General features: G+C 71.8%; 47 protein-coding genes (1 of these 47 cut by a window edge). 20 read left to right on the top strand and 27 right to left on the bottom strand.

Annotation, left to right across the window (positions count from 1 at the left end; translation table 11 throughout):
• Positions 1–128 precede the first annotated feature (128 nt).
• The 3 genes from ACGFI7_RS11595 to ACGFI7_RS11585 are packed head-to-tail and all read left to right on the top strand — an operon-like array spanning position 129 to position 3,664.
• Positions 129–797, top strand: coding sequence for an amino acid ABC transporter permease (locus ACGFI7_RS11595; RefSeq protein ID WP_393402396.1), 669 nt, complete (start codon positions 129–131; stop codon positions 795–797).
• Complete coding sequence (locus ACGFI7_RS11590; RefSeq protein WP_393402393.1) at positions 794–1,687, top strand: amino acid ABC transporter permease; 894 nt, start codon at positions 794–796, stop codon at positions 1,685–1,687. Before ACGFI7_RS11595 ends, ACGFI7_RS11590 begins: the two co-directional genes overlap by 4 nt.
• 36 nt (positions 1,688–1,723) lie before the next feature.
• Complete coding sequence (locus tag ACGFI7_RS11585) at positions 1,724–3,664, top strand: prolyl oligopeptidase family serine peptidase (protein ID WP_393402391.1); 1,941 nt, start codon at positions 1,724–1,726, stop codon at positions 3,662–3,664.
• A gap of 3 nt (positions 3,665–3,667) precedes the next feature.
• On the opposite strand, the gene rny is transcribed toward ACGFI7_RS11585, so the two are convergent.
• The 4 genes from rny to recA form a co-directional block, all read right to left on the bottom strand.
• Positions 3,668–5,284: a ribonuclease Y gene (gene rny, locus ACGFI7_RS11580; RefSeq protein ID WP_393402389.1), complete on the bottom strand. Its 1,617-nt coding sequence runs from the start codon at positions 5,282–5,284 to the stop codon at positions 3,668–3,670.
• Positions 5,285–5,589: 305 nt separating this feature from the next.
• Positions 5,590–5,868 (bottom strand): hypothetical protein, encoded by a 279-nt coding sequence (locus ACGFI7_RS11575; protein ID WP_393402387.1) that lies wholly within the window; start codon positions 5,866–5,868, stop codon positions 5,590–5,592.
• A 115-nt stretch (positions 5,869–5,983) separates the two neighbouring features.
• Positions 5,984–6,781, bottom strand: coding sequence for a recombination regulator RecX (gene recX / locus ACGFI7_RS11570; RefSeq protein WP_393403900.1), 798 nt, complete (start codon positions 6,779–6,781; stop codon positions 5,984–5,986).
• A 2,207-nt stretch (positions 6,782–8,988) separates the two neighbouring features.
• On the bottom strand, positions 8,989–10,092 hold the full coding sequence (gene recA, locus ACGFI7_RS11565; protein ID WP_393402385.1) for a recombinase RecA: 1,104 nt from the start codon (positions 10,090–10,092) through the stop codon (positions 8,989–8,991).
• A gap of 333 nt (positions 10,093–10,425) precedes the next feature.
• Between recA and ACGFI7_RS11560 the strand changes: the two genes are divergently transcribed.
• Positions 10,426–10,692 carry a hypothetical protein gene (locus ACGFI7_RS11560; RefSeq protein WP_393402382.1) on the top strand — a complete coding sequence of 89 codons (267 nt, stop codon included), beginning with the start codon at positions 10,426–10,428 and terminating at the stop codon, positions 10,690–10,692.
• On the opposite strand, the gene ACGFI7_RS11555 is transcribed toward ACGFI7_RS11560, so the two are convergent.
• Both ACGFI7_RS11555 and ACGFI7_RS11550 read right to left on the bottom strand, forming a co-directional pair.
• Positions 10,684–10,878 (bottom strand): DUF3046 domain-containing protein, encoded by a 195-nt coding sequence (locus ACGFI7_RS11555; protein ID WP_393402379.1) that lies wholly within the window; start codon positions 10,876–10,878, stop codon positions 10,684–10,686. The genes ACGFI7_RS11560 and ACGFI7_RS11555 overlap by 9 nt on opposite strands.
• A gap of 333 nt (positions 10,879–11,211) precedes the next feature.
• Positions 11,212–11,700 carry a VOC family protein gene (locus ACGFI7_RS11550; protein WP_393402377.1) on the bottom strand — a complete coding sequence of 163 codons (489 nt, stop codon included), beginning with the start codon at positions 11,698–11,700 and terminating at the stop codon, positions 11,212–11,214.
• A gap of 89 nt (positions 11,701–11,789) precedes the next feature.
• Here ACGFI7_RS11550 and ACGFI7_RS11545 point away from each other — a divergent pair, with 89 nt between their 5' ends.
• The 3 genes from ACGFI7_RS11545 to ACGFI7_RS11535 are packed head-to-tail and all read left to right on the top strand — an operon-like array spanning position 11,790 to position 18,788.
• The gene (locus ACGFI7_RS11545; protein ID WP_393402375.1) at positions 11,790–16,274 is read left to right on the top strand and encodes an ATP-dependent helicase; all 4,485 of its coding nucleotides are present in this window, start codon (positions 11,790–11,792) and stop codon (positions 16,272–16,274) included.
• Entirely contained in the window at positions 16,267–17,052 is a 786-nt protein-coding gene (locus ACGFI7_RS11540; RefSeq protein WP_393402373.1) for an ABC transporter ATP-binding protein, read from the top strand. Before ACGFI7_RS11545 ends, ACGFI7_RS11540 begins: the two co-directional genes overlap by 8 nt.
• Entirely contained in the window at positions 17,043–18,788 is a 1,746-nt protein-coding gene (locus ACGFI7_RS11535; protein WP_393402370.1) for a hypothetical protein, read from the top strand. Before ACGFI7_RS11540 ends, ACGFI7_RS11535 begins: the two co-directional genes overlap by 10 nt.
• 2 nt (positions 18,789–18,790) lie before the next feature.
• Here the strand turns inward: ACGFI7_RS11535 and ACGFI7_RS11530 are convergent, their stop codons facing one another.
• The 3 genes from ACGFI7_RS11530 to ACGFI7_RS11520 all read right to left on the bottom strand — a co-directional run bounded on the left by ACGFI7_RS11530 (position 18,791) and on the right by ACGFI7_RS11520 (position 21,770).
• The gene (locus ACGFI7_RS11530; RefSeq protein ID WP_393402368.1) at positions 18,791–19,876 is read right to left on the bottom strand and encodes a glutamate--cysteine ligase; all 1,086 of its coding nucleotides are present in this window, start codon (positions 19,874–19,876) and stop codon (positions 18,791–18,793) included.
• Positions 19,877–19,944: 68 nt separating this feature from the next.
• Positions 19,945–20,601: a M15 family metallopeptidase gene (locus ACGFI7_RS11525; RefSeq protein ID WP_393402366.1), complete on the bottom strand. Its 657-nt coding sequence runs from the start codon at positions 20,599–20,601 to the stop codon at positions 19,945–19,947.
• Between the two features lie 23 nt (positions 20,602–20,624).
• Positions 20,625–21,770 carry an ROK family protein gene (locus tag ACGFI7_RS11520; RefSeq protein ID WP_393403897.1) on the bottom strand — a complete coding sequence of 382 codons (1,146 nt, stop codon included), beginning with the start codon at positions 21,768–21,770 and terminating at the stop codon, positions 20,625–20,627.
• A 138-nt stretch (positions 21,771–21,908) separates the two neighbouring features.
• Between ACGFI7_RS11520 and ACGFI7_RS11515 the strand changes: the two genes are divergently transcribed.
• From ACGFI7_RS11515 to ACGFI7_RS11500, 4 genes are all read left to right on the top strand, one after another.
• Positions 21,909–23,234 (top strand): extracellular solute-binding protein, encoded by a 1,326-nt coding sequence (locus tag ACGFI7_RS11515; protein ID WP_393402364.1) that lies wholly within the window; start codon positions 21,909–21,911, stop codon positions 23,232–23,234.
• 6 nt (positions 23,235–23,240) lie between these two features.
• Positions 23,241–24,245: a carbohydrate ABC transporter permease gene (locus ACGFI7_RS11510; protein ID WP_393402361.1), complete on the top strand. Its 1,005-nt coding sequence runs from the start codon at positions 23,241–23,243 to the stop codon at positions 24,243–24,245.
• Positions 24,245–25,096, top strand: coding sequence for a carbohydrate ABC transporter permease (locus tag ACGFI7_RS11505; protein ID WP_393402359.1), 852 nt, complete (start codon positions 24,245–24,247; stop codon positions 25,094–25,096). Before ACGFI7_RS11510 ends, ACGFI7_RS11505 begins: the two co-directional genes overlap by 1 nt.
• Positions 25,097–25,159: 63 nt before the next feature.
• Complete coding sequence (locus ACGFI7_RS11500) at positions 25,160–26,605, top strand: glycoside hydrolase family 3 protein (protein ID WP_393402356.1); 1,446 nt, start codon at positions 25,160–25,162, stop codon at positions 26,603–26,605.
• A 4-nt stretch (positions 26,606–26,609) separates the two neighbouring features.
• Here the strand turns inward: ACGFI7_RS11500 and ACGFI7_RS11495 are convergent, their stop codons facing one another.
• The gene (locus ACGFI7_RS11495) at positions 26,610–27,791 is read right to left on the bottom strand and encodes an ROK family protein (RefSeq protein ID WP_393402353.1); all 1,182 of its coding nucleotides are present in this window, start codon (positions 27,789–27,791) and stop codon (positions 26,610–26,612) included.
• A 90-nt stretch (positions 27,792–27,881) separates the two neighbouring features.
• Here ACGFI7_RS11495 and ACGFI7_RS11490 point away from each other — a divergent pair, with 90 nt between their 5' ends.
• On the top strand, positions 27,882–29,759 hold the full coding sequence (locus ACGFI7_RS11490; protein ID WP_393402351.1) for an endonuclease/exonuclease/phosphatase family protein: 1,878 nt from the start codon (positions 27,882–27,884) through the stop codon (positions 29,757–29,759).
• Positions 29,760–29,767: 8 nt separating this feature from the next.
• Entirely contained in the window at positions 29,768–30,217 is a 450-nt protein-coding gene (locus tag ACGFI7_RS11485; protein ID WP_393402349.1) for an RrF2 family transcriptional regulator, read from the top strand.
• Positions 30,218–30,238: 21 nt separating this feature from the next.
• Here ACGFI7_RS11485 and ACGFI7_RS11480 read toward each other — a convergent pair whose 3' ends face one another.
• Entirely contained in the window at positions 30,239–30,970 is a 732-nt protein-coding gene (locus ACGFI7_RS11480; protein WP_393402347.1) for a class I SAM-dependent DNA methyltransferase, read from the bottom strand.
• Between the two features lie 58 nt (positions 30,971–31,028).
• On the opposite strand from ACGFI7_RS11480, the gene ACGFI7_RS11475 reads away from it, so the two are divergent.
• A complete protein-coding gene (locus tag ACGFI7_RS11475) occupies positions 31,029–31,808 on the top strand; it encodes a DNA-formamidopyrimidine glycosylase family protein (protein WP_393402345.1) in 780 nt (259 codons plus the stop codon).
• Here the strand turns inward: ACGFI7_RS11475 and ACGFI7_RS11470 are convergent.
• From ACGFI7_RS11470 to ACGFI7_RS11435, 8 genes are all read right to left on the bottom strand, one after another.
• Positions 31,805–32,161, bottom strand: a complete 357-nt coding sequence (locus ACGFI7_RS11470; RefSeq protein ID WP_148034847.1) for a helix-turn-helix domain-containing protein — start codon at positions 32,159–32,161, stop codon at positions 31,805–31,807. The genes ACGFI7_RS11475 and ACGFI7_RS11470 overlap by 4 nt on opposite strands.
• 286 nt (positions 32,162–32,447) lie before the next feature.
• Complete coding sequence (locus ACGFI7_RS11465; RefSeq protein ID WP_393402343.1) at positions 32,448–33,107, bottom strand: CinA family protein; 660 nt, start codon at positions 33,105–33,107, stop codon at positions 32,448–32,450.
• 5 nt (positions 33,108–33,112) lie between these two features.
• On the bottom strand, positions 33,113–33,685 hold the full coding sequence (gene pgsA / locus ACGFI7_RS11460; protein WP_393402341.1) for a CDP-diacylglycerol--glycerol-3-phosphate 3-phosphatidyltransferase: 573 nt from the start codon (positions 33,683–33,685) through the stop codon (positions 33,113–33,115).
• Entirely contained in the window at positions 33,682–35,094 is a 1,413-nt protein-coding gene (gene rimO / locus ACGFI7_RS11455) for a 30S ribosomal protein S12 methylthiotransferase RimO (RefSeq protein WP_393402339.1), read from the bottom strand. The genes pgsA and rimO overlap by 4 nt, the downstream gene beginning before the upstream one ends.
• Before the next feature lie 45 nt (positions 35,095–35,139).
• Positions 35,140–35,868 (bottom strand): helix-turn-helix domain-containing protein, encoded by a 729-nt coding sequence (locus tag ACGFI7_RS11450; RefSeq protein WP_393402337.1) that lies wholly within the window; start codon positions 35,866–35,868, stop codon positions 35,140–35,142.
• A gap of 99 nt (positions 35,869–35,967) precedes the next feature.
• Positions 35,968–38,481: a DNA translocase FtsK gene (locus ACGFI7_RS11445; protein ID WP_393402335.1), complete on the bottom strand. Its 2,514-nt coding sequence runs from the start codon at positions 38,479–38,481 to the stop codon at positions 35,968–35,970.
• A gap of 51 nt (positions 38,482–38,532) precedes the next feature.
• Complete coding sequence (locus ACGFI7_RS11440; RefSeq protein ID WP_393402332.1) at positions 38,533–39,144, bottom strand: two-component system response regulator; 612 nt, start codon at positions 39,142–39,144, stop codon at positions 38,533–38,535.
• Positions 39,141–40,892 carry an ATP-binding protein gene (locus tag ACGFI7_RS11435; RefSeq protein WP_393402331.1) on the bottom strand — a complete coding sequence of 584 codons (1,752 nt, stop codon included), beginning with the start codon at positions 40,890–40,892 and terminating at the stop codon, positions 39,141–39,143. Before ACGFI7_RS11435 ends, ACGFI7_RS11440 begins: the two co-directional genes overlap by 4 nt.
• 97 nt (positions 40,893–40,989) lie before the next feature.
• Here ACGFI7_RS11435 and ACGFI7_RS11430 point away from each other — a divergent pair, with 97 nt between their 5' ends.
• Entirely contained in the window at positions 40,990–43,416 is a 2,427-nt protein-coding gene (locus tag ACGFI7_RS11430) for a SpoIIE family protein phosphatase (RefSeq protein WP_393402329.1), read from the top strand.
• Here the strand turns inward: ACGFI7_RS11430 and ACGFI7_RS11425 are convergent, their stop codons facing one another.
• Together ACGFI7_RS11425 and ACGFI7_RS11420 are read right to left on the bottom strand one after the other, a co-directional pair.
• The gene (locus ACGFI7_RS11425) at positions 43,417–44,358 is read right to left on the bottom strand and encodes an aldose epimerase family protein (protein WP_393402327.1); all 942 of its coding nucleotides are present in this window, start codon (positions 44,356–44,358) and stop codon (positions 43,417–43,419) included.
• A complete protein-coding gene (locus ACGFI7_RS11420) occupies positions 44,355–45,326 on the bottom strand; it encodes a LacI family DNA-binding transcriptional regulator (protein ID WP_393402324.1) in 972 nt (323 codons plus the stop codon). The genes ACGFI7_RS11425 and ACGFI7_RS11420 overlap by 4 nt, the downstream gene beginning before the upstream one ends.
• 222 nt (positions 45,327–45,548) lie before the next feature.
• Between ACGFI7_RS11420 and ACGFI7_RS11415 the strand changes: the two genes are divergently transcribed.
• The 4 genes from ACGFI7_RS11415 to ACGFI7_RS11400 are packed head-to-tail and all read left to right on the top strand — an operon-like array spanning position 45,549 to position 50,242.
• Positions 45,549–46,433 (top strand): NAD-dependent epimerase/dehydratase family protein, encoded by an 885-nt coding sequence (locus ACGFI7_RS11415; RefSeq protein WP_393402322.1) that lies wholly within the window; start codon positions 45,549–45,551, stop codon positions 46,431–46,433.
• A complete protein-coding gene (locus ACGFI7_RS11410; RefSeq protein ID WP_393402319.1) occupies positions 46,433–47,311 on the top strand; it encodes a 5-dehydro-4-deoxyglucarate dehydratase in 879 nt (292 codons plus the stop codon). Before ACGFI7_RS11415 ends, ACGFI7_RS11410 begins: the two co-directional genes overlap by 1 nt.
• On the top strand, positions 47,308–48,357 hold the full coding sequence (locus tag ACGFI7_RS11405) for a mandelate racemase/muconate lactonizing enzyme family protein (protein ID WP_393402317.1): 1,050 nt from the start codon (positions 47,308–47,310) through the stop codon (positions 48,355–48,357). The genes ACGFI7_RS11410 and ACGFI7_RS11405 overlap by 4 nt, the downstream gene beginning before the upstream one ends.
• Position 48,358: 1 nt before the next feature.
• Entirely contained in the window at positions 48,359–50,242 is a 1,884-nt protein-coding gene (locus tag ACGFI7_RS11400; RefSeq protein ID WP_393402315.1) for a DUF6807 family protein, read from the top strand.
• Between the two features lie 41 nt (positions 50,243–50,283).
• Here the strand turns inward: ACGFI7_RS11400 and ACGFI7_RS11395 are convergent, their stop codons facing one another.
• From ACGFI7_RS11395 to ACGFI7_RS11370, 6 genes are all read right to left on the bottom strand, one after another.
• Positions 50,284–51,375: a hypothetical protein gene (locus ACGFI7_RS11395; RefSeq protein ID WP_393402313.1), complete on the bottom strand. Its 1,092-nt coding sequence runs from the start codon at positions 51,373–51,375 to the stop codon at positions 50,284–50,286.
• Entirely contained in the window at positions 51,372–52,676 is a 1,305-nt protein-coding gene (locus tag ACGFI7_RS11390; protein ID WP_393402310.1) for a Gfo/Idh/MocA family protein, read from the bottom strand. The genes ACGFI7_RS11395 and ACGFI7_RS11390 overlap by 4 nt, the downstream gene beginning before the upstream one ends.
• A gap of 66 nt (positions 52,677–52,742) precedes the next feature.
• Positions 52,743–54,029, bottom strand: coding sequence for an ABC transporter substrate-binding protein (locus tag ACGFI7_RS11385; protein ID WP_393402307.1), 1,287 nt, complete (start codon positions 54,027–54,029; stop codon positions 52,743–52,745).
• Positions 54,030–54,070: 41 nt separating this feature from the next.
• Positions 54,071–54,940 (bottom strand): carbohydrate ABC transporter permease, encoded by an 870-nt coding sequence (locus ACGFI7_RS11380; protein WP_393402304.1) that lies wholly within the window; start codon positions 54,938–54,940, stop codon positions 54,071–54,073.
• Entirely contained in the window at positions 54,924–55,913 is a 990-nt protein-coding gene (locus tag ACGFI7_RS11375; RefSeq protein ID WP_393402301.1) for a carbohydrate ABC transporter permease, read from the bottom strand. Before ACGFI7_RS11375 ends, ACGFI7_RS11380 begins: the two co-directional genes overlap by 17 nt.
• Before the next feature lie 286 nt (positions 55,914–56,199).
• Positions 56,200–56,994, bottom strand: a complete 795-nt coding sequence (locus ACGFI7_RS11370) for an NAD-dependent epimerase/dehydratase family protein (RefSeq protein ID WP_393402298.1) — start codon at positions 56,992–56,994, stop codon at positions 56,200–56,202.
• 133 nt (positions 56,995–57,127) lie between these two features.
• On the opposite strand from ACGFI7_RS11370, the gene ACGFI7_RS11365 reads away from it, so the two are divergent.
• Positions 57,128–57,150, top strand: partial view of an extracellular solute-binding protein gene (locus ACGFI7_RS11365; RefSeq protein ID WP_393402296.1) — the start only. 1,291 nt of this gene lie beyond the right edge of the window; only the first 23 of its 1,314 coding nucleotides appear in the window; its start codon is at positions 57,128–57,130; its stop codon lies off the right edge, out of view.

Raw genomic sequence — 57,150 nt, 5'->3', positions numbered from 1 at the left:
ATTGTGGTGCGGCGGAATCTTTGTCCCCCCCCACACGCCCGCGGCGCCGCCGGCGGGGGTTGGCGCCTGATCACGCCTGCGGGGGCGGCCGGGACCCCGGCCGCCGCCCTTCTCTGTGGTGGAGCACGATGGACGAACTGATTAAGTACGCGCCCGACCTCGCGGAAGGCTTCCTGGAGAACGTCAAGCTCTCCCTCGTGGCCGCGGTCGCCTCGCTCATCCTGGGCGTGGTCCTGGTGGCGATGCGGGTCTCGCCGACGCCGGTGCTGCGCGCGGCCGCCACCGTCTACGTCAACGTGGTGCGCAACACGCCGCTGACCCTGGTGCTGGCGTTCTCCGCGCTGGGCCTGAGCGACCAGCTCGGCCTGGTGTTCTCCCAGGAGCCGAGCATCAACTCGTTCTGGATCGTCGCGATGGGCCTGTCCCTCTACACCGCGTCGTTCGTGTGCGAGGCGCTGCGGGCCGGCATCAACACGGTGCCGCTCGGCCAGGCTGAAGCGGCCCGGGCGATCGGGCTGACGTTCTTCCAGTCCCTGCGGCTGATCATCCTGCCCCAGGCGTTCCGCGCCGTCATCGCCCCGCTGGGCAGCGTGATGATCGCCATGATCAAGAACACCACGGTCGCGACGGCCGGCGGCTACCTCGCCGACGCCGCCGCCGTCATGAAGATCACCTTTGACACCACGGGCGCCTCGATCCCGATCTTCATCGGCCTCATCGTCGCGTTCATGGTCCTCACCATGCCCATCGGTTACTTCACCGGCTGGCTGTCCCGGCGTCTGGCGGTGGCGCGATGAGCACGACGGTCCTGTTCGACACTCCCGGCCCGCGCGGGCGGGTGCGCAACCACCTGCTCACCGCGGTCAGCGTGCTGGTCGTGGGCGGCATCGCCTACTGGGTCTACCTGGGATTCGACGCCAAGGGGCAGTTCGAGGGCAAGATCTGGGAGCCGTTCCTCGACCCGTACACCTGGGAGACCTGGATCATCCCCGGTCTCATCGGCACGCTCCGGGCCGCCGGTCTGGCCGCGGTGCTGGCGCTGGCGTTCGGCGCGATCTTCGGCCTGGCCCGGCTCTCCGACCACGCCTGGATCCGGGTCCCGGCCGGGCTCGTGGTCGAGGTCTTCCGTGCCATCCCGCTGCTGCTGCTGATCTTCTTCATCTTCTACCTGGCGCCCGCCATGATGGGCGGCGGCGACTACGCCTTCATGGCGGTCGTGCTCGGCCTGACCCTCTACAACGGGTCGGTGCTGGCCGAGGTGGTCAGGGCCGGCGTGCAGGCCGTGCCCAAGGGGCAGTCGGAGGCAGCGTACGCGGTCGGCATGCGCAAGAACCAGGTGATGCGGCTGGTGCTGCTGCCGCAGGGCGTCACGGCCATGATGCCGGCGATCGTCAGCCAGCTCGTGGTGCTGCTCAAGGACACCGCGCTCGGCTACATCATCGCCTACGTCGACCTGCTCAACACCGGCTTCAAGATCCTGCCCGCGGTGTTCTTCGGCTCGCTGATCCCGGCGGCCATCGTCATCGGCGTGATCTACGTCGGGCTCAACATGGCGCTCAGCTATCTGGCCCACTGGTTCGAACGGCGCAGCAGGCGCAGCCGCAAGACCGCGGCGGCGCCGGTCGCGCCACCCGGCGCGGAGGCGATCGGCCTGCGCTCCGGTGGCGGGCTCGACAGCACTGACTGACCCACGAGCGGCGGGGATTTCCGGCAGGATGCGGGTATGCCCGCCGCTCTGTGGCCCTCACCCGTCTCCACCTCCGACGTCGCCCGCGCGGCGGTGCGTCCGGCCTGGCCTGTCGCGTCCGGCGGCGCCGTCTGGTGGACGGAGGACCGCCCCGAGGAGGGCGGCCGCACCACGATCCTCCGGCTCGCCCCCGACGGCTCCCGCGCCGAGCTGCTGCCGCCGCCGTGGAACGCCCGCACCCGCGTGCACGAGTACGGCGGCCGCCCCTACGCCGTCGCCCCCGGCGGCGCCGTCGTTTTCACCGAACTGACCGATCAGCGCCTCTACCTGCGCGAGCCCTCCGGCGAGATCAGGGCGCTCACCCCCGAAGGCGACCGCTACGCCGACCTGACCGTGCGCGACGGCCAGGTGTGGTGCGTGCGCGAACGCCACCTCGACGGCGGCAAGGTCTCACGCTCCGTCGTGACCGTCCCGCTCGCCGGCGGCGAGGCCGCCGAACACGTCACGGGCCACGACTTCTACGCCTGTCCCACCCTCTCCCCCGACGGCCTGCTGCTCGCGTACGTGTGCTGGAACCACCCCCGGATGCCCTGGCACGGCACCGAACTACGCGTCACCCGGCTCGACGGCGGCGAGACGTGGACCGTGGCGGGCGGCCTCGCGGAGTCCGTGCTGGCCCCGCTGTGGCGGGACGACGGCCACCTCTACCTGATCTCCGACCGCTCCGGCTGGTGGAACCTCTACGCGGCCGCCGTCGACGGCGGCGAGCTGGAGCCGCTCTGCCCCCGGGAGGAGGAGTTCACCTGGCCGCTGCTGACCCTGGGCGGCCTCCCGTACGCGCTCCTCGCCGACGGCCGGCTCGCCGTCCTGCACGGCCACGCCGACCTGCGGCTCGCCGTACTCGACCCGCGCACGGGCCTCCTCACCGACCTGGACACCCCGTACCGGGGCTGGGAGTCCACCCTGTCCACCGACGGCACGTCCGTACTCGGCATCGCCTACAGCCCCACCACCCCGCCCTCCATAACCCGCATCAACCCGCCCGGCCACTCGAACGCGGCCGTGACCCCCGACACAGGCCGAACCCCCGCCCTGGGTGGAGCAGGTCAAGGCGGCGAGGCCGGAGAAGAGGCGCTGGGCGGAGCAGGTCGGGGCGGCGAGGTGCTGGCCGGCGGCTCCGGCAGGTTGCCCGATCCGGCCTATCTGCCGACGCCGCGACCGGTGACGCTGCCCGGCGAGGACGGCCGGGAGGTGCACGCCTTCCTGTACCCGCCCGCGCACCCGGACCACGCCGTGACCGAGCCTCGCCCGTACGTGATCTTCGTGCACGGCGGCCCGACCGCGCACGCCGTCACCGCCCTCGACCTGGGCAAGGCGTTCCTGACCTCACGCGGCATCGGCGTGCTCGACGTCAACTACGGCGGCTCGACCGGCTACGGCCGCGCCTACCGCGAGCTGCTGAAAGGGCGGTGGGGGCTCACCGACGTGGCCGACACCGTCGCCGCCGCCCGCTGGCTGGCCGCCGAGGGGCACGCCGACCCCGACCGGATCGCCATCCGCGGCGGCAGCGCGGGCGGCTGGACGGTGATGGCGGCCTGCTGCCGGTCTGAGGTGTTCGCCGGCGGCGTCTCCTACTACGGCGTGAGCGCCCTGGCCCCGCTCAACGCGCACACCCACGACTTCGAGTCCCGCTACGTGGAGTGGCTCGTCGGCCCCGAGGACCTCCGTCTCTACGCCGAACGTGAGCCGCTCGCGCTGTCCGGCGGCGTCTCCTGCCCGATGCTGCTGCTCCAGGGGCTCGACGACCCGGTGGTGCCGCCGGAGCAGTCGGCCGCCTTCGCCGAAGCGCTGGCGGAACGCGGCGTCCCCTGCACCTACCTGACCTTCGACGGCGAGGCCCACGGGTTCCGCCGCGCCGAGACCCGCTCGGCCGCGCTCGCCGCCGAACTCGCCTTCTACCAGCAGGTCTTCCTGTGAGGGTCAGCGCGCGAACTCGGTCGCCCGCGACTCCCGCACCACCGTGATCCGGATCTGCCCGGGGTAGGTGAGCTCCTCCTCCACCTGCTTGGCCACGTCGCGGGCGATCACCTGCGCCTGGATGTCGTCGATCGCGTCCGGCTTGACCATGACCCGGATCTCCCGCCCGGCCTGCATGGCGAAGACCTTCTCCACGCCGTCGTAGGACTGCGCGATCTCCTCCAGCCGCTCCAGCCGCTTGACGTACGCCTCCAGCGACTCCCGGCGGGCGCCGGGACGGCTGCCGCTGATCGCGTCGGCCGCCTGGGTGAGCACCGCCTCGACCGTGCGCACCTCCACCTCGTTGTGGTGCGCCTCGATCGCGTGCACCACGTCCTCCTGCTCGCCGTACCGGCGCGCGATCTCCGCGCCGATCAGCGCGTGGCTGCCCTCCACCTCGTGGGTGAGCGCCTTGCCGATGTCGTGCAGCAGCGCGCAGCGCTTCAGCAGGGTCCGGTCGAGCTTGAGCTCGGCGGCCATGATGCCGGCGATGTGGGCCGACTCGATCAGGTGCTTGAGCACGTTCTGCCCGTACGAGGTGCGGTAGCGGAGCTGGCCGAGCAGCAGCACCAGCTCCGGGTGCATGTCGGTGAGACCCAGCTCGACCAGCGCGTCCTCGCCCGCGCGGGCGCACAGGTCCTGCACCTCGGCGCGGCTGCGGTCGTGCGCCTCCTCGATCCGCTGCGGGTGGATCCGCCCGTCGAGCACGAGCTTCTCCAGCGTGAGCCGCGCGGTCTCTCTCCGAACCGGGTCGAAACAGGACAACAGCACCGCTTCAGGAGTGTCGTCGATGATGAGATTGACGCCGGTGGTCGACTCGAACGCCCGGATGTTGCGGCCCTCACGGCCGATGATCCGGCCCTTCATCTCGTCGCCGGGCAGGTGCAGCACGCTGACGACGGACTCGGCCGTCTGCTCGGTCGCCATCCGCTGCACCGCCAGCGTGACGATCTTCGTGGCGCGCTTCTCGCCCTCGCGGCGCGCCTCGCTCTCGATCTCCCGTACGATCAGCGCGGCCTCACGCTTGGCCTGGTGTTCGATCTCGCGGACCAGATCGGCCCTGGCCTGCTCGCCGGTCATCCCGGCCACCCGCTCCAGCATGGCCCGCCGCTCGTCCTCCGCGCGCAACAGCTCGGCCCGCCTGTCGGCCAGCTCTATCTCCGTCTCGGCGAGCTTGCGGTCACGCTCGGCCTGCCGCCTGGCCTCCTCGTCGAGCCGCTGCTCCCGCTCGGCCAGCCGCTGCTCCCTGCGTTCCAGGTCGGTGCGGAGCTCCTTGAGCTCCGATTTCAGCAGGCGGCTCTCCTCCTCGACCTCCCGCCGCATCTGCACCGCGCTCTCAGCAGCGGCCTCCGACCTGCGCAGGATCTCCTCGGCGTCGGTCTCCGCCTTGTCGCGGATCCGGCCCGCCTCCGCACGCGCCTGCTCCAGCTCGACGTGCACGGCTTCCAGCTGCTCGGGAGAGGGTTCGGCGGATTTCGACACGCCGCCGGACGTCCGCCTGACGACAATGAACAGGGCAGCCATCATTCCGCAGGTCAGTACGAGCACCGCCACCGACAGCACCACGACAAGCGGCCCCATGTACGCCCCGCCCTCCTCGCGTCGTCAACACCCACTAACGCGGCCCTCGCAACGGGAGGGTCACGGGCGCGGCACGGAAAGCCCCGGGACAGATATCAAGCACACGCTGACCGCGCGCCGACTGCAGCAGCCGGCGCCTCGCCTGCTTCGATCAACCAAGCCCACTAGTCCGTCGTTATACCGGTATGGCAATCCGCACTGCGCGGAGTAACTCCTCACTGCCGTCGAGGTTATGCGTCGAACAGGTCACGAGCAAGCAAACGACTTATCAAGCGTGTCTCCACCGCCAGCATCGTCTTGCCTCGTCATCCGATCCGACCCAGGTCGACAATCCCGTACGCACCAGACACGCATTCCGCCGACGACGACCGGCTTGCACGGCAGCCCCTCCCACCGTCGGAACCCGCCATCGGACGGCTCCACATACGGCCCATCAGGTACAGCCTGGTGAGCGCCTCCTGCATCAGGCCGGCGGCTCGCGCGGGTTCCTTCATGCACTGGTAGCGCAGCAGCGCATCGCCGATGGCCGAGCCGGTGGCGGCGACCAGCAGCCCGCTCGACCCGAACTCCATGAACCACGACACGCTACCCATCCCCCAGAAGCCATATCGAGAACCCGTTTCACGACAAGTGCGAGGTTGGCGCAGGAGATGGGCGCGGCCGAACCCGAGCTCACGAGGCCCGCTCCCTCACCCAGGGCTACGGATACTCGTCCTCGACCTCGACGCCCTCCTGCTCCAATGCCTCCCGGATCACCCGGAACGACAGCCCCGGCGGGTAACCCTTCCTGGCGAGCATGCCGGCCAGGCGGCGGGTGCGGACCTTGGGATCGAGGGAGCGCGTGCTGGGCAGCTTCCGCTCCACCAGCCGCCTGGCCGTCTCCAACTCCTGATCCGGATCGAGCCGCTCGACGGCCTCCTGCACCGTCTCCCGGTCGACCCCGCGATGCCGCAACTCGTTGGCCAGGGCACGCTTGGCCAGGCCACGCCCATGGTGCCGGGAGTCGACCCACGCCTCGGCGAACGCCTCGTCATTGATGAACCCCAGCTCGGTGAACCGGTCGAGCACCGACTCCGCCACCTCGTCGGGCACCTCCCGCTTCCGCATGGCCTCCGCCAGCTGAGCCCGCGTCTTGGGCGCCATGGCGAGCAGCCTCAGACAGATGGCCCGCGCCACCGCCTCAGGATCGGCAGGCGGCGTTGCGGCAGCTCCGGAACCGGCATCCGGCCCATCGGCCAGCCACCCCCGCCCGGCCTTCTTCCCTGACCGTCTCCCCTTGCGCCCCTTCTTCGCCTTCTCTTCCGGCACAGGGTCAACCCCCGGCGTCGCCCAGAACTCCGTTTCCCCAGCCGACCGCCCTCGTGACTTCCCAGCCCGCGAGCCCGAGGCTCCCCTACCGAGCTCTCGATCCGCCGCGCCCTCGAACAACCCACCATCCGCCGTACCAGCGGACCCGCCGTCATACACCGGACCAAGGGACCCGCCGCTGTCCGGCATCTCATCGGATCCGCCATGGAACGCCACGCCAGACCCGTCGCCGTACGCAGTGCCACCGGATGCGTCGCCGTACGCAGTGCCACCGGATGCGCCGCTATCCGCAGTCTCGGAAGCTCTGGCGCCATCCGCCGTACCACTGGACGTGCCGCTATCCGCAGTCACGCTGGCTTCGCCGTCGAACGCCGTCGCGCCGGACGCGCCGCTATCCGCCGTATCGCCGGGGGCGCCGTCAAAGACCCCAACGTCCGGCACATGCTCATCAGAAACCGCGTCACTGCTGCGGGGGTCTGACCCGGGGTGGGAATCCGAGGACGTCCCGTCTTCTCGAGCGCGTTCTGCTGGAGCCCGTCCCTCAGCAGAGGTCTGTTCTGCGAGCGCCTCTGACCGGGAGCCCTTCGCCACACCCCCTGCCCGTGCGCGCCCACCGGCTGTCGTAGCCGCCCCAGACACGGCCACGTCAGGGAGGACCACAACATCAGGCAGGGCCGCACCAGGCAGGGCCGCGCCAGGCAGGGCCGCGCCAGGCAGGGCCGCGCCAGGCAGGGCCGCGTCAGGCGCAGCCGAACCTGTTGTAGCCGAACCCGGCGCAGCCGAGTCGGAAGGTTCGGAGGGAGGAAGCGTGCCCTCGGGCTGGTCAGCTGCTTCCCGTTGACGTCGACGCTGCTCGCGCCATTCTTCAGGCGACGGCCAGCCACCGCTGGTCGTCGCACCAGCGCCCCGAGCTTGCCGCCTGGATACCCCGCCGCCTCCCCAGCCGGTGGGCCTGGCCCATTCGCCAGTGGAGGGCACGTCGACCTGATGCCCGGTGGCAAGCTCGTCGGCTTGATGCCCAGTGGCGATCACGTCTGCCCGATGCCCGATGGCAGGCACGTCCACCTGATGCCCGATGGCAGGCACGTCTGCCTGATGCCCGATGGCAGGCACGTCTACCTGATCAGTGGTGGCAGGTGCATCTGCCTGATCCAGAGCAGCCAGCGTGTCTGCCTGATCCACGGTGGCAAGCGCGTCTGCTACTGCGGTGGTGGGCGCATATGTCCGCCCCTCAGGGATGGATTCGTCGACCTGTCCCTCGGCAGGAGAAGCCTCGACAGGAGAACCCTCGGCCGGGACGCCGAGAGAACCGCCCCCGGCCTGCCCTGCGATCGAGGCGCCACCGCTCTCCTCCGTAGGAGAAGGATCGCCGGCCGACTCTCCAGAAGAAGGGTCACCAGCCAGCTCTTCAGGAGAAGGCTTGCCACCCATCTCCTCACCGGAGGGATCACCATCGGACATCGCCGCGGAAAAATCATCGCCGGCCCCCGGACCACCGTCCGCGGCCGGATCCTCCCAGCGCATCTCCGAGGAGGTCGGGGCGTTGTCCCCCGTCGGCGCACCCCACCGCGTCCCCAGGGAGAGCGAGTCGTCGGCCCCCTCCTGCGCACCGGACCCGCTGTCAGCCCGGTCGGCCGTCACCGGATCCTCCGTACCGGATCGTTCCCGTACGGACAGGTCACCTGCGGAAGCGCGTGTCCCACCGCGCCCGGGCTCGTCCGAGGGCAACTCCGCACGAGCCTCCTGGAGCCGGGAGGAGCCCTCAGAAGACCCCGCCGTCACCCCATCGGCCTGCCCCGGTGTCGAGGGACCGACCTCAGACTCACCCCAGACCCCGGGACGATGTGCCGAACCGCGCGTTCCCTCCCCCGACGACAATCCCGTAGGGGGCTCCTGGGGTGCCGAGGAACCCTCAGGAAGCCCCGCTGCCACCTGACCGGTCTGCTCCGCCGCCGAGGAGCCTTCAGAAAACACCGCTGCCACATGGCCGGCCTGCCCCGGCACTGAGGAATCGGCCTCAGGCTCACTCCAGGGTCCGGGACGGTGTGCCGGAGCATGCGTTCCCTCGCCTGAGGACGTAGGGGACTCCTCGGGCGCCGAGGGGCCTTCGGAAGAGCCCGTCGCCGCCCGGTCGGCCTGTCTCGGCGTTGGGGAATCGGCCTCCGGTTCGCCCCAGAAGGGGTGGCGTTGGTCGGGTTGGGTGGGAGGGCTTGACCACCAGGTGTTGGCCGAGGGGGGCTGGTCGCCTGGGGTTTGGTCGCCGAAGAAAGGGTGGCGTCCGGTGGGCGAGGGCGCGGGAGCGCCCGCCGCGCGGGAACGGCGTGGCTTGCGGCGGGATGAGGCCGGGGCGCCCCGCTCAGGGGGCGCCGGATCCGTGTCACTCATGCGCCGACCGATCAGACGTCACCAGGCTTCGGCGTGGACTTGGAGCCGCGACCGGACGTGGCCGGGGCCTTGGCGGGCGCGGCGGCCACGGGCGCGGGGGGCTCGGCGGGGTCGTCGAGGCGCGGGCCCACGCCCAGCTTGTCCTTGATCTTCTTCTCGATCTCGTTGGCCATGTCAGGGTGGTTGCGCAGGAAGTTGCGCGCGTTCTCCTTGCCCTGGCCGAGCTGGTCGCCCTCGTAGGTGTACCAGGCGCCGGACTTGCGGACGAAGCCGTGCTCGACGCCCATGTCGATGAGACCGCCCTCGCGGGAGATGCCCACCCCGTAGAGGATGTCGAAGTCGGCCACCCGGAAGGGCGGGGCCATCTTGTTCTTGACCACCTTGACGCGGGTGCGGTTGCCGACCGCTTCGGTGCCGTCCTTGAGGGTCTCGATGCGGCGGATGTCCAAGCGGACGGAGGCGTAGAACTTCAGCGCCTTGCCACCGGTCGTGGTCTCGGGCGAGCCGAACATGACGCCGATCTTCTCGCGGAGCTGGTTGATGAAGATGGCGGTGGTGCCGGTGCTGCTGAGCGCGCCCGCGACCTTGCGCAGGGCCTGGGACATCAGGCGGGCCTGGAGGCCGACGTGGCTGTCGCCCATCTCGCCCTCGATCTCGGCCTTGGGCACCAGGGCGGCGACCGAGTCGATGACGATGATGTCGACCGCGCCGGACCTGATCAGCATGTCGGCGATCTCCAGCGCCTGCTCACCGGTGTCAGGCTGGGAGACCAGCAGGGCGTCGGTGTCGACGCCGAGCTTCTTGGCGTACTCGGGGTCGAGGGCGTGCTCGGCGTCGATGAACGCCGCGATGCCGCCCGCCCGCTGCGCGTTGGCCACCGCGTGCAGCGCGATGGTGGTCTTGCCGGAGGACTCGGGACCGTAGATCTCGACGATCCTGCCGCGCGGCAGGCCGCCGATGCCGAGCGCGATGTCCAGGGAGATCGACCCGGTGGGGATCACCTCGATGGGGGCTCGGGCGTCATCGCCAAGGCGCATGACGGAACCCTTGCCGAACTGCCGCTCGATCTGAGCGAGGGCAGTCTCAAGGGCCTTCTCGCGGTCGTTGATAGCCATGGGAACTCCCCCTGGAGGGTCGTGGTCCGAATCAGTCGAGTGAAAGCTACGGTCTGCCACCGACATTTTCCCGGAGGCGGTCGTGGCGACGTGGCCCGGCGCGACTATCGTAGCCGAACGACTGTTCGATCACACGCACCCCGTGAGAAGGCCTGCGGGAAAGTCGCGCCACTCGGCGGGGAAGGTCTCAGCGCCGTCGTCCCAGCCCCGTGTCCAGGGAGATCGCCCGACGGGGCAGGGCGCCGGGCCGCCCGGTCCATGACGGCACGCCTGGGTATGTTCTCATATGCCTGAGCTGGGGAGACTCCTGGAAAGAGGGCAGGAGGCGGCCACGTGGCGAGCTCGTACACCGGTGAACGGCGCATCCTTTTGCATGACCTCGCCGAGGCGCTGCCCCGCCATGGGCTGGTGAGCCGAATGGTGGGCGGGGAAGAGCCGCTGCTGTGGGTGTGGCATCCGGAGACGAGCAGGCAGACGCTGGTGTTCGCCACGCCGTCGCGCGAGGGGTGGCTCTTCCTGTGGGCGCCGGGCGGCAGGGCCGAAGCGAACGATCTGGAGCGCGCGGCACGCAGGCTCGAGGAGACGCTCGGGTCAGCGTAGCCGGGAGGAGACGTCTTCGACCTGGCAGACCGCCCGCCAGACCGACTTGGCGCTCTCGCCGTCGGCCAGCGCCTGCACCACGGTGCGGCCGCCGAGCGGCGCGATGACGTAGTCGCGCGCCCACGACTCGGCGTAGGCGTCACCGAAGTGCTCGCGCATCCGTCTCCAGAACTCGGTCAGGCGCATCACTCAAGTATGGAGCGGCCCCGGGTGTGGGTAAGACATGCGCATGGCAAAGACCCCGAAATCCTCACCCCCCAAGTCAGCCAAGGCCAAGGCCAACAGGGCGAAGCGCCGTCACCTGCTGTCATTACAGCGCTCGGCCGTACGGAAGGAGAAGACAGAGAGGGCGGAGCGGCACGCCGGGATCAGGCAGGAACCACGAGCGGGCAGCCCGCGCACCCGCCGCGCCTCACGCCGCTGAGGCGGCAAAGGCGCTGAAGCCACAGGTCGCTGCACGCGTCGCGGCGCTGAGGTCACGCGTCACAGCACAATCGTCGCGACGCAGAGGTCCACGCGTCACAGCACGCGTGCGCCGTACATCTCGCCGAGGTGGTCGGCGAGCAGCTCCAGCCGGGCGCCGTCGGGGTCCTTGAAGTAGATGGAGGCGCCGCTCTCGATCTGGTGCGGCACGCCGGCCATCTCCAGTTTGCCGCGCAGCCGCTCCCAGGTGGCGGGGTCGACGGAGATCGCGATGTGGTGCAGGCCGCCGAGCACCTCCTGGTAGGGGCCGAGGTCGAGGCCCGGGAGGTCGAAGAACGCGAGCAGGTTGCCGTTGCCGATGTCGAAGAAGAAGTGGCTGGAGCCCTTGTAGTCGCGGTTCTCGAAGATCTCCGTCAGCGGGAACTCCAGCAGCTCCTGGTAGAACATGATGGTGCGTTCCACGTCCGACGACAGCAGGGCGATGTGGTGCAGGCCGCGCGCGCTGGACGAAGGCCGGTGCGCTAAGAGATAGCGCCGCCGGATCTCCTCGCGGCGAGCCTCGATGGCCGCGTGGTCGATGGTCACGGTCGGTGTATGTCCGCCGACGCGCTCGCTCAATCGCGCGGCGCGGGAGCAATGCGTTTTCTGTCGGTGCCGCGAGGCAGTATGTGCTGGTGAGCTCGCTCGACCGCTTCAGCCAGGTGACCAGGAGCTGGTTCTCCGGGGCCTTCGCGGCGCCCACCGCCGCCCAGGAGGGTGCGTGGGCGTCGATCGCCCGCGGTGACAACACGCTGGTGGTCGCGCCGACCGGTTCGGGCAAGACGCTGGCGGCCTTCCTGTGGTCGCTCGACCGGCTGGCGGCCGAGCCGCCGGTGAAGGGCACGCGGGTGGTGTACGTGTCGCCGCTGAAGGCGCTCGCCGTCGACGTGGAGCGCAACCTGCGCGCCCCGCTGGCGGGCATGAAGCAGACGGCGCGCCGTCTGGGCCTGCCGGTGCCGGAGATCTCGGTGGCGATCCGGTCGGGCGACACCCCGGCGGAGGATCGCCGGCGGTTCGCCGCCAAGCCGTCAGACGTGCTCATCACCACGCCGGAGTCGCTGTTCCTGCTGCTCACCAGCCAGGCCCGGGAGGCGTTGCGCGAGGTCGAGACGGTGATCGTCGACGAGGTGCACGCCGTGGCGGCGACCAAGCGGGGCGCCCATCTGGCGTTGACGCTGGAGCGGCTCGACGCGCTGCTGGAGCGGCCCGCGCAGCGGATCGGCCTGTCGGCGACGGTGCGGCCGGTGAGCGAGGTGGCGGCGTTCCTCGGCGGGCCGCGCCCGGCGGCGGTGGTGCAGCCGCCGGCCGACAAGCGCATCGAGGTCGAGGTGGTCGTCCCGGTCGAAGACATGACCGAGGTCGAGTCGGGGCCGCGGCCGGCCGACGCGGAGGAGTTCGCGCCCGACCCGGCCAACCGGTCGATCTGGCCGCATGTCGAGGAGCGGCTGTTCGACCTGATCGCGGCTCATGACTCGACGATCGTGTTCGCCAACTCGCGGCGGCTGGCCGAGCGGCTCTGCACCCGGCTCAACGAGCTGGCCCAGGCCCGGAGCGGCGGCGACGTCGACCTGTCGGTGTGGGACCGCCCGCCTGCCGAGGTGATGGCGCAGGCCGGGTCGAGCAAGGGCGTGGGGGCGGAGGTCGTGCGGGCCCACCACGGGTCGGTGTCCAAGCAGGAGCGGGCCCAGATCGAGGAGGCGCTCAAGTCGGGGCGGCTGCCCGCCGTGGTGGCCACGTCCAGCCTGGAGCTGGGCATCGACATGGGCGCGGTCGATCTGGTGGCGTGCGTGGAGGCGCCGCCGAGCGTGGCGAGCGGGCTGCAGCGCATCGGCCGGGCCGGTCACCAGGTGGGCGCGGTGTCTAAGGGCGTGATCTTCCCGAAGTACCGCGGTGACCTGGTGCAGACGGCCGTGGTGGCCGAGCGCATGAAGAGCGGCCTGATCGAGGAGCTGCGCTATCCGCGTAACCCGCTCGACGTGCTGGCCCAGCAGATCGTGGCGATGACGGCGCTCGACGAGTGGACCGTCGAGGAGCTGGAGACCGTGGTCCGGCGTGCGGCCCCGTACGCGACCCTGCCGAGGAGCGCGCTGGAGGCGACGCTCGACATGCTCGCCGGCCGCTACCCGAGCGAGGAGTTCGCCGAGCTGCGCCCGCGGGTCGTGTGGGACCGGGTGACGGGCACGCTGCGGGGCCGGCCCGGCGCGCAGCGGCTGGCGGTGACCAACGGCGGCACGATCCCCGACCGTGGCCTGTTCGGCGTGTTCCTCGTCGGTGAGCGGGCCTCGCGGGTGGGCGAGCTCGACGAGGAGATGGTCTACGAGTCGCGGGTCGGCGACGTGTTCGTGCTGGGCGCGTCGTCGTGGCGGATCGAGGACATCACCGCCGACCGGGTGCTGGTCTCGCCGGCTCCCGGCCAGCCGGGCAAGCTGCCGTTCTGGCACGGCGACACCCCCGGCCGCCCGGCCGAGCTGGGCCGGGCCATCGGCGCGTTCCTGCGCGAGCAGGCGGCGGGCGACTCCGCCGATCGGCTGCTCGAGGCCGGGCTCGACGCGTACGCCGCCGGCAACCTGCGGTCCTACCTGCGCGAGCAGCGGGAGACGACGGGTTACGTGCCCGACGACAAGACGCTGGTGGTGGAGCGGTTCCACGACGAGCTGGGCGATTGGCGGGTGGTCATCCACTCCCCTTACGGCGCGCGGGTGCACGCCCCGTGGGCGCTGGCGATCAACCGGCGGCTGCGCGAGCGCTACGGCGTCGACGTGCAGGCGGTCCACTCCGACGACGGCATCGTGCTGCGCATCCCCGACACGCTGGCCGAGCCGCCGTCCGACGTGGCGGCGTTCGACGCCGAGGAGATCGAGCAGATCGTGACGGAGGAGCTGGGCGGTTCGGCGCTGTTCGCGTCCCGGTTCCGCGAGTGCGCGGGGCGGGCGCTGCTGCTGCCGCGCCGCGTGCCCGGCCGGCGCAGCCCGCTGTGGCAGCAGCGTCAGCGGGCCGCCCACCTGCTCGGGGTGGCCTCGCGTTACGCGTCGTTCCCGATCGTGCTGGAGACGATGCGCGAGTGCCTGCAGGACGTCTTCGACGTCCCGGGGCTGGTCGCGCTGATGCGCGACATCGCCGCCCGGCGGGTGCGGGTGGTGGAGGTGGAGACGGGGCAGGCGTCGCCGTTCGCGGCGTCGCTGCTGTTCCACTACGTGGGCGCCTTCATGTACGAGGGAGACGCGCCGCTGGCCGAGCGGCGGGCGCAGGCGCTGGCGCTGGACACGTCGCTGCTGGCGGAGTTGCTGGGCCAGGCCGACCTGCGCGAGCTGCTCGACCCTGACGTGATCGCCGACACCGAGCGCGAGCTGGCCAGGCTGGATCGCTCGCTGCGTGACGTGGAGGATCTGGCCGACCTGCTGCGCTCGCACGGGCCGCTGACCGACGCCGACGTGAGCGTGCGCGGCGGCGATCCGGCCTGGCTGGAGGAGCTGGAGCGGGCGCGGCGGGCGATCAGGGTGCGCGTCGCCGGTGAGGAGCGGTGGGCGGCGATCGAGGACGCCGCGAGGATGCGCGACGCGCTGGGCGTGCCGCTGCCGGTGGGGGTGCCGCACGCGTTCCTGGAGCCGGTGGCCGATCCGCTGGCCGACCTGCTGGCCCGGCACGCCCGCACCCGCGGCCCGTTCCACGCCGCCACGGCGGCCGAGCGGTTCGGGCTGGGCGTGGCCGTGGTGACCGACGCGCTGCGCAGGCTGGCGGTGCCCGGGCGGGTGGTCAACGGCGAGTTCCGGCCCGGCGGGCGGGGCGAGGAGTGGTGCGACGCGGGTGTGCTGCGGATGCTGCGCCGCAGGTCGCTGGCCCGGTTGCGCAAGGAGGTCGAGCCGGTCCCGCCGGAGACGCTCGCGGTCTTCACCCCGGCCTGGCACGGCATCACCGCCGGCACGCGCGGGGCGGCGGGCGGGGGCGCGCGGGCGATGGACGCGCTCGTCCGCGCGATCGAGCTGCTGCAGGGCGCGGCGGTGCCGGCCTCGGCGCTGGAGACGCTGGTGCTGCCGTCGCGCGTGCCGGGCTACCAGCCGGCGCTGCTCGACGAGCTGACCGCGGCCGGCGAGGTGATGTGGGCCGGTCAGGGGTCGTTGCCGGGCGGCGACGGCTGGGTGTCCGTCTACTTCGCCGACACCGCGCCGTTGCTGCTCCCCGAGGCGGGCGACATCACGATGACGCCGGCCCACGAACGCATCCTGGAGGAGCTCGGCGGCGGTGGCGCGCTGTTCTTCCGCCAGCTCGCCGATCGGCTGGGCCTGCTCGACGACCAGGCGGCGGCGACCGCGCTGTGGGATCTGGTGTGGGCGGGGCGGGTGTCGGGCGACACGCTGGCTCCGCTGCGGGCCACGCTCGGATCGGGGCGGCCCGCCCACCGGCCGGCGACCCGCAAGCGGCGGGCGGTGCTGCCGAGCCGGAGCGGCCCGCCGACGGTGGCCGGGCGCTGGTGGCTGCTGCCAGAGGCGGCGCCCGACGCGACCCTGCGCGCGCAGGCGCAGGCGGAGGTGCTGCTGGAGCGGCACGGCGTGGTGACGCGCGGCGCGGTCACCGCCGAGCGGCTGCCCGGCGGGTTCTCCCCGATCTACCAGGTGCTGCGCGCTTACGAGGAAAGCGGGCGGTGCCGGCGGGGCTACTTCGTGGAAGGGCTCGGCGGGGCGCAGTTCGCGCTGCCGGGTGCGGTCGACCGGATGCGCGCGATGAGCCCGTCCGCGTCGGGCGAGCCGCGTCAGGAGCAGCGGGCCGTGGTGCTGGCCGCGGCCGACCCGGCCAACCCCTACGGCGCTGCGCTGCCCTGGCCCGCGCATCCCGGGGAGGTGGCCCACAAGCCGGGCCGGAAGGCGGGGGCGCTGGTGGTGCTGGTCGACGGGCTGCTGGTCCTCTATGTCGAGCGGGGCGGCAAGACGCTGCTGTCGTTCGCCGACGACGACCGGCTGCCGCCCGCCGTCGACGCGCTGGCGCTGGCCGTACGCGACGGCGCGCTGGGCAAGCTGACCGTGGAGCGGGCCGACGGCGAGCCGATCGTGGACTCGCCGCTGGGAGACGCTCTGGAAAAAGCCGGTTTCCATCCCACACCGCGAGGTCTTAGGCTCCGTGCGTAGATCATCCACATTTGACCAGGGAGCAGTCATCACCGCCGCATTACAGATCGACGGTCTGTCGAAGACCTTCGGTGACAAGGTCGCCGTCGACCAGGTGTCGTTGACCGTGCCGCAAGGCTCGTTCTACGGCCTGGTCGGGCAGAACGGCGCAGGAAAGACGACCACACTCTCGATGGCGGTGGGGCTGCTGCGGCCCGACAGCGGGTCGGCGCGGATCTTCGGCGTGGACGTGTGGGCCGACCCGTCGCGGGCCAAGCAGCTCGTCGGGGTGCTGCCCGACGCGATGGCCATGCCGGAGCGGCTGACCGGCCGGGAGGTGCTGACCTATCTCGGCCTGCTGCGCGGGCTGAGCCCTGAGGTGGTGGCCGAGCGGGCCGCCGACCTGCTGGCGGTGCTGGAGCTCGACTCGGCGGAGAAGACGCTGGTCATCGAGTACTCGACCGGCATGCGCAAGAAGATCGGCCTGGCCACGGCGCTGCTGCACGCGCCCAGGCTGCTGGTGCTCGACGAGCCGTTCGAGGCGGTCGACCCGGTGTCGGCCGCGACGATCAAGAAGATCCTGCGCGACTTCGTGGCCGGCGGAGGGTCGATCGTGCTGTCCAGCCATGTGATGGCGCTGGTGGAGCAGTTGTGCGACCACGTCGGCGTGATCGACCGAGGGCGGGTGGCGGCTGCCGGGCCGCTGGCCGACGTGCGCGGCGGCGTGACGCTCGAAGACCGGTTCGTGGAGCTGGTCGGGTCCGGTTCTGACGCGGCCAAGGGGCTGTCGTGGCTGTAGCGGTGACGATGGCGCGGATGAAGGTGGCGGTCCTTCGGCACGCGCTCACCGGCCGGCAGGGCGCCATGGTCGTGTCCGCCGGCTCGCTGGGGGCGCTGCTCGCCGCCGGCACCGTCCTGCTCGCGTTCCTCGACGGTGACTGGCTGACGGCCGCGTACGCGGTGTGGCTGCTGGGCTGGGTCATCGGGCCGGTGTTCTCCGGCGGCGGCGACGAGACGCTGCGGCCCGAGTTCTTCTCGATGCTGGGGCTGCCTCCTTACCGGCTGGCGACGGGGCTGCTGGTGTCGGCGTTCGTCGGGGTGGCGCCCGCGGTCAGCCTGCTCGCCCTGTCAGGGCTGGTGGTGGCGGGGGCGCGGCAGTCCGGCGTGGTGGGCGCGCTGGTGGCGGTGCCCGCGATGGTGCTGCAACTGGCCGTGTTCGTGCTGCTGTCACGGGTGGCGGTGGCGCTGCTCGCGGTCGCGCTGCGGTCGCGGGTGGGGGCGCTGGGCGCGGGCCTGGTCAACGGGGCGATCCTGGCGTTCCTGGGGCAGGGCTGGGTGTTCGCCGTCGCGCTCGGCCAGGGCTCCGGGATCCCGGAGTTCGTGCGCTATCTGCCGTCCGGCTGGGGCGTGCTGGCGGTCGGGGGCGACTTCCTGGCGCTGGCGGCGCTGGTGGTGCTGGTCGCGCTGCTGCTGGGCGTCTGGGCGGCGCTGCTCTCCAGGCGGACGGGGGCGACCAGGCCGTCGACGCGCGGGCGCCGCCCGATGCGGGCGCGCTCGCCCCGGGAGGCGGTGGTGGCCAAGGAGCTGCGCACCTGGACGCGTGACCTGGTCCGCACCCACCAGGTGACGTTCGCGCTGGCCTACGGGCTGTTCTTCGCGGCCGCGCCGCTCGTGCTGGGCTGGGCCGGGCTGCTGCCCTGGGCGGGGCCGATCTTCATCGTGATGGCCGCGGCCATGACGTCCAACCTGTACGGGAGCGACGGCACCGCGCTCTGGCTGACGATCATGACGCCCGGCGCGTCCGACGTGCGCGGCAGGCAGCTCGCCTGGCTGGCCGCGGTCGCGCCGCCGGCGCTGGTGGTGACCGTCCCGCTGACGGTGGTCGGCGACGGCTCGTGGCCGATGGTCAGCGCGGTCACCCTCGCGCTGCTGGGCGGCGGGGCCGGGCTGGTGCCGCTGGTGTCGGTGTACGGTCTGGTGCCGGGCATCGACCCGCAGCGGCGCGGCGGCAACCCGCTGCGCACCAGCGAGGACGACGGCTCGCTGACCGGGCTGGCCTACCTCATGCTGCTGCTGGTGGCGGCCACGGCGGCGCCCGCCGCGGTGGTCGCGGCGATGTACGGCTGGGCGGGCGTGGCGGCGGGGGCGGCGACCGGCGCGCTGTGCTACTGGGGGTTCGGCAGGCTGGCCGAGCGGCGGCTGGAGGCGCAGGGCCCGGAGCTGCTCCACATGATGCGCACCGGGCGGCGCCCGGAGACGAAGAGCTCCTTCAAGATGCCCGAGATGCCGAAGACGGCCCAGGCCGTCACCTACACGTGCTGGGGCCTGGCCATGATCCCGCTGTTCCCGCAGGGCATCGTGGCGACCGTCTTCCTGGCCAACGGCATGTACAGGCACAGCTGGTTCCTGGCGACCTACATGTCGCCGGGGCTGCGCTGGCCGACGGCCATCGGGATGATCGCGATCGGGCTGACGCTGCTGGGCACCGGCTGGTTCCTGATGAGCAAGTACCGAAAGAAGGCGGCCGAGGCCTGACGTCAGGCGACGGTGGCCTCGATGAGGTCGTCGACGACCTCGGTGAGGTCCTGCTCGCGGGCGTGCACGCGGCGCTGGCGTTCGGCGCCCGAGCCCTTGGCGAGCAGGCGTTCCAGCCCTTCCTCGACGTACGACAGGTCGCCGGCCTCCGCCAGGGCGTCGCTGACGTGGGTCAGGAGCCGGCGGGCCATCAGCGGCGCCGGCACGAGCGTGCCGTGGCGGACGTCGAGGCTGTCGCCGGTCAGGCCGTCGCGGGCGGCCCGCCAGTAGGCGGCGCGCACCACCTCCGACGGGATCGGCAGGCCGCGGTCGCCGCGCGCCACGTCGGCCAGCGCCCTGACGACGAGGCCGCGTACCAGCCCGATGATCGTGAGGCTGTCGTTCACGTCGAGCGGCACGTCCGCGACCCGCACCTCGACGGTGGGGAGCTGCGGAGAGGGCCGGGCGTCCCAGAAGACGGTCTTCGGGTCCATGAGGGCGCCCGACTCGGCGAGTGCGCGCAGGGCCAGCTCGTAGTCGCCGAAGCTGGGGAAGTACGGCGGCGCGCCGGAGACGGGCCAGCGGCCCCAGCTGATCACCCGCCAGGAGGCGTAGCCGGTGTCGCGGCCGACGAAGAACGGCGAGTTGGCGGCGAGCGCGATCAGCGTCGGCAGCCAGGGTCGTAAATGGTTGCCCACGTAGACGGCGTGCTCCTCGTCCGGCACGTCCACGTGCACGTGCAGGGCGCAGATGCTGATCTCGTCCTGCAGCGCCCGGTAGAGGGTGCGGCCCTGCTCGTAGCGGGCGTCGTCGCTGAGCGGCGGGGTCATGACGTTCCCGAGCACCGGGATGCCGCTGGCGACGACGGCGAGCCCGCACGAGCGGGCGGCCCCGGCGACCTCCTTGCGCGCGGCGCGCAGCTGGGCGCCGAGTTCGCTCAGGTCGGCGGACGGCGCGGTGCGCGCCTCCACCTGGAACCGGGTGATCTCGTGAGCCACGTCGAGCACGTCCGTCGCCGCGGCGAGGACCTCGGACGCCCGGGGGGTGACGTGGCGGGTGTACGGGTCGACGACGAGATACTCCTCTTCGATCCCGATCAGCGGAACCATGCCCACACCTCGCAGGAAGTCGGGGAGCCTCCGCACGATTTGTGCCCGCCTGCCGCCTTCCGGAATCGCTACATCGTTACCGGCCCGTAGCAGGCGGCGGGGGCGCCGGTGGCGAGGGCCCAGTAGCGGTCGCCGTAGGACCAGTGCCACCACTCGGTGGGGTAGTTGACCAGCCCGGCGGGCTCCAGCGCGGCGGCCAGGAGCTTGCGGTGGGCGCGGGCGTCGGCGGAGACGTGCGGGGCGGCGGTGTAGCAGGCGCCGTCGCTCTCCTCGGGATTGTCGTTGACCTGGGTGCCCATGTCGTACTCGACGCCCTCGGGGTCGCAGAGGGTGAGGTCGACGGCGGCGCCGGCGGTGTGCGGGGCGACCTCGACCGGGGAGACGTAGCGGCTGGCGGCGACGTGCGCCTCCTGCTCGGACATGGCGGGGAAGGCGGCGCGCAGGCCGTCGCGGTAGGTCTCGAAGTAGCGGCGCTGGGTGGCGACGGGCCGGTAGCCCTCGACGATCAGCAGGTGATAGCCGTCGGGCAGCCGCCGCTCGGCCCGTTCGAGCCTGGTCAGCAGCCCCTGGCGCAGGTGGGCGTAGGCGCCGTCGGCGTCGGCGAGCCGGGCGTCCATGCGCAGCCGGCCGCGCGCGTCGGCGAGGGGTTCGCCGTTGTCCCGCGCCGGGATCGCCGCCACGCGGGGGTCGGAGATGAGCACGATGTCGCTCGGTGGCTGCCACATGGGCAGTGATTCTCACACAGCTGTCAGACGGTGTCCGAGAACACCTGTTCGCGGGCCTGTTCGAGGGCGGCCACGAGGGCGCCGCGGAGCACCGGGTTGCCGGAGACGCCACCGGCGACGACGCGGGGCGGCGCGGGGCAGATGCGGGCGACGGCATCCTGGACCTTGGCGGCCAGCCGGTCGCCGCCCGCGCGGCCGATGTCGCCGCTGAGCACGATCAGGCCGGGGTCGAGGACGACGGCGACGGCGGCCACGCCGACGGCGAGCCGGCCGGCGACCTCGTCGAGGTAGTCGTCGCCGCCGTTGCGCACCTGGTCGGGGACGCCCGCGCCGGGCACCCCGTACGCGCCTGCCAGCCCCCGGAGCGCGTCGGTGCCGACCAGGCGCTGGAAGGATCCGGAGGTGGGCTGCTTGACGTCGGTGGGCAGCGGCTCGCCGGGCACGGGCAGCCAGCCGATCTCGCCCGCGCCGCCGGTGATGCCGCGGTGCAGCCGGCCGCCGAGCATGACGCCCAGGCCCTGGCCGACGCCGGCCCACATGACCACGAAGTCGTCGACGCCGGCGGCGGCGCCGTAGCGGTGCTCGGCCAGGGCGACCAGGTTGACGTCGTTCTCGATGGTGACGGACCCGCCGAGGATGCGGCGCAGGCCGGCCAGCACGCCGACGTGCCAGGCGGGCAGGTCGAGGGAGAAGCGGACGTCGCCGGTGCGCGGGTCGACCATGCCCCGGGTGCCGATGACGAAGGCGCGCAGCCGGGACAGGCTGACGTCCGCCGCGGCGCAGGCCCGCTCGACGGCGGCGCGCACCGTACGGACCGGGTCGCCGTCGGAGGGGTTGACCGTGATCTCGACCACGGTGCGGCCGGTGATGTCGGCCACGCCGACCGTGACGCTCTCGGGCAGCACTTCCAGGCCGGCGACGTAGGCGCTGGAGGGACGTACGCCGTAAAGTGCGGCATTGGGTCCCCTGCCGCCGGCGCGTTCCCCGGCCACCTCGACCAGGCCCCGATCCTCTAGTCTGGCGAGCAGCTGACCTGCGGTTACTTTGGACAATCCGGTCCGCTCTCCCAGTTCGGCCCTGGTGAGCGGGCCCTCGGCGAGGAGGAGTTCGAGAGCGGAGCGGTCGTTCAGCCTGCGCAGCAGCCGAGGTGTCCCCGGGCTCCGGCTCATCTTCATGCCCCTCTCGTCACGATCGGCTAACGGACTGTTTCTTTTAAGAAAGTTTCTTGTTAGTTTAACACCTGTCGTTCGGCATTGACGATCAGCCTGGTGCGGACCGTAGGCCAGCACCCGGGAAGGGAGAACCCTGTGAGGATCGCTAAGATCACAGCCACTACGGTCACCACGGCCGCGCTGGCCCTGGGCGTGGCCGCCTGTGGCGGCGGTGAGGCGCCCGCGGAGCCGAGCGCCGCGAGCAGCGCCGCCGCGAGCGGCCCCGCGTTCGCGGGCAAGGCGCTCACCCTCTGGCGCCTGGGCGACAGCAACCCCGACGCGCAGAAGTACACCGACGAACTGGTGGCCGCCTTCCAGCAGGAGACCGGCGCCACGGTGAAGGTCGAGTGGATCCCGTGGCCGCAGGTGAACGACAAGTTCACCGCCGCCGCGGCCGGCGGCGCCGGACCCGACGTCACCGAGATCGGCAACGACCAGGTCCCGCTCTGGGTGAGCCAGGAGGCGCTCACCCCGGTCACCGACATCGTGAGCTCCGGCGACCAGGCCCAGATCCCGAAGAACCTCATGGGCCTGGAGACGATCGACGGCGAGACGTACGCCGTGCCGTGGGGCGGCGGCACCCGCGCGGTGCTCTACCGCAAGGACTGGTTCGAGGAGCTGAAGATCGAGGTCCCGAAGACCTGGGACGAGCTCGTGGCCGCGGCCAAGAAGGTGCAGGCCGAGAAGGGCTCGGACGTCGACGGCTTCGCCTTCAACGGCGGCTCGGACGCCAACCACCTGCTCGGCTCGCTGGCCTGGACCTCGGGCGGCGAGTACGCGGTCAAGGAAGGCGACAAGTGGGTCGGCAAACTGGCCGAGCCCGGCTTCAAGGCCGGCTTCGAGCAGTACACGTCCCTGGTGACGGACGGCCTGTCGAGCAAGTCTCGGCTCACCCAGAACAGCTCGGACATCCGCACCCGGTTCTCCAACGGCAAGGTCGGCATGTACCTGACCGCGTCCTGGGACCTGGCCGGGATCGAGGAGGAGAGCAAGGGCAAGATCAAGGGTGACAAGCTCGACTTCTTCCCGCTGCCCAGCAAGGAAGGCGGCGAGGCGCAGGCGTTCCTCGGCGGCAACGACATCGCCGTGTGGGGCACCGCCAAGGAGCCCGAGGCGGCCAAGGAGTTCGTGAAGCTGGCCACCAACAAGGACTGGGGCGTCCGCTACGCCACCGAGGGCGGCCTGCTGCCGGTCTACCCCGAGGCGCTCGCCAAGCTCGCCGAGGACCCCGCGCAGGCGCCGTTCGCGGCCGCGTTCGCCAAGGCCAAGGCCTTCCCCGCGGACCCGAACTGGACCGAGGCCAACGAGACCAAGGCCGTGCTGCAGAACGCCGCGCGCCAGGTGATCGAGGGCAAGGCCTCCGTCGACGAGGCGCTCGCGGCGGCCAACACCGAGCTCGAAGACATCCTCAACCAGTCCTGAGTACTCATGACGAACACCTCGACGCTAGCCCGGGGCGGCAGGCACGCCTCCTCCCCGGGCCGGGGCCCGTCCCGGCGGGCCCGGGCCCGGGGCCTGCCCGTCTGGTCCATCCCGTACGTCCTGCTGATCCCCGGCCTGCTCGTCATCGGGGCGCTGCTGCTCTACCCGATGATCCAGGTCGCGGTCATCGCCTTCCAGAAGGTGGGGCTGCCGCAGATCAGCGGCAGGAAGCCGGCCGAGTGGGTCGGCACCGAGAACTTCACCCGGATCTTCGACAGCGAGATCTTCTGGGACTCGCTGCGCAACACCGTGGTGTTCGCGGTCGTCACGGTCGCCCTGACCCTGGTGCTGGGCACCGCCGTCGGGGTCCTGCTGAGCAAGCTCGGCAGGAAGATGTCCACGTTCCTGGTGATCGGCATCATGTGCGCGTGGGCCGTGCCGCCGGTGGCGCAGGGCATCATCTGGAAGTGGCTGTTCGACGCCGAGGCCGGGATCATCAACTGGGCGCTCAACCTGCTGCCCGACTGGTTGTCCACGGCGCTGCTGGGCCGCGCCGACTGGACCGGCGAGCCGTGGCTCAACGACGCCTGGTCGGTCTACCTGGTGCTGATCATCACGGTGGTGTGGGCGTCCTTCCCGTTCATCGCGGTGTCGGTGCTGGCCGGGCTCAAGGGCATCCCGGCCGACCTGTACGAGGCCGCGCGGGTCGACGGCGCGTCCGGCTGGCGCACGTTCTGGCGGATCACGTTTCCGCTGCTCAAGCCGGTGTTCGCGGTGCTGACCGTACTGTCGATCATCTGGGATTTCAAGGTCTTCAGCCAGCTGTACGTGCTCATGGGCGGGCCGACGAACCGTGAGGCGTTCAACCTGTCCATGTACTCCTACACCGAGGCGTTCAAGGCCCCGCAGAAGATGGGCACGGGCTCGGCGATCGCGCTGGTGCTGACGGTGATCCTGTTGATCGTCACCGCCGTCTACATCCGGCAACTGGTCAAGCAGGAGGAGATGTGATGAGCCCGCTGACCAGGAAGCGCCTGGGCAAGGTGGCGCTGAACGCCACCGCCCTGCTGGTGTTCGTGTTCGCGGTCTTCCCCGTCTACTGGATGGTGGCGACCGCCTTCAAGGCCAACGACCAGATCTTCACCACCGAGTTCATCCCGTTCCCCACCCACTTCACGTTCGAGCACCTGCATCGGGTGCTGACCGAGGGCGTGGCGGGCAACTCGATCTGGGTCTACATGGGCAACAGCGCCATCGTGGCGCTCGGCACCGTGCTCATCGGGGCCGTGTTCTCGCTGCTGGCGGCGACGGCGGTGGCCCGGTTCCGGTTCAAGGGGCGCACCGGATTCCTGTTCCTGCTGCTGATGGCCCAGATGATCCCGGCCGAGGCGCTGCTCATCCCGTTGTTCCTGCGGGTCAAGGCGCTCGGCCTGTACGACCACCTCGCCGGTCTCATCCTGGTCAACGTGGGGCTGACCCTGCCGTTCGGCATCTGGATGCTGCGCACGTTCGTGGCCGCGGTGCCGAAGTCGCTGGAGGAGGCCGCCTGGATCGACGGGGCGTCCAGGTTCGTCACGTTCTGGCGGGTGCTTTTCCCGCTGGTGGCGCCCGGTCTCGTGGCGACGAGCATCTTCTCGTTCATCACCGCGTGGAACGAGCTGGTCTTCGCGCTGGTGCTGATGAGCGAGTCGTCCGGCTACACCATGCCCGTGGCCCTGCAGTACTTCTTCGGCCAGAAGGGCACGGACTGGGGGGCCATCATGGCCAGCTCCACGATGATGACCATCCCGGTCGTCATCTTCTTCATGATCGTGCAGCGCCGCATGGTGACCGGCCTGATGGCCGGCGCCGTCAAGGGCTGACCCACGCACGCCTCCGGGACGTCTCCGTACCCGAGGCTGCCCATTTTCACCTGATGAGGAGCCATGAGTCGAAGTGATCGGGGGCTGCGCCGCCTCGCGGCCGGTACGTTGCTCGTCGCCTTCCAGGGCACCACGCCGCCGGGCTGGGTCCTGCGTGAGCTGGAGCACGGGCTGGGCGGCGTCACGCTCTTCGGCTTCAACGTCGACGGCCACGAGCGCCTGTCCGCGCTCACCGCGGCGCTGCGGGAGGCGGGCGGCGAGCCGGTCATCTCGCTGGACGAGGAGGGCGGCGACGTCACCCGGCTGGCCTACCACGTGGGCAGCCCGTACCCGGGGAACGCGGCGCTCGGCGCGGTGGACGACCCCGAGCTGACCCGTCAGGTGTACCTGGCGATCGGCGCGGAGCTGGCCGGGTGCGGGATCAACCTGGACATGGCGCCGGACGCCGACGTGAACTCCGAGGCCGACAACCCGGTCATCGGCACCCGCGCGTTCGGCGACGAGCCGGAGCTGGTCGCCCGGCACGCGGTGGCCGCCGTCGAGGGTCTGCAGGCCGCCGGGGTCGCGGCCTGCGTCAAACACTTCCCCGGTCACGGCGCCACCCGGGTCGACTCGCACGTGGCCGTCCCGGTCGTGGACGTCACGCCGGAGGTGCTGCGCGCCCGGGAGCTGACGCCGTTCCGGGCGGCCATCGCCGCGGGCACCAAGGCGATCATGACGGCGCACGTCGCCGTGCCGGCCCTCACCGGCCGGACGCCCGCCACGCTCTCCCCGGCCGCGCTCACCGGGCTGCTGCGCGACGAGCTGGGCTACGACGGCGTGGTGGTGTCCGACGCCCTCGACATGCACGCGATCACCAAGAGCGTCGGCCTCGGCGGCGGCGCGGTGCGGTGCCTGGCCGCCGGCGCCGACCTGCTCTGCCTGGGGCCGCTGCCCCAGTACGACGACGTGCGCGGCGTGATCGACGCGATCGTGGCGGCCGTGGACGAGGGCACGCTGCCGTACGCGAGGCTGGAGGAGGCGGCGGCCCGGGTGGAGGCGCTGCGCGTCTGGTTCGGCGCCCCCGGGCGCCCCCTGCCCGAGCGGAACGGGGTCGGGCTGCACGCCGCCCGCCGCGCGGTGCGGCTGGCCGGTGAGCCGGCGCCGCTGGCGGAGCCGCTGGTGGTCGAGGTGGAGACGCCGCCGACCATCGCCGTGGGCGACGTGCCGTGGGGGCTGGGGCCGTGGCTGCCGGAGGCGGAGGTCCTGCGCGTCGCCCCGGCCGCGGCCGACGCGGCGGAGCTGCTGGCCAAGGCCGCGAACCGGTCGCTGGTGGTGGTCGTCAGGGACGCGCACCGCCACCCCGGCAGCCGGGCGCTGGTCTCCGCGCTGGTGACCGCCCGCCCCGACACGACGGTGGTCGAGATGGGGCTGCCGGTGTGGCGGCCGGACGCCGCCGCCTATCTCGCGACGTACGGTGCGGCCAGGGCGAACGCGCAGGCCGCGGCGGAGCTGCTCACCGGGGCCTGAGCGGTCAGGAGGTGAGGAGCTCCTGGCGGGCCTGGTCGAGCGCGGCGAGCACCGCGCCGCGCAGCACCGGGTTGGGGTCGGTGACGGCCGTGGTGACCACCTGCGGGCGGACCGGGCAGATGCGGGCCACGGCCTCCTCCACCCGGGAGGTGAGCGCCTCTCCCCCGGCGTGCCCGACCTCGCCTCCCAGCACCACGAGGCCGGGGTCGAGGATCACGCAGACCGCGGCCACGCCCAGCGCGAGCCTGCGGGCGATCTCGTCGAGCAGCGGCTCGCCCTCGGCCCCGGCCGCGACCGCCACCTCGACGCAGTGGCCGGCGCTGTCGGCCGCGAACCCGTACCCCCGCGCCAGCTCGGCCACCGCCTCGGCGCTGACCAGCGACTGCATGCCGCCCGCGAGCGACGGGAGCCGCCCGGGGGTGGTGCGGATGTCTTCCGGCAGCGGCACGCCAGGCACCGGCAGGTAGCCGATCTCGCCCGCGCTGCCGGACCGGCCGCGGTGCAGCCGGCCGCCGAGCATCACCGCCATGCCCAGGCCGCGGCTGGACCAGAGCAGCACGAAGTCGTCCATGCCCTGGGCGGCCCCGTCGGCCCGCTCGGCGATGGCGGCGAGGTTGACGTCGTTCTCGATCGTCACCTCGCGCTTGAGGTCGCCCGCCAGTGCCTCGTGGATGCCTTCGTGCCAGCCCGGCAGGTCGAAGGAGAAGCGCACGTCGCCGCTGCGCGGGTCGACCACGCCGGGGGTGCCGATGACCACGCCGCGCAGCCTGCTCAGGCCCACCTTGGCGCTCCGGCACGCCTTGGTGATCGCGTCGTGCACGGCGGCGACCGGGTCGGTGTGGCCGTCGGGGTCGACGGTGACCTGGGCGATCGTCCGGCCGTGGATGTCGGCGACCGACGTGGAGATCAGCCCGGGACCGATCTCCAGCCCGGCCACGTAGGCGCTGGAGGCGATCACGGAGTAGAGCGCGGCGTTGGGGCCGCGCCCGCCCGCCTGGGCGCCGACCACCTCGACCAGCCCGCGCTCCTCCAGCCGGGCCAGCGTCTGGGACGCGGTCACCTTGGACAGCCCGGTCAGCTCGCCTATCTGGCCGCGCGTCATCGGCCCCGAGGCCAGCAGCAGCTCCAGAGCGGCCCGGTCGTTGATCTCCCTGAGAAGTCTGGGCACACCAGGGCGTCGCTCCACGCTGAATCCCACCGTCACAATCGAAAAGGTTGTTGGAAGTTTAGCGCTCTCACCCTTGCTTATCGATGCAGGTGAACGCGAGGATGACTCATGCTGCCCCTCCGCCATCAGGTCGCTCTCCTGGCGCTCGGCGTCGTCCTCTTCCTCGACGTGCTGCGGGTGTTCCTGCCGTCGCTGATCACGCTGTTCGGGCAGGCCGGCTCGACGGCTCCTGAGCTGATGGGCCTCTACGCGGCCGCCTGGTTCGTGCTGCCGTTCCTGGCCCTGCGACTCCGACCGCGCTGGGCCCTGCTGGGCGGGGCCGCGGTCCTGGTGCTTGCGCGCGTCCTCCTCCAGGCGGAGGTCTCGCAGCTGTACGTGGCCTCGGCGGGAGTGAGCGCCGCCCTGGTCTTCCTGTACGGGTGCGCGCGGACGACGACCGCGCCGGCGGCGCCCGTGGGCATCATGGGCGGGCTGGCCTGCTCGATCCTCGGCCATCTGCTGCTCGACGGGGTGGACCTGGTGTGGCGGTCCGGGATCCTGGCCTGGGCGGCGGTGCTGGTGCTGTGCGCGGCCTTCCTGGCGCTGGTCCGCACGGCGGGCGACCTCCCGGACCGCGTGGACAAGCTCGCCCCGGGCCGGATGTGGTTCCTGGCCGGGCCCGTGGTGCTGCTGGTCGGCATGGCCGCCACCGGTCACGCCAAGGCGGCGGTCGGGCCCAGTGTGGTCGCCTGGGACGCGCTCCTGCAGGTGGCCGCGTTGGTGGCGGCGACGGTGCTGGCGTCGCGCGCGTCGCACTCCCCCGCCTTCGACACGACCGCGGGCGTGCTGCTGGTGTGTTTCACCGGATTGCTGCTGCTGCCCTCGTCCGGGTCGACGGGGCTGGGACTGAGCGGCGCCATGGTGATGCTGTGGGCCGGGCCCGTGCTCGCCGCCTCCGCGCAGGGTCCCGCGGGCGGCCGGCAGGGCGTCGCGGTGCTCGGCGGCGGGCTGGTGTTCCTGCTGGCGACCTTCGGCTACTACTCCTCGTACGACCTGGACCTGGGGATCCCCAACCAGGTGTGGCCGATCGCGGTCGCGCTGCTCACGGCGGTCGTGGCCGTGCGGCCGAAGCGGCCCCGGCCGCTGGGCCCGCGGGCGCGGCGGCGGGTGTGGCCGGCCGTGGCGGTGACGGCGGTGCTCATGGCGCTCGTGGCGGTCACGAGCTGGCGGCCGATCCCGGCGCCCAGGCCCCTGGCCGGAGACACGATCAAGCTGGTCACCTACAACATCCGGATGGGGTTCGGCCTGGACGGACGGCTGTCGCTGGACGACATCGCCTCCTGGATCGCCGCCCAGAACCCGGACGTCGTGCTGCTCAGCGAGGTGGACCGGGGCTGGCTGCTCAACGGCGGCCACGACGACCTGGCCAGGATCGCCCGCCACCTGAACATGCACTACTACTTCGCCCCCGCCGCCGACAACGTGTGGGGCGACGCCCTGCTCACCAACCTGGTCGTACGAGGCGTGCACTCCCATCCGCTGGGCCGGCACGACTACCCCACCGGGGCCCAGGCCCAGGCGATCCTGCTCGGCGTCGGCCAGGTCGAGCTGGGCATCGTCAACACCCATCTGCAGGCCCCGGCCGGGCAGGCGCCCGAGGTCGCGGCCATGGTCCGCGCCCTGGCCGCCGGGAAGGACGTGGCCGAGGCAAGCCCGCGCTCCCAGGCCACCGGCGTGTTCAGGCCGGTCATCCTGACCGGTGACCTGAACATCCGGCCCGGCGACCCCGAGATGCGGGTGCTGGAGCAGGCAGGGCTCTCCGACCCGCTGCGGGCCCTCGGCGACCCGCCCACCTCACCCGCCGACAACCCCACCGAGAGGATCGACCACGTGCTGATCACCCAAGGGCTGACCGCCGTGTCAGCCCAGGCTCCACGGGTGCCGTTCTCCGATCATCTGCCCGTGGTGACCACCTTGCGCCTAACCAGTGTTGACCAACAGGGATAATCGACAACATGCGTCTTTCCGCTCGTGTCGACTACGCCCTCCGTGCCGCCGCCGAACTCGCCGCGGCGGGCGCGGGTCCGACCACCGTGGGCGAGCTCGCCAAGGAGCAGGACATGCCGCCCAAGTATCTGGAGAACATCCTTCTGCAGATGCGTCGCGCGGGTCTGGTCCGCGGCCAGCGCGGCCCCGAGGGCGGCTACGTCCTGGCCCGCCCTCCGGCCGAGATCTCGCTCGCCGACGTGATCAGGGCCGTCGACGGCCCGCTGGCCAACGTCCGTGGAGAGCGGCCCGAGCACGTCGGCTACCGCGGCCCCGCCGAGTCGCTCCAGCAGGTGTGGATCGCGCTGCGGGCGACCGAGCGCGGCATCCTCGAAGAGGTCACGCTGGAGCACGTCGCCTCCGGCAACCTGCCCGACCGCATCCGCCAGCTCGCCGCCGACCCCGCCGCCTGGGACTGACCCGGGAGTCCTCGGCTCCTGTCACCCGTCCTTGCGCCAGACCGAGACGTGGCTCCTGCTGTCGGAGGTGAACGGCTCGCGGAGCCAGCCCGCCCAGCGTTCGCTCAGCGTCAGCCCGGCGAGCCGCGCCATGAGGTCCAGCTCGGCCGGCCACACGTAGCGGTGCCGCGAGGCGTAGGTCTCCAGCCGGCCGTCGACCACCCAGTAGTGGTGGGAAACCGCGATCTGCGACGCGACGTCGTACTCCTCGAAACCGAGATGCTCAGGGGTCACCGTGAACGGGTGCACGGTCTGACCCGGCGGGAGGCGGCGCAGCTCGGGGATGTAGACCTCGATGACGAAGCGGCCGCCCGGCTCCAGGTGGGCCGCCGCGTTGCGGAAGCACGCGACCTGCTCGTCCTGGGTGGTCAGGTTCGTGATCGTGTTGCGCACCAGGTAGACGAGGCGGAACGCGCCCTCCACCCGGGTGGAGGCGAAGTCCCCCACGGTCACGCCGACGGCCTCCGACCCCGGCTCGGCGCGCAGCCGGGCCACCATGGCCGATGACAGGTCGATGCCGTGCACGCGGACGCCCCGCCGGCTGAGCGGCAGCGCGAGACGGCCGGTGCCGACGCCGAACTCGACGGCGGCGCCCGGGCCGGCCAGCCCGGCGAGGAACTCGACCGCCGGGCCGACGACGGCCGGGTCGAACAGTTCGGGCCACTTGGCCTCGTAGGTCTCCGCGATGCGTGCGTCGAACGTGTTCTCCGGCATGTCCCCACCGTGGACGCGGACGGCAGCGGACGTCCAGCGGCTTTCTAGACTGGGACGCATGCCCGAGGGAGATGCCGTCTACCGCACCGCCGCGCGGCTTCGGGGAGCGCTCGACGGGCAGGTGCTGACCCGGTCGGACTTCCGGGTGCCCCGGCACGCCACCGCCGACCTCACCGGCCGGGTGGTGCTGGAGACCGTGTCACGGGGCAAGCACCTGCTCACCCGGGTCGAGGGCGGTCTCACCGTGCACACCCATCTGCGGATGGACGGCAGCTGGCGGGTGGTCCCGGCCGGCCGGCGTCCCGCCGGGGGCGACCAGGTGCGGCTCATCCTGGCCAACGAGCGGTGGCAGGCGATCGGCCTGAAGCTCGGGGTGGTGGATCTGCTGCGGACGGCCGACGAGGACCGCGTCGTGGGGCATCTGGGCCCCGACCTGCTGGGCGACGACTGGGACCCGGCCGAGGCGGTGCGGCGGTTGCTCGCGGAGCCCAGGAGGACGATCGGGGAGGCGCTGCTCGACCAGCGCAATCTGGCCGGGATCGGCACGATCTATCGCGCCGAGACGCTGTTTCTGCGCGGCGTGTGGCCGTGGCGGGAGGTCGGGGACGTCCGGGACCTGGAGGCGCTGGTCACGCTGGCACAGCGGCTGCTGGCCGCCAACAGGCATCACGCGAGCACGGTGACCACCGGAGACCGCCGCCCGGCGCACCAGACATGGGTCTACGGCAGGGCGGGCAGGCCGTGCCGGCGCTGCGGCACCCGGATCAGCCGCGGCGAGATGGGGGTGGCCCCACAGGAACGGCTGATCATGTGGTGCGGTGGCTGTCAGCCGCGCTAGGCAGCCACCATGTCCTTGACTTCGGGGAAGACAGTGTCGGAAATCGAGCCGGGCACCGAGTCGGGGACCGCGATGCGCTCGTGCTCGGGCGCGTCGGCGAGCACCGGCGCCGCCTGGAGCTCCGCCAGCGCGAACTGATCGGAGACCTCACGAAGGACCTGGGACAGCGGCACACCGAGCGCGCCGCAGATCGACGCGAGCAGCTCGGAGGACGCCTCCTTCTGCCCCCGCTCGACCTCTGACAGATAGCCCAGCGAAACCCGCGCGAGCGTGGACACCTCTCGGAGTGTGCGTCCCTGCCGCACGCGCAACCGCCTCAGCACGTCTCCGAGCAGCTGACGCAGCAGAATCATCTGTCGCTCCCTCCCCGGCGCGGATGGTTTCACCACGCCCCGCGCTATCGAGTCGTGCCGCCCGTTGTTCTTCTTCGCTTCGTACATACTCCTCGCCGTCATTGCCGGGCGTCTCCGCCCCTGGCCCGCCGCTCGTGGCGCATCGCGTGACTCATCAGGCCCGCCTGCCGGGCGCTCGCTGCTTGCAGTTGGCTCACGGACCTCACTCACAGCTCCACCGTACCCGCATCCACCGACACCGCGTCAGACCGTGCTTCGCATGTTCGCTGGGGACGTAACACGGTAATCATCCGGAATGTTCCCCTTTGCTGGGCTTAAGCACACTTGCCAGTAGATCGATAGCCTCGTCCACCGTCTCTACCCTGATACGTTCGCGCGACCCCTCAAGTCTCAATCGTCGGGACCACAACTGTCCGTCCGGTCCGCTCAGCGCGGCGAAAACCGTGCCGACCGGCTGCCCGTCCTGCGGTTCCGGGCCCGCCACCCCCGTGACGGCCAGCCCGTACGTGGCCTCGCACAGACGAGCCACCCCGGCCGCCATCTCGGCGGCCACCTCGGGATGCACCGCCCCCTCGCGGCGCAGCAGATCTTCCGGTACGCCGAGCAACTGGTGCTTGAGATCGGTGGCGTAGGAGATCACCCCGCCCCGGAACACCTGGGACGAGCCGGGCACCGAGGTGAAGGTCGCCCCGATCAGCCCGCCGGTGAGCGACTCGGCCACGGCCACGGTGACCTTCAGCCGCGTCATCGCCGCCACCACCTGCGCCGCCCCGGACGACCGCCCCGGCGCCCCCGCGCCCTCCACGACGTCCCCGCTGAGCCCCGCGCCTCCCGCGACGTCCGCGCCGTGCCCCGCGCCCTCCACGACGTGCCCCGCGCCCTCCGGGCCTGTGCCGCCCGTGTCGCCCGTAGCCGCCGCGCCCGCCGGGTCTGGTGTGCCGCTCATGCCCCTCACTCCCCGCGCGCTCGCCCCGCCATCCTGCGCAACCTGATCGCGCGGATCACGTAATCGATCCCCGTCGCGACCGTGATCACCACGGCCGCCCCCATCACCGTCCAGCGCAGCGCGTCGGGCACCCACGGCAGCAGGTAGAGCACGATCGCGGCGATCTGCAGGACGGTCTTGACCTTGCCGCCGTAACTCGCCGGGATGACCGCCAGCCTGATCAGCACCAGCCGGAGCACGGTGATGCCCAGCTCGCGGCCGAGGATCACGATCGTGACCCACCACGGCAGCTCGCCCAGCATCGACAGGCACACCAGCGCGGCGCCGGTCAGCGCCTTGTCGGCGATCGGGTCGGCGATCTTGCCGAAGTCGGTGATCAGGCCGTAGCGCCTGGCCAGCTCACCGTCGAGGTGATCGGTGATCGAGGCCACCGCGAACACCGCGAGCGCGGCCAGCCGCCAGCCCATGCCCGGCAGGAACAGGCAGACGACGAAGAACGGGACGAGCGCCAACCGCAGGACCGTGAGGACGTTGGCGATGTTCCACGGGCTCACCGCGCGGCGCTCGTCTGCCGTCATGGACCGGCGGCCTTGATCCGCGCGATGAGGTCGACCCCCTCGGCGTCGACGACCATGGCTCGCACCAGCTGGCCCGGCACCAGGCCGATGCCCTGGACCGTGACGGACCCGTCGACCTCCGGACCCTGGTGGGCGGCCCGGCCCTCATAGCCGCCGTCGCCGAGATCCTCGTCGATGAGCACGTCGACCTCCGTGCCGATCCGCTCCTCGGCACGCTGCGCCGTCAGCTCCTCGGCCAGCTCGGTGAGCACCCGCACCCGCTCGTCGACGACCTCCTGGGGCAGCTTGCCGTCGAAGGTCGCGGCCTCGGTGCCGTCTTCGTCGGAGTAGCCGAACACGCCGATCACGTCGAGCCTGGCCGCCTCCAGGAAGGAGACGAGCTCGCCGAACTCCTCCTCGGTCTCGCCAGGGAAGCCGACGATGAAGTTGGAGCGCACGCCGGCCTCGGGCGCCTGCGCGCGCACGCTTTCCAGCAGGCCGAGGAAGCGCTCCGGGTCGCCGAACCGGCGCATCCGCCGCAGCACGCCACCGCTGGCGTGCTGGAAGGACAGGTCGAAGTAGTCGGCCACGCCGTCGGTGCCGGCGATCACGTCGATCAGGCCGGGCCGCAGCTCGGCCGGCTGCAGATAGCTGACCCGCACCCGCGAGACATCCTCGACCGCCGCCAGCCGCGGCAGGAGCTTCTCCAGCGCCCGCAGGTCGCCCAGATCCTTGCCGTAGGACGTGGAGTTCTCGCTCACCAGGACGAGCTCGCGCACGCCCCGGTGGGACAGCCAGTCGGCCTCGGCCACCAGCTCGTCGGGGTGACGGGACACGTAGGCGCCGCGGAAGGCCGGGATGGCGCAGAACGTGCAGCGCCGGTCGCAGCCCGAGGCGAGCTTGAGCGAGGCCACCGGGCTCTCGTCGAGCCGCTTGCGCAGCACCCGGGGACCGGTCACGGGCGCGACCCCGTCGGGCAGGTCGCCGTGACCGGGGATGTGGCCGCGCGGGGCGGCGGCCCGCTCCACCGGCGTGATGGGCAGCAGGGTGCGCCGGTCGCGCGGCGTGTGCGGCGTCAGCGGGCGCCCGGCGACCACGTCGTCGAGCCGCCCGCCGATGTCGGTGTAGTCGTCGAAGGAGATGACCGCGCTGGCCTCGGGCAGCGCGTCGGCGAGCTCGTTGCCGTAGCGCTCGGCCATGCAGCCCGCGGCGACCACCTTGGCCCCCGAGTCGGCCGCGGCCAGCAGGGTGTCGATCGAGTCCTTCTTCGCCGACTCGATGAAGCCGCACGTGTTGACCACGACGACCTCGGGGTCGTCGTCGTCGAGCTGCCAGCCGGCAGCCTCGAGTCGCGCGGCCAGCTCTTCTGAGTCGACCTCGTTGCGGGCGCAGCCCAGCGTGATCAGCGATGCGGTTCGGCGGGATGACATGGTGACACTACGGTATCGGCAGTTGGCCACCACACGATGCAGGGGTTACCGAGCAGGCGGCTTCCCTGGCACGAACGACCGGCGCACCGTCTGCCCGCGTTCGCCGATGGCGCCCAGCTTCTTGCCGTTGACCTGCACCCACACGGCTCCGGCGTCACCCACCTCGAGGTCGATCCGGCTCTGCGCCCGCCAGGTGGCGATCCTGCCCGCCTTGAGGCTGCCGTCGAACAGCTCCCGCCCCTTGGCGTCGCGGATCGTCATCCGGGCCCGCCGCTTCGCCTCGACGGTGACGACGACCGTGTTCTTCCTCGCCATGGCGACGGCCGGAGGCGGCGCCTCCGTGAACGGCGAGTTGGGCGGCACGCTGGCCGCCGGCCGTTCGCCGCCGGCGGTGCGCACCTGGTCGGAGGCGCCGCCCAGTACCTTGACCACGCCGAACACGACCACCACGGCCAGCGCGACCGCCAGCGCCGTGGTCCAGCCAGGCCCGCGCCGCTCGGCCATCTTGATCATGCGGTCGGTCTGGAACACGGCCGAGGCCCGCACCGGCTGCGGCGCCCCGCCGTACTCCTGGTCGAAGCGGTGCACCACGGCCTCGGGATCGAGGCCCACCGCCCTGGCGATGGTCTTGACGTGCCCCCTGATGTAGAAGTCGCTTCCAGACTCGGCGAACGCGTCGCGTTCGACGGCCTTGATGATCACCTCGCGGATGCGGGTGACCTGGCTCAGCTGCTCGACCGTCAGCCCCGATGACTGCCGAGCCGCCGCCAACATGGCTCCGATGCTCTGCTCCTGCACGGCAACCGCCTTCCCCCTGACGGAGCGTATTAGCTCCTATTCAAACAGTTACCGACGGGGAAGTGGGCATTGGGGTCATTCGCCACGCAGGTCGGCCAGCAATCCGGGCAGATCATCCGGTTTCACCAGCACTTCGCGGGCCTTGGAACCCTCGCTGGGGCCGACCACCTCGCGGCTCTCCAGCAGGTCCATCAGCCGCCCGGCCTTGGCGAAGCCGACGCGCAGCTTGCGCTGGAGCATCGAGGTGGAGCCGAACTGGGTGGTGACGATCAGCTCGGCGGCCTGGACGAGCAGGTCGAGGTCGTCGCCGATGTCTTCGTCGATCTCCTTCTTGGCTCCGGCCGCGACGGTCACGTCGCTGCGGTACTCGACCTGCATCTGCTGCTTGCAGTGGGTGACGACCTCGGCGATCTCCTTCTCGGAGACGAACGCGTTCTGGATGCGGATCGGCTTGCTCGCCCCCATCGGCAGGAACAGCGCGTCACCCTGGCCGACCAGCTTGTCGGCGCCGGGCTGGTCGAGGATGACCCGCGAGTCGGTCAGCGAGGAGACCGCGAACGCCAGCCGGGACGGCACGTTGGCCTTGATCAGGCCGGTGACCACGTCCACGCTCGGCCGCTGGGTGGCGATGACCAGGTGGATGCCGGCGGCGCGGGCGAGCTGGGTGATGCGGACGATGGAGTCCTCGACGTCGCGCGGCGCCACCATCATCAGGTCGGCCAGCTCGTCCACGATCACCAGGAGGTAGGGGTAGGGCTGGTAGACGCGTTCGCTGCCGGGCGCGGGAGTGAGCTTGCCGGCCCGTACCGCCTTGTTGAACTCGTCGATGTGGCGGAAGCCGCTGGCGGCCAGGTCGTCGTAGCGGCGGTCCATCTCGCCCACCACCCATTCGAGGGCCTCGGCGGCCTTCTTCGGGTTGGTGATGATGGGGGTGATCAGATGCGGGATCCCCTCGTACACCGAGAGTTCCACCCGCTTGGGGTCGACGAGGACCATGCGCACCTCGTCGGGGGTGGCGCGCATGAGGATCGAGGTGATCAGGCCGTTGACGCAGACGGACTTGCCCGCGCCGGTGGCGCCGGCGATGAGCAGGTGGGGCATCTTGGCGAGGTTGGCCACGATCGTGCGGCCCTCGACGTCCTTGCCCAGCCCGACGATCATCGGGTGGTGGTCGGCCTGCGCCACCTGGGCGCGGAGCACGTCGCCGAGCGCCACGAGGTCCTTGTCGGCGTTCGGGATCTCGACCCCGATCGCCGACTTGCCAGGGATCGGCGACAAAATCCGGACATCGGCTGACTTGACGGCATAGGCGATGTTCTTGGTGAGCGCGGTGACCTTCTCCACCTTCACCGCGGGCCCCAGCTCGATCTCGTAGCGGGTCACCGTCGGGCCGCGGGTGAACCCGATCACCTGGGCGTCGATGGCGAACTGCTCCAGCACGCTGGTCAGCGCGTTCACCACGACCGTGTTGGCCTTGGTCTGCGGCTTCGGCGCGGTGCCCTGCTTGAGGTGGACCAGGTCCGGCAGCTGGTAGGGGCCCGCCTGCGGGGAGAGCACGAGCTGCTCGACCTTGCGCGGCGCCGGGGTGGGCTGGGGCGGCTCAGGCTGCCTGACCGGCGCCGGGGCCGGCGGCTCCTCCTCGTCCACCAGCCCGGGGACGATCTCCGGGGAGTGGTCGTCGCGCTTGTCCTTCTCCGACAGGACAGGGGTGTCGTACGGCTTGACCGAGTCCTCGCCCGCGTCGGACTGCTTCTTCTGCCGGGAGCGCTTCCTCGGCTGCGGCGCGGGCCCGCCCTCGGGCGTCTGGCGCTCGAAGAGCAGGTGGCGCAGCTCGGCCAGCCGCTCAGGGATGCGGTGGACGGGCGTGGCCGTGATCACCAGCACGCCGAACCCCGACAGGAGCAGCAGCAGCGGGATCGTGATCCACGGCGGCAGGATGCTCATCGGCGGCGCGGACACGATGAACCCGATCATGCCGCCCGCCTGCGACACCTTCTCCATCGTGTTGTCGGCGTCGCCCGCCGGATAAGGGGTGCCGTTGGCGACGTGGATCACCCCGAGGACGCCGACGAGCAGCGCGTTCCACCCGATCACCATCCGGCCGGTGTCGGCGTTCTGGTCGGGGTGGCGCAGGTAGCGCCAGGCCAGCAGGCCGAGCAGCAGCGGCAGCGCCCACGCCAGCGAGCCGAAGACGGCGTGCACGACCGTGTGGACCACCTCGGAGACGCCGCTCCTGGTGTCGCGCCACGTCATGGCCGCCAGGACGACGGCGCCGGCGAGGATGGCCAGGCCCACGCCGTCGCGCCGGTGGGCCGGGTCGAGCTCTCTGGCGTTCTTGCCCAGCGCTCTGGCGGTGCTGCCGATGCCGTTGGCGAGCAGCATCCACAGGCCCACGACCAGCTTGCCGATCATGGTGAACACCCAGCTGATCGGGTCTTGGTGGGTCATGGGCGCCTTGCGTGCCGACCCCGCCCCCTTCGGCCTGGACCGGCCCGCGGACGTGGCCGCCCGCTTCGCGGGGGCCGAGCGGGACGAGGGTGACCGCTTCGCCGGGCCCTTCGATGCGCTTTTCGGCGGACGGGTGGCCATGGTGCCAAAGGTACGTCGGATACTGCCGCGAAAGCACTCGGACGCGCCGTGTCACCGACGGATCGTGTCGAAAGACTCCCGCATCGCGGACACCTCGGACACCAATTCCTTGATCGTCTCCTGCAGTCCCCCATCGCCGTCGCAGACCGGGACGAGGCCGTCGAGCCGCGCCTCCACCGCGCCCAGCCGCTCGGCGAACCGGGCCAGGGCCATGGCGTTGCCCGAGGCGTCCGCCACCATCCGGCCCAGCAGCTCGGTCCGCTCGCGCAGCACGGCGTTCTTGCGGAAGAGCTCGATGAAGACCGCCACCTTGGACCTGAGCACCCACGGGTCGAACGGCTTGGTGAGATAGTCGACCGCGCCGACCGCGTAGCCGCGGAAGGCCGCCCCCGCGCCCGGCTCGCCCGCGGTGAGGAAGATGATCGGCACGTCGCGGGTCTGGTCGAGCCGTTTGATGTGACCGGCGGTCTCGAAGCCGTCCATGCCCGGCATCAGCACGTCGAGCAGCACCACGGCGAAGTCGTGGCGGAGCATGAGCTTCATCGCCTCCTGCCCGGACCTGGCGTGGTAGAGACGCTGCTGGAGCGGCCGGAGCACCGCCTCCAGCGCCATCAGGCTCTCGTCCGTGTCATCGACCAGCAGGATCTTGACCTGGCGGTTCATCCGACGCCCTCCCTCTCACCGGCGAGCCACCCCCGCATCACGTCGAGCAGGTGATCGAGGTCGACGGGCTTGGCCACATAGCCCGACGCTCCGCAGGCCAGCGCCTTCTCACGGTCGCCCGGCATGGCTCCGGCCGTCAGCGCGATGATCGGCAGATCGGCGAACCGCGTCATCTCCCGTACGGTGCGGAGCGCCTCGTAGCCATCCATCTCCGGCATCATCACGTCCATGAGCACGAGCGCGATCGCGTCGTCGCGCTCCAGCGCCTCCAGGCCCTCCCGGCCGTCCTCCGCGTACACGACCTCGGCGCCCAGCCGGCCGAGCGCGTGGGTGAGCGCGTAGACGTTGCGGATGTCGTCGTCGACGATCAGGATCCGCCTGCCCGCCAGGGCCGCGCCGACCGGGCCCGCGCGCAGCTCGGCGAGTCGCGCCGCTGGATGGCCCGGCAGGTCGGCGTCGCCCCGCGACCACCGCGCCGGCTGCCGGGCGGGCACGCGCACCGGCTCGGGCCGCGCCTCCGGCCCGATCTCGGGCGCGGCCGGGGCGGCGCACCGGGCGGGCACGCGCAGCGTGAACGTGCTGCCGGCGCCGGGCTCGCTGGTGACGTGGATCTCGCCGCCCAGCAGTCTCGCGAGCTCGCTGCTGATCGACAGGCCGAGCCCGGTGCCGCCGTACGCGCGACCGGTGGCGACGTCGGCCTGCTGGAAGGGCTCGAAGATGACCGGCAGCCGGTCGGCGGCGACGCCGATGCCGGTGTCGCTGACGGCGAAGACGACGGTGTCGGCGGCCGGGCCCGCCGCGCTCACGGTCAGCGTCACCTCGCCGGCCGAGGTGAACTTCACCGCGTTGGACAGCAGGTTGCGCAGGATCTGCTGCAGCCGTCCCTCGTCGTGGAAGAGCAGGCGCGGCACGCCGCGCGCGACGTCGATCTCGAAGGTGAGCCCGCGGTCGGCGGTGAGCGGGCGGAAGACGGCGTCCAGGTGGTCGAGGAGCCTGCTCAGCGGCAGGGTGTGCGGGCGCACGTCCATCCGGCCCGCCTCGATCTTGGACAGGTCGAGGATGTCGCTGATGAGCCGGAGCAGGTCGGCCCCCGCGTTGTGGATGCCGGCGGCGAACTCCACCTCCTGCCCCGACAGGTTGCCCTCGGGGTTGTCGGCCAGCAGCCGGGCCAGGATGAGCAGGCTGTTGAGCGGGGTGCGGAGCTCGTGGGACATGGTGGCGAGGAACCGGGTCTTGCAGCGGGCGGAGGCGGCCACCGCGTGCGCCTGCTCTTCCAGGGCGGCGTTGCGCCCGCGCAGCTCGTCCTGCCGCCGCAGCGACTCCGCCAGCAGCGCCTCGGCGCGGGCGCGGCCGGCGATCGCGCCCGCGGTCACGCCGACGACGGCCGCCAGCCGGTCGAGCGCGGCGTCGTCCAACCTGTCGTCGAGCCCGTCGTCCAACCCGTCGTCGAGCCCGGTCGGCGCGGACAGCTCCAGCACGCCCAGCACCGCGTCGCCGTCCGAAACCGGCAGCGCGATTCGGCCGGGCGCCGACACCCGGCCGCGCTCCCGCGCCGCCCGCCGGGCCAGCGCGGTGGTCTCGCCGGTGACGGGGACCAGACCGCCACCGGCCCCGACCAGGGAGAATGCTCCGGTGAGCGGGGTCTGCGCGCGCATCAGGAGGTCGACGGCCTCGGCCAGATCACGGTGTGCGGGCAGGGGCCCGGCCGCCGATCCCTGAGCCGGTGCGGGGTCCATCCTGGCGACCATCCGGGGCCTTCTTCGGAAGTGGAGGGATCTGAGGCTCCCAGTCTGCCACTCTGAGAGTGACCGAACTGCCACATCGAGTGATGTTCTAGGACGCACAGTGGAGACGACCCGGGTGTCGAGCACCGCCTTCGACGGCACTCCCCATGCCCCAGCGGCGGCGCGGCGCTTCGTCCGCCAGGTTCTCGGCGAGTGGCGCCTGAGCCACCTGGCCGAGGACGCCGTGCTGCTGACCAGCGAACTCGTCACGAACGCGGTGGTGCACGCCGGCACCGGCATCGAGCTGACCTGCCGCCTGGACGCCGAGGCGGTGCCGCCCAAGTTCGAGATCGAGGTCGACGACCAGCATCCGGGCCGGGCCGTCCTGGGCGAGCCCGTCCCCGCCGACCCGATGTCCACCTCCGGGCGCGGCCTGGCGCTGGCCGGCATGCTGGCCGACGCCTGGGGCGTCACGTACACCAGGACCGCGAAGCGGGTCTGGGTGCGGATGGAGTTCGCCGACGCCCAGGAGCAGCCCTCGCCTCCGGTGCCCGCGCCGCGCGAGCCGGTCGACGCGCTGCGGGTCGCGGTGCTGGTCGCCGACGCGGGCGGGCGGGTGATCTCGTGGAACGCCGACGCCGAGGCGCTGCTCGGCTGGACGCCGGGCCAGGCCGTGGGCCGGCCGCTGGACGACCTGGTCGACTGGCACGGGCACGGCCCGGACGCGCTGGCCCTGTCGGACACGCTCGCGCTGGGCCGCTGGCGCGGGGAGTCGCGGATGCGCCACCGCGACGGCCGGCTGGTCCCTGTCTACGTCTCCCACCTGCGCACCGGCGGGCGGCCCGAGCACCGGCGGGCGATCTGGATGGTGGTGGGCGGCGACGACGGGTTCGTGCTGGCCTCGCCGCCGGCGCCGGCCCGGCGGGAGGCGGGCCGGCGCATCAAGGACCTGCTCGACCAGGACCGGCCGCTCGCCGAGCTGCTCGACACGATCGCGCGCATCGTCCAGTTGTCGAGCGCCGGCGACGCCGCGTACGTGCTGCTGCGCGCCGACTCCGGCAACCGGTTCGGGGTGGCGGCGGGCGCGGGCGCGACGGCGGGGCTGGTGGGCGTGGTGGCGGCGGGCGCCTTCACCCCCGACCGGCGCACTCCCGCGGTGGTGGACGACCTGCTCGCCGCCGACGTCGAGCTGGCCCAGCAGCTCCGGGCCAGGTCGCTGGCGTGCGCGCCGCTGGTGGTGGCGGGCGAGGTGATCGGCTATCTGGCGGTGACCGCCGCCGAGCCCGGCCGGTTCGACCACGACCTGACCGCGAGCCTGCGGCACATCGCCGACCAGGTGGCGGGCACCGTGCAGCGGGAGCGGCTGGCCGAGCAGGAGCGGGCGCACCGGGGCCGGCTGTCGTTCCTCGCCGAGGCAGGCGAGCTGCTCGCGGGCGTGCACGACGAGGAGCTGATCGCGGCGCTGACCGCCCAGCTCGTGGTCCCCAAGATCGCCACCTGGGCCGCCGTCTACCTGACCGACCTGGCGGGCATGACGCGGCTGGCGCACGTGTGGCACAGCGAGGAGCGGCACAACGCCGAGCTGCGCATGTCGCTGCCCGCCATCCCGCGCTCCCCGCTCAGCGAGGTCACCTGGCCGGTCAGCCGCGAGAGCGTGCTGTCGTTCCCGCTGCTGACCCACGGCAGGTCGTACGGCGCGCTGGTGATCGGCCGCGCCGAGCCGACGCTGCCGCTGGAGCTGGCCGACCTGCTCGCCGACCTGTGCCGCCTGGTGGCGCTCAACCTGCACACCGCCATGCTCTACGCCCGCCAGGCCACCACGTCGAAGGTGCTGCAGCGCAGCCTGCTGCCGGTGCGGATGGCGCCCATGCCGGGCCTGGAGTCCGCGGTGGTGTACGAGCCGGCGGAGGAGGGCGCGCAGGTCGGCGGCGACTTCTACGACCTGTTCACCGTGGCCGACCACTGGTGCTTCGCGCTGGGCGACGTCTGCGGCAGCGGGCCGGAGGCGGCGGCCGTCACCGGGCTGGCCCGGCACGCCGTGCGTTTGCTGGCCAAGGAGCACTACACCGTGGGCGACATCCTCGACCGGCTCAACCAGACGTTGCTGGAGGAGGACGAGGACGGCCGGTTCCTGAGCCTGCTGTGCGGGGAGCTGACGCCGCTGCCGCAGGGCGGGGCGCTGTGCACGATCGCCTCGGCCGGGCACGTGCCGCCGCTGCTGCTGCGCGCCGACGGCAAGGTGGAGCCGGTGGCCACGCCGCAGCTGCTGCTCGGCATCGAGACGGACGCGCGGTTCTCGGTGGAGTCGTTCGAGCTGGCGCCCGAGGAGGTGCTGCTGTGCGTCACCGACGGGGTGACCGAGCGGCGCAACGGCGACCGGTTGCTGGACGACGACGACGGGCTGGCCCGGCTGCTGTCGGAGTGCGCCGGGCTGAGCGCCAACGCCGTCGCCGAACGGGTGCGGCAGGCGGTCGAATCCTTCGCCGACTCCCCGTCGCGGGACGACGTGGCGCTGCTGGTGCTCCGGGCGATGCCGGTCCGGCGCTGATCAGCCGGGGAAGCGGTAGGTCGTCGTCGAGGCGCGGACCTCGCCGGGGCGCAGCACGGTCGAGGGGAACGCCGGCTGGTTGGGCGAGTCGGGGTAGTGCTGCGTCTCCAGGCACAGGCCGGCGTACGGGCCGTACGGGGTGGCGTCGCCGTCGAGCATGCTGCCGGTGTAGAACTGGACGCCGGGTTCGGTGGTGGTGACCTCCATGGTGCGGCCGCTGACCGGCTCGGTCACGCTCATGTCGCCGTCGAGCACGTAGCAGTGGTCGTAGGCGCCGTCGAACCGCTCGCCGACCGCGTGCGGGGTGGTGAAGTCGAACACGGTGCCCTTGACCGGGGCCGGCTCGCCGGTGGGGATCTTGTGCTCGTCGACCGGCAGGTAGTGGGCCGCGTCGATGCGGACCACGTGGCCGAGCACGTCGCCGCCGCCGGCCAGGTTGAAGTAGGAGTGGTTGGTCAGGTTGACCACGGTGGGCGCGTCGGTCTCGGTGGTGTAGTCGATGCGCAGCGCGTCGCCGTCGAGCGTGTAGGTGACCGTGGCGGTCAGCGTGCCGGGGTAGCCCTGGTCGCCGTCGGGGCTGGTGAGCGCGAGGGTGATGGCCGAGCCGGTGACGTCGCGTACCGTCCAGACCTTGCTGTCGAAGCCCTCGACGCCGCCGTGCAGGCTGTTGGGGCCGTTGTTGACCGGCAGGTGGTGCTCGACGCCGTCGAGGGTGAAGCGGCCACCCGCGATGCGGTTGCCGTAGCGGCCGACCACGGCGCCGAAGTAGCGGCTGCGGGTCTGGTAGTCCTCCAGGGTCGGCAGGCCGAGCACCACGTTGACGCCGTCGACCTCAAGCGTTTGCAGGATGGCGCCGTACGAGAGCACTGCCGCGCGCAGGCGCCCCGAGGACAGTTCGTGGCGCTCGACGCGTTCCCCCGAGGGCAGCGTTCCGAAGATCATGAGTGTGCCTCTCCCGTTGATTCGCGGACGATCAGGCTGGTCTCCAGCACGGTGACGCCGCTGGTGGCCTCGGAGTCGACCGAGCCGAGGAGCAGGTCGACGGCGATGCGGCCGGCGGCGGCGGTCGGCATGGCGATGGTGGTCAGCTTGGGGCGGCTCAGCCGGCCGGGCACGATGTCGTCGACGCCGATCACGCTGATCTGCCCCGGCACGTCGACGCCCCGCTCGGTCAGCCCCTCGATCAGGCCGATCGCGACCAGATCGTTGTAGGCCAGCACCCCCGTGGCTCCGGAGGCGATGACGTCGGTGACGGCGGCCAGGCCGCCGAGCTCGGTGGGCGGGTTGGGGCCGAGGAAGGTGACGTCGGCCTCGCCCATGGCGGCGGCGGCCGCCTGCATCTCCTTGCTGGTCCACGACCCGCTGGGCCCGGTCACCAGGGCGAGCCTGCGGTGGCCGAGCGCGGTGAGGTGCTCGACGGCCAGCCTGACCCCGCGCCCGACGTCCATGAGCACCGTCGGCATGCCTTTGACCCTGCGGTTGACCACGACGAACGGCACTTCCTCGCGCAGCCGCTCGATCGTCTTGTTCGTCAGCCGGGGGCTGCACAGCAGCACGCCGTCGACCTGCTTGGTGAGGGTCTGGATCAGCTCCTCCTCGACCTGCGGGTCCTCGTCGGTGTCGGCCACGAACACGTGGTAGTCGCGGAGCCTGGCCTGCGCCTGGGCCGCTTTGATGAGCGGCGGGAAGAACGGGTTGGCGATGTCGGCCACGATCAGGCCGAGGTTGTGGGTGCGTCCCGTGGTCAGCGCGCGGGCGGCCCGGTTGGGCCGGTAGCCGAGGTCCTCGGCGACGGCCAGCACGCGGGTGCGCGTCACCGGGTTGACCAGGTGGGGCGCGGAGAATGCGCGCGACACCGTGGAGACATGCACGCCTGACGCCTCCGCCACGTCACGAATCGTCACCGCCACGCTGGGCCTCCGAGCATGCACTGTACATTAATGCAAGCGCTTGTATCCGTGTCAACGGATCCCCGTCGCGGGGCACATGCGCCGAAAGCTCACCCTACCGCCCACGGGGCCAGCGTCGATACCGCAGGCGGAGATGGGGCGGCTTGACGTTCTCCCGACGGCACCTCAATACTTTTTGCAACCGGTTGCGGTAGACGATCCCTGCGGAAGGGTGAACGAGCGATGACACGAACATTGGTGACAGGCAGCGCCGGAAGGCTCGGGCGAAGCCTGGTCACCTCGCTGGCGCAGGCAGGTCATGAAGTGATCGGCGTCGACGTCACCGCAGGCACCCCGGACGACGCGGCGGCCACCCTCCCGGCCGACCTCACCGACCTGGGCGAGGCGTACGACGTGATGACGCGTTTCCGCCCCGACGTGGTGGTCCACCTCGCGGCGATCGCGACCCCGTTCAGCCGCACCGAGGGGGTGATCTTCCGCACCAACACGCAGCTGGCGTTCAACGTGTGCGAGGCCGCGAGCAACTCCGGCGTGGGCCGGGTGGTGGTGGCCAGCAGCCCGACGGTGATCGGGTACGGGTCGCCGTCCGGCTGGTTGCCGAGCTACCTGCCGATCGACGAGGAGCACCCGACGGCCCCGTGGAACGCCTACAGCCTGTCCAAGGTGGTGGCCGAGCAGACCATGGCGGCGTTCGCGCGCAGCTCCGAGACGCGGTTCGCGGCGGTGCGGCCGTGCTTCGTGGTGGCGCCCGAGGAGTGGGCCGGAGCGCCCACGCAGTCGGGCCACACCATCCTCGAACGCCTGGACCGGCCCGAGATCGCCGGCGTCTCCCTGTTCAACTACATCGACGCCAGGGACGCCTCCGACATGATCGGCACCCTCGTCGAGCGGCTGCCCGGCCTGCCCAGCGGCGAGATCTTCTTCGCCGGCGCCGCCGACGCGCTGGCCCGCCGCCCGCTCGCGGAACTGCTTCCCGCCGTCATGCCCGGCACGGGCGGGCAGGCCCACGTGCTCACCGACAGTCTTCCCGCCTTCACCTCGGCCAAGGCCGCCCGCCTGCTCGGCTGGACCGCCAAGCGCAGCTGGCGTACCGAACTGGAGATCTGATGAACCTCACCGGAGTCCTCTTCTTCCCCATCACCCCCTTCACCGCCGCCGGAGACCTGGCCGAGGAGGTGCTGGCCGAGCACATCGGGCGAGGGCTGGACCACGGCCCCGGCGGGGTGTTCGCGGCCTGCGGCACGGGCGAGTTCCCCGCCCTGTCGGAGGCCGAGCACGCCGCCGTCGTCCGGGTCGCGGTGCGGACGGCGCGCGGCCGGGCGCCGGTGTTCGCCGGCGCGGGCGGGCCGCTCGGCGCCGCGCTGGCGCAGGCCGGGGCCGCGCGTGAGGCGGGCGCCGACGGGCTGCTGCTGATGCCGCCCTACCTGGCCAAGGGCACGTCCGAGGGGTTCGTCGCGTACGTGCGGGCGATCGCGGAGATCCTGCCGGTCATCATCTACCAGCGCGACTCGGTGGTGCTCACCCCCGAGCAGGTGGTCGAGCTGGCCCGGGTGCCGGGCGTGGTCGGGCTGAAGGACGGCCTCGGCGACATCGACCTCATCCAGCGCTCGGTGCTGGCCGTGCGCAGGGAGGTGGGCGACAGTTTCACGTTCTTCAACGGCCTGCCGACGGCCGAGCTGACCATGGGGGCCTACCGGGGGATCGGCGTCGAGCTGTACTCCTCGGCGGTCTTCGCCTTCGCGCCCGAGATCGCGACCGCGTACCTGAAGGGCGACCACCGGCTGCTCACCGAGTTCTACGAGCCGCTCGTCCGGCTGCGCTCGAAGGTGCCCGGGTACGCGGTCGCGCTGGTCAAGGCCGGGGTGCGGCTGGGCGGGCTGGACGTGGGCCCGGTCCGGCCGCCGCTGGTCGACGCCGCGCCGGAGGACGTGGCCGAGCTGGAGTCGCTGATCAAGCACGGGCGCTCGCTGATCGGCACGCCATGATCCGCGACCTCACGGTCACCCCGCGCTCGGTCGCGCTGCGCCGCCCGTGGGGGCCCGACGTGCCCGCCAACCACGTCCTGGTCGTCGAGGTCACGCTCGCCGACGGGCGGGTGGGCACCGGGTTCTCCTGGACGCCTCAGATCGGCGCGCACGCGGTGCGCGCGCTGCTGGAGCACGACGTCCGCGACGCGCTGATCGGCCTGGACCCGCACCCGGAGGTGGTGTGGGACCGGCTCTGGCGGCACCTGCGCGAGGCCGGGCCCGGCGGGATCACCACGATCGCGCTGGCCGGGGTCGACCTGGCGCTGTGGGACCTGCGCTGCGGCGACCGCGGACTGGTCGACGTGCTGGGCCGGCGCAGGGACTCCGTCCCGGTGTACGGGAGCGGGGTGAATCTGCACTACCCGCTGGACGAGCTGGTGGCGCAGGCCGGCCGGTGGAAGGCCGCCGGCCTGCCCGCCGTCAAGATCAAGGTGGGCCGGCCCGACCTGCGCGAGGACGTGGCCCGGGTGGCCGCCGTCCGCGAGGTGATCGGTCCCGACACGCTCCTGATGGTGGACGCCAACCAGCGCTGGGACCTGCACCGGGCCCGGCGCGCCGTCGACGCGCTCGCCCCGTACGGGCTGCACTGGCTGGAGGAGCCGGTGCCGGCCGACGACGTGGTGGCGCACGTGGAGCTGCGCCGGTCGGTGGACGTGCCGATCGCGGTCGGCGAGAACGTCTACACCGTCTACGGCTTCCGTGACCTGCTGACCGCCGGGGCCTGCGACGTGGTGCAGCCGAACGTGGTCCGGGTCGGCGGCATCACCCCGTTCCTGCGCATCGCGGAGCTGGCCCGCGCCTTCGACGTGCCGGTCTACCCGCACCTGCTGCCGGACCTGTCGGGGCAGCTCGCGCTGACGCTGCCGCTGCCGTCCATGGCCGAGGACGTCGAGGACGCCTCGTTCGCCGCCCTGGGGCTGCTCGCGGAGCCGTACCCTGTCCGGATGGACGGCGCGGAGCTGCGCGCCGGCGAGCACCGGGGCCTCGGCCTCCGCTGGAGGTGACATGCGTGTCGTGCTGGCCGGAGCCCAGGGCTTCGGCTCCCACTACCTCGACCGGCTGCGCCGGCTCACCGGGCAGGTCGAGCTGGCCGGGGTCTGCGACGTGCGGCCGGTCCCGCCGGAGAGCCTGGCGGGCCTCGGCTCGCCGGAGATCTCCGATGACCTGCCCGGCCTGATCGAGCGGACCGGCGCCGAGATCGCGATTTTGGCCACGCCCATCCCGACCCACGCCGACCTGGCCCTGGCCGCGCTGGAGGCGGGGGCGCACGTGCTGGTGGAGAAGCCGACGGCGGCCACGCTTGCGGACTTCGACCGGATGGAGCGGGCCGCCGCCAAGGCCGGGCTGGCCTGCCAGGTCGGCTTCCAGAGCCTCGGCTCGGCGGCGCTGCCCGCGGTGCGCGAGCTGATCGCGAGCGGCGCGATCGGCCGGGTCACCGGCATCGGCGTGGGCGGCTCGTGGCCGCGCCCGGCCGCCTACTTCACCCGCAGCCCATGGGCGGGCAAGCGGGTGCTCGACGGGGTGGACGTGGTCGACGGCGCGCTGACCAACCCCTTCGCGCACGCGCTGGCCACCGCGCTGGCCGTGGCCGGGGCCGACGAGCGCGGCGCGGTCGCCTCGGTGGAGACCGAGCTGTTCCACGCCAACGCGATCGAGTCCGACGACACCTCCGCCGTCAGGGTCACGCTCGCCGGGGGCGTCCCGCTGGTGGCCGCGGTCACGCTCTGCGCGGCCGAGCGCGACGAGCCGTACGTGCTCGTGCACGGCGAGCGGGGGCGCGTCCGGTTCGTCTACACGATGGACGAGGTCCAGGTCGACGACGGGCCGGTGCGTCGCTACGGCCGCACCGACCTGCTGCTCAACCTGGTCGAGCACGTACGGTCCGGCGTGCCGCTGCTGGTGCCGATCCACCGCACGGGGGGGTTCATGGAGGTGATGGAGGCGATCAGGGTCGCGCCCGACCCGCTGCCGATCGCCGACGACCACCAGGACCTGTCCGGCGAGGGCCGGGTGCTGCCGGGCATCGCGTCCGTGGTGGACCGGTGCGCGTCGGAGCTGGCGCTCTTCTCCGAGCTGGGGCACGGCTGGGCGACGCCGCTCGTGGTGTCGGGTTCGCCCGTCGCCGAGTACGTGACCCGCCCCGACCTGCCGCTGACCGCCGCGCCCCGCCCCTACCTGCACCCGGTGCGCACGCTCGGCGGCGCCGTGGTGACCGAGGTCCGGCCCGACGACCATCCGCACCACCTCGGGGCCGGGGTCGCGGTGACGGACCTCGGCGGGCGCAACTTCTGGGGCGGGCGCACGTACGTCCGCGACCGGGGCCCGACCTGGCTGGACGACCACGGCGTCCAGCGGCACCTGGCCTTCACCGAGCGCGCCGCCTCGGGGTTCACCGAGACGCTGCAGTGGCTGCGGCCGGGGGAAGATCCCCTGGTGCGCGAGGAGCGGACGGTGCGGGCCCGGCCGGCGGCCCGCGGGTGGGTCCTGGAGTTCGGCTTCACCCTGCACAACCTGACCGGGGCGCCGCTGACGGTGCGCAGCTCGGCCACGAAGGGGCGGGCGGGCGCCGGTTACGGCGGGTTCTTCTGGCGCGCCCCGGCGGGGGCGCCAGGGCTGCGGGTGTTCACCGCGGCGGCCGAGGGCGAGGAGCGGGTGCACGGCTCGCGGGCGCCGTGGCTGGCGCTGTCGTCGGAGGCGTGGACGCTGCTGTTCGCGCAGGACAGCGACCCGTGGTTCGTCCGGGTGGCCGAGTATCCGGGCGTCGGCACCGCGCTGGCGTGGGACACGCCGCTGTCGTTCGGCGACCGGCTCGACCGGAGGGTGTCGGTCGTGGTGGTCGACGGGCGCCTGTCCCGCGAGGAGGCGGCCGAGTTGGCCGCGGGTCGCTGAAGGGCGGGGGCCGCTGAAGCCCGGCGGTGCCGCGCCGGGCTTCAGCGGGTCTCCGCACGCAGGTGCGCGGCCAGCCAGCCGAAGGCCCGCTCCTGCATCGGCACGTCGAAGACGTGCCCGGCGTCGAAGAACACCCCCTCGTAGCCGCCGCCGGGGTAGCGCCGGGCGATGGCCTCGTGCGCCCGGCGCATCCCCCGGCCGGGGAACAGCTCGTCCGCGCTCGCGTACTGCACCAGCAGCGGCCGCGGCGCACCGGCGGCGACCAGCGCGGGCCAGTCGCACACCCGCGACAGGCCCGGCGGGAAGAGCAGCCAGGTGTGCGCGGCGACGTACCCGTCGAGCAGGTCGCCGTAGGACGACGTCATCGCGGCGACCGCGACCGCCGCGACGCCGGGGTCGAAGGCCCCCAGCAGCGCCGCCCGCAGCCCGCCGCCCGACAGGCCGAGGCAGCCGACCGGCCCGACGCCGGGCAGGGCGCGCAGGCAGGCCGCCGCGGCCAGGTCCTCCCCCGCCACGACGCCCGCGAACGAGGTGCCCAGCAGCCTGCAGTACTTCTCCAGCACGTGCTCGTGGTGACCGGCGGCCACGTCGTAGCGGTCGGCCTCCGACAGGTCCGGGTCCGTGGCCAGATCCGTCACCCGTTCCGGCATGTCCTCCAGCGGGAAGCGGCGGCTCCCCCAGCCGGTCACGTCGTGCGCCAGCACCGCGAAGCCGCGCCGGGCCAGCTCGGAGGCGAAGGCGCGGCCGCCGTACAACCGGCCGCGCAGCCGCCGCACCTCCGGGGAGGGCGGCCCGGGACCGTCGGCGATCTTCTCCTTGCCGGCCCACTTCATGCCCGCGTGGCAGTGCAGGGCCACCACGCCGGGGAGCGTCCCCCGATGGCCCCGCGGCCTGAGCAGGTAGGCACGGGTACGCGGGCCGAAGCCGACGTCCCAGGACAGCTCCTCTCCGTCCAGCCCGTCCGCCGTCCAGGCGCGCTCCACCCGGACGTCGGCGGCCGTCAGGTCGAGCGTCCCGATGGCCTCACGCGCGCGGGCGCGCAGCTCCGGCCCGGCCGGCGCGTCCGGGAACAGCTCCCACTGCCTCCCGGCCACACCGGCCAGCCCCGCGAACTCCCCCAGGTGCCGCGTCACGTCTCGGCGAGGCGGGTGCCCTCGTCCACGAGGCGGACAGGCAGCCCGGTGTCGGCGGAACGGTTGGCCGCGACGCCGACCAGCACGCTGCGGATGCCGTCGCGGTAACCCGCGGGGCGGGCGAGCGGGTCCTCGCCGGGGCCGCGGAAGACGTCGTCCAGCAGCAGCCGGTCACCGCCGCCGTGCCCGCCTCCGTGCCCGCCGCCGTGCCCGCCGCCGCCCTGCTCGATCGGCACCTGTTCCGGCTCCTGCCAGTGACGGTGCAGGACGAGCCGCTCCCAGGAGCCCGTGGCGTGCTCCTTGCTCGCCGCGCTCGGGTCGACGGCGGCGTGCGGCGGGGTCCAGGCCCGCTCGCACACCTCCAGCTCGATCCGGCCCTCGGTGCCGTTGAACGCCACCCGGTACCCCTCGAACGGCGCGTGCGCGGTCAGCGAGTAGGTGAGCATCGCCCGGTTCGCGTAGCGGACGAGCACCGCCATGGTGTCGTCGATCGTCACCCCGGGCGCGAACACGTCCTGGTCGCGGATGTAGCCGTCCTCGTGCTCGGCGTCCAGGTAGAGCCGCTTGAGCCGCTCGTCCTTGGAGATGTCGAGGATGTACGGATCGCTGCCCAGCCCCGGAGCCCCCTGGCCGCGCTCCGGTCGTGGCCCGCGCGGCCGGGCCTGGCCGTAGAAGCGCAGGTCGGTCTGGGCGAAGACGAGCTCGGGCGCCGCGCCCAGCCACCAGTTGACCAGGTCGAAGTGGTGGGTGGACTTGTGCACGAGCAGGCCGCCGGAGTTGGCCCGCTCGCGGTGCCAGCGGCGGAAGTAGTCGGCGCCGTGGATGGTGTCGAGCGCCCACTCGAAGTGCACGGAGGTGATCTCGCCGACGGCGCCCTCGCTGATCAGCTTCTTCACCGCCGAGTTGCGCGGCGAGTAGCGGTAGTTGAAGGTGACGACCAGCTTGCCGGGATTGCGCTCGGCCGCCTCGGCGATGGCGGCGCAGCTCTCGGCGTCGACGGTGAGCGGCTTCTCCACGACGACGTCGAGCCCGGCGTCGAGTGCGGCGACGACGTAGCGGGCGTGGGTGGCGTCGACCGTGCACACGACCACGGCGTCGGCCAGCTCCAGCATCTTGCCGTACTCCTCCGGCGCGAAGCACGGCACCGGGTGGCCGATCCGTTCGGTGTAGTAGGCCATGCGCGTGGTGTTGACGTCGCACAGGCCGACGATGGTCCCGGTGTCCCGCCAGTCGCCCAGCAGCGCGTCGACGTACATCTGCGCGCGGTGCCCGAGACCGACGAAGGCGTACCTGGTGCTCACGTGCTCTCTCTCCCCGAGTGGCGGTGACGGCCGGGGGCGGGGCGCCCCCGGCCGGGTGCCGGCTGGTCAGCCGGCGATGGCGGCGTTCGCCTCCTGGAGGAACTTCTCCGCGGCGGCGTCCGGGGTCGCCCGGCCGAACACGACCTCCTCGCTGGCGCGCTTGAGGATGTCCTCCATCTCCAGGGCGCCCTTCGGCGGGGCCTCGATCGGGCTCAGCTCGCTCTTGACCTCGTCGATGAACTCCAGGGTCTTCTGGTCGGCGGGCGGCAGCTTCTCCTTGACGGCGGCCAGCACCTTGGCGTTGGTGGGCAGGCCGCGGTCGCTCAGCAGGATGCCGGCCGCGTCGGGGTCGTTGACCAGGAAGTCGATGAACTTGCCGGCCTCGGCCGAGCGCTCGGTCTTGGCGGAGGCGGCGTAGAACATGGCGGGCTGCAGGAACATGCCGCTGGTCGTGGCGCCCTCCACCTTGGGCATCCGCAGCAGGGTCATCTCCTGCTCGGAGGACTTGCTCAGCGCGTTGAGCTGGTTGCTCCACCACATGCCCATCGCGCCCTCGTTGGTGCCGAGGAGCGACTGCTCGGGTCCGGTGGCGCCGATCTCGGCGCTCTTGGCGGCGTCGGGCGAGCCCTTGGTCTCGATGAGCTTCTGGTGGATGCCCCACCAGGACTTCAGCGTGTCGACCGACATGCCGATCTTGGTGCCGTCGTAGAACTTCTCGCCGCGCTGGGCCGCGTAGATCTGCAGCCACGCCGGGTTGAAGTTGTACTCGGCGCCGGTCGTGGCGCCGGTGGCCGAGATCTCCTGGGCCAGCGAGACCCACTGGTCCCAGGTCCAGCCGGTGTCGTCCGGCAGCTCCTTCTTGGCCTTCTCCAGCGCCGCCGGGTTGGCGACCATGGAGAAGGCGTTGACGCCGGTCGGGATGGCGAACTGCTTGCCGTCGATCTGCCCGCTGGACAACACCTGCTGGTCGAGGTCGGCGGTGGGCAGCTTGCCCGCCAGGTCCATCAGCGCGCCGCGGCCGGCGTACTCGCTCAGACCCCGGATCTCGATGCTCAGCACGTCCGGCGCGTCGTTGGCGGCGACCTTGGTGGCGAGCTTCTCGTAGTAGCTGTCCCAGTTGGAGAAGTCGCCCTCGACGTCGATCGCCGGGTTCTTCTCCTCGAACTTCTGGATGGCCTGCTCGGTCAGCTTCTGCCGGGCGTCGCTGCCCCAGTAGGCGAAGGTGATCTTCACCTTGCCGCCGTCGCCGCCGGCATCACCGCCACCGCCGTCGCCGCTGCCGCAGGCGGTCGCGGTCAGCATGGCCGCGGAGAGCGCGGCGGCCACCATCGTCTTACGAGAGCTGAGATTCACAGCTCTACCTCCTCTTGGGGGTTACAGGGGGTGAAGAGGAACTACTTCAGGCCAGTGGTCGCCACGCCGCGGATCAGATACTTCTGCCCCGCCAGGAAGAATCCGAAGATCGGCCCGAGCGACACGATCGACATCGCGAACATCGGGCCCCAGGACGACTCGCCGCTGGAGTCCAGGAACTGCCGGAGCGCGACGGCGACCGTGAGGTTGTCGGAGTTGGTGAGGTACAGGTTCTGGCTGAAGAAGTCGTTCCACGTCCAGATGAAGGTGAAGATGCCGGTCGTCGCCAGCGCGGGCATGCACAGCGGCAGGATGACCTGCAGGAAGATCCGCCAGTAGCCGGCGCCGTCGATCGCGGCCGCCTCGTCCAGCTCCCGCGGCAGCGTCCGGATGAACTGCACCATCAGGAAGATGAAGAACGCGTCCGTGGCCAGGAACTTGGGCACCACCAGCGGCCAGATCGTGTTGATCCAGTCCAGGTTGGCGAAGACGATGTACTGCGGCACGACGGTCACGTGGTACGGCAGCATGATCGTGCCGAGCATGATCGCGAACCACATCTTCTTCAGCGGGAAGTTCAGCCTGGCGAACGCGTAGGCGGCCAGCGAGCAGGCGACCAGGTTGGCCAGCACGGACAGGGCCGTGATGACAGCCGAGTTCCACAGGTAGTAGCCGAAGGTGTGCTTGAGAGCCGTCCAGCCCTCGCCGTAGTTGTCCAGCGTGATCGCGCTCGGCCACAGGCCCGGCTCCCGGAAGATGAGGCCCTCCGGCTTCAGCGAGCTGGAGATCATCCACAGCAGCGGATAGAGCATGACCAGGCCGAAGCCGATCAGCAGCAGGTGCTTGAGCAGGCGGCCGCCCCGTGGCACCGGGCGGAACAGGAGCGGCACCTGCTTACTTCGTGTCGCCATAGAAGACCCAATACTTCGACGCGAGGAAGTTCACACCGGTCAGTCCGGCGATGATGAGCAGAAGGACCCAGGCCATGGCGGCCGCGTAGCCCATCTCGTAACTCTTGAAGCCCTTCAGGTAGAGGTAGAGCGTGTAGAAGAGCGTGGAGTCGACCGGTCCTCCGCTGCCGCCGCTGACGATGAACGACTGCGTGAACGACTGGAAGGACTTGATCACTTCGAGCACCAGGTTGAAGAAGATGATCGGCGTGAGCAGCGGCAGGGTGATCGAGCGGAACTGCCGCAGCTTGCTGGCCCCGTCGACCGCGGCCGCCTCGTAGTAGCTCTGCGGGATCTGCCTGAGCCCCGCCAGGAAGATCACCATGGGCGCGCCGAACGTCCACACGTGCAGCAGGATCAGCGTGCCGAGCGCGGTGTCCGGGTCGGACACCCAGCCGGGCCCCTCGATACCGAAGATCGCGAGCACGGCGTTGACCAGGCCGTCGGTGCCGAAGATCTTCCGCCACAGGATGGCGATGGCCACGCTGCCGCCCAGGAGTGAGGGCAGGTAGTAGATCGAGCGGTAGAACGACAGCCCGCGCAGGCCCCGGTCCAGCGCGAGGGCGAGCGCCAGCGCGAAGGCGAGCTGCAGCGGCACCGACACGACCACGTAGATCGTGGTGACCTTGAGCGACTGGATGAACCGGGTGTCCTCGAAGAACATCTCCTGGTAGTTGTCCCAGCCGACCCACTTGGCCTCCTCCAGGAGGCTGTAGTCGGTGAACGACAGGTACAGCGAGGCCAGGATCGGCCCGACGGTGACCAGGAACAGCCCGATGAACCAGGGCGCGAGGAAGACGTAGGCGGTACGGGCCTCCCGCCGCCGGTGAACGTTCGCATAACGGGTCCGTCGGCGTCGCCCGGGCGGGCGCGCGGCCGCCGGCGGGGCGACGGCGGGGGGTCGCTCCGGGGTGACAGAGATTGATTCGGACATACATCCCTCTTCCAGGCCCAGCCCGGCACGGCGGGATCGGATAGCGCATTCCTATAAGGACACGAAAAGTTTCGTCAACCCTTTGCAGGTGTTACAAAGCCGTTACCGATATATCGATAACCATATTTCTGCAGATCAGAGCTAGTAGAAGCACAGATACGCGTTCGTAACATTTTGGCGCTCAGCCATGCTGACTACAACCGGTTGCACACGAGGGCGACAGAGTCCGAGCATGCCGAAAGCCGCCCTGACCTGATCGGTCGGAGCGGCTATCGAGCAGGAACGGTCACCAGGCCCCGCCGAGCTCCTTCATGGTGAAGATCCCGCCGACCCGGTCGTGCACCGGATCGCTCAGGTCGGGCTCGCCCTGCTCGGCGATGATCTCGGCGGCGTACGACTCGGAACTGTCGCGCGACTCGTACCCGATGGCCTGCGCCTCCTTCAGCGACCACCAGCGGCGGGCGTTGTCGGAGACGCCCCACACGACGTGGAAGCCGGTGGCCGTGAGCGCGGCCTCGACCAGCCGGGCCAGGTCGTCCGGCGAGATCCAGGTGGCCAGGCCGCGGGTGTCGGCGGAGCGCTCGTTGCAGGTGCCGAGCCTGATGGCGGTCACGTGCATGCCGAACCTGTCGTGATAGAGGCTGCCCAGGCCCTCCATGACGAGCTTGCTCACGCCGTAGTACGTGTCGGGGCGCGGGAAGGCGTAGTCGGCGAGCTCCCCGCCGGACGGCGGCCGGGTGTGGAAGCCGGCGGCGTGGTGGCTGCTCATCAGCACCACGTGTCCGACCCCGGCCGCGCGGGCGGCCTCCATCAGCACGTAGGTGCCGTCCATGTTGGCCCGCACGACGTCGGCCCACGGGTGCTCGCGGCTCTGCCCGCCGAGGTGGAGCACCGCGTCCACGTCCCGCATCGCGGCGGCCATGGCCGTTTCGTCGGCGAGGTCGGCCACGGCCAGTTCCTCGCCGGGCCCGGTTTCGAGCGGCGTCAGGTCCGACAGGCGCAGCGTCCGGCCCTCACGGGCGAGGCGGGGACGGAGCAGCGTGCCGACTTTCCCTGCGGCGCCGGTCATGAGTATGCGCATTCCCCCGTTGTACAAGAAGCTGGCCCAGATTCACATTCTTGAATATTGACCGTGATGTGTGTCACTGGTTACTTTTCTCAGGACTCGCCCACATCTACGACACTTGTCACATATGTGAACAGGAGGCGGTCTTATGTCACGTCGTCTGCTCGGGGT

Origin of the sequence: Nonomuraea sp. NPDC048826, from assembly GCF_043198225.1 — a bacterium.
Lineage (GTDB): Bacteria > Actinomycetota > Actinomycetes > Streptosporangiales > Streptosporangiaceae > Nonomuraea.
The sequence above is the reverse complement of the archived record's forward strand: the minus strand, read 5'-3'. Positions and strand labels throughout refer to the sequence as shown.

What these genes read in the sequence shown, in the direction of transcription:
- ACGFI7_RS11370 (WP_393402298.1), bottom strand. Translation starts at nt 56,994, where the DNA reads ATGCGCATACTCATGACCGGCGCCGCAGGGAAAGTCGGCACGCTGCTC.
- ACGFI7_RS11380 (WP_393402304.1), bottom strand. Translation starts at nt 54,940, where the DNA reads ATGGCGACACGAAGTAAGCAGGTGCCGCTCCTGTTCCGCCCGGTGCCA.
- ACGFI7_RS11450 (WP_393402337.1), bottom strand. Translation starts at nt 35,868, where the DNA reads ATGTTGGCGGCGGCTCGGCAGTCATCGGGGCTGACGGTCGAGCAGCTG.
- recA (WP_393402385.1), bottom strand. Translation starts at nt 10,092, where the DNA reads ATGGCTATCAACGACCGCGAGAAGGCCCTTGAGACTGCCCTCGCTCAG.
- rimO (WP_393402339.1), bottom strand. Translation starts at nt 35,094, where the DNA reads ATGTCATCCCGCCGAACCGCATCGCTGATCACGCTGGGCTGCGCCCGC.
- ACGFI7_RS11405 (WP_393402317.1), top strand. Translation starts at nt 47,308, where the DNA reads ATGATCCGCGACCTCACGGTCACCCCGCGCTCGGTCGCGCTGCGCCGC.
- ACGFI7_RS11500 (WP_393402356.1), top strand. Translation starts at nt 25,160, where the DNA reads ATGAGTCGAAGTGATCGGGGGCTGCGCCGCCTCGCGGCCGGTACGTTG.
- rny (WP_393402389.1), bottom strand. Translation starts at nt 5,284, where the DNA reads ATGGGGCCGCTTGTCGTGGTGCTGTCGGTGGCGGTGCTCGTACTGACC.
- ACGFI7_RS11435 (WP_393402331.1), bottom strand. Translation starts at nt 40,892, where the DNA reads ATGGTCGCCAGGATGGACCCCGCACCGGCTCAGGGATCGGCGGCCGGG.
- ACGFI7_RS11490 (WP_393402351.1), top strand. Translation starts at nt 27,882, where the DNA reads ATGCTGCCCCTCCGCCATCAGGTCGCTCTCCTGGCGCTCGGCGTCGTC.
- pgsA (WP_393402341.1), bottom strand. Translation starts at nt 33,685, where the DNA reads ATGACGGCAGACGAGCGCCGCGCGGTGAGCCCGTGGAACATCGCCAAC.
- ACGFI7_RS11525 (WP_393402366.1), bottom strand. Translation starts at nt 20,601, where the DNA reads ATGTGGCAGCCACCGAGCGACATCGTGCTCATCTCCGACCCCCGCGTG.
- ACGFI7_RS11375 (WP_393402301.1), bottom strand. Translation starts at nt 55,913, where the DNA reads ATGTCCGAATCAATCTCTGTCACCCCGGAGCGACCCCCCGCCGTCGCC.
- ACGFI7_RS11485 (WP_393402349.1), top strand. Translation starts at nt 29,768, where the DNA reads ATGCGTCTTTCCGCTCGTGTCGACTACGCCCTCCGTGCCGCCGCCGAA.
- ACGFI7_RS11470 (WP_148034847.1), bottom strand. Translation starts at nt 32,161, where the DNA reads ATGATTCTGCTGCGTCAGCTGCTCGGAGACGTGCTGAGGCGGTTGCGC.
- ACGFI7_RS11520 (WP_393403897.1), bottom strand. Translation starts at nt 21,770, where the DNA reads ATGAGCCGGAGCCCGGGGACACCTCGGCTGCTGCGCAGGCTGAACGAC.
- ACGFI7_RS11585 (WP_393402391.1), top strand. Translation starts at nt 1,724, where the DNA reads ATGCCCGCCGCTCTGTGGCCCTCACCCGTCTCCACCTCCGACGTCGCC.
- ACGFI7_RS11555 (WP_393402379.1), bottom strand. Translation starts at nt 10,878, where the DNA reads ATGCGCCTGACCGAGTTCTGGAGACGGATGCGCGAGCACTTCGGTGAC.
- ACGFI7_RS11475 (WP_393402345.1), top strand. Translation starts at nt 31,029, where the DNA reads ATGCCCGAGGGAGATGCCGTCTACCGCACCGCCGCGCGGCTTCGGGGA.
- recX (WP_393403900.1), bottom strand. Translation starts at nt 6,781, where the DNA reads ATGCCGGACAGCGGCGGGTCCCTTGGTCCGGTGTATGACGGCGGGTCC.
- ACGFI7_RS11590 (WP_393402393.1), top strand. Translation starts at nt 794, where the DNA reads ATGAGCACGACGGTCCTGTTCGACACTCCCGGCCCGCGCGGGCGGGTG.
- ACGFI7_RS11415 (WP_393402322.1), top strand. Translation starts at nt 45,549, where the DNA reads ATGACACGAACATTGGTGACAGGCAGCGCCGGAAGGCTCGGGCGAAGC.
- ACGFI7_RS11595 (WP_393402396.1), top strand. Translation starts at nt 129, where the DNA reads ATGGACGAACTGATTAAGTACGCGCCCGACCTCGCGGAAGGCTTCCTG.
- ACGFI7_RS11440 (WP_393402332.1), bottom strand. Translation starts at nt 39,144, where the DNA reads ATGAACCGCCAGGTCAAGATCCTGCTGGTCGATGACACGGACGAGAGC.
- ACGFI7_RS11465 (WP_393402343.1), bottom strand. Translation starts at nt 33,107, where the DNA reads ATGAGCGGCACACCAGACCCGGCGGGCGCGGCGGCTACGGGCGACACG.
- ACGFI7_RS11480 (WP_393402347.1), bottom strand. Translation starts at nt 30,970, where the DNA reads ATGCCGGAGAACACGTTCGACGCACGCATCGCGGAGACCTACGAGGCC.
- ACGFI7_RS11425 (WP_393402327.1), bottom strand. Translation starts at nt 44,358, where the DNA reads ATGATCTTCGGAACGCTGCCCTCGGGGGAACGCGTCGAGCGCCACGAA.
- ACGFI7_RS11510 (WP_393402361.1), top strand. Translation starts at nt 23,241, where the DNA reads ATGACGAACACCTCGACGCTAGCCCGGGGCGGCAGGCACGCCTCCTCC.
- ACGFI7_RS11445 (WP_393402335.1), bottom strand. Translation starts at nt 38,481, where the DNA reads ATGGCCACCCGTCCGCCGAAAAGCGCATCGAAGGGCCCGGCGAAGCGG.
- ACGFI7_RS11400 (WP_393402315.1), top strand. Translation starts at nt 48,359, where the DNA reads ATGCGTGTCGTGCTGGCCGGAGCCCAGGGCTTCGGCTCCCACTACCTC.
- ACGFI7_RS11410 (WP_393402319.1), top strand. Translation starts at nt 46,433, where the DNA reads ATGAACCTCACCGGAGTCCTCTTCTTCCCCATCACCCCCTTCACCGCC.
- ACGFI7_RS11505 (WP_393402359.1), top strand. Translation starts at nt 24,245, where the DNA reads ATGAGCCCGCTGACCAGGAAGCGCCTGGGCAAGGTGGCGCTGAACGCC.
- ACGFI7_RS11530 (WP_393402368.1), bottom strand. Translation starts at nt 19,876, where the DNA reads ATGGTTCCGCTGATCGGGATCGAAGAGGAGTATCTCGTCGTCGACCCG.